The organism is Methylophilus sp. DMC18, assembly GCF_056314005.1.
Window position 1 is genome coordinate 1 of the sequence record NZ_JBQUZE010000006.1, and the last position, 56,148, is coordinate 56,148.

The 56,148-nt window shown below is 52.5% G+C and carries 58 protein-coding genes and 1 tRNA gene (1 of these 59 only partly in view); 45 read left to right on the forward strand and 14 right to left on the reverse strand.

Annotation, left to right across the window (positions count from 1 at the left end):
• Positions 1–740: 740 nt before the first annotated feature.
• Positions 741–1,523 (reverse strand): glutamate racemase, encoded by a 783-nt coding sequence (murI, locus tag ACT53G_RS13185; RefSeq protein ID WP_275356658.1) that lies wholly within the window; start codon positions 1,521–1,523, stop codon positions 741–743.
• Positions 1,524–1,585: 62 nt separating this feature from the next.
• On the opposite strand from murI, the gene ACT53G_RS13190 reads away from it, so the two are divergent.
• The 14 genes from ACT53G_RS13190 (at position 1,586) to ACT53G_RS13255 (ending at position 12,711) form a co-directional block, all read left to right on the forward strand.
• Positions 1,586–2,137, forward strand: a complete 552-nt coding sequence (locus tag ACT53G_RS13190; RefSeq protein ID WP_194749321.1) for a cob(I)yrinic acid a,c-diamide adenosyltransferase — start codon at positions 1,586–1,588, stop codon at positions 2,135–2,137.
• Positions 2,138–2,170: 33 nt separating this feature from the next.
• The gene (pcnB, locus tag ACT53G_RS13195; RefSeq protein ID WP_275356659.1) at positions 2,171–3,517 is read left to right on the forward strand and encodes a polynucleotide adenylyltransferase PcnB; all 1,347 of its coding nucleotides are present in this window, start codon (positions 2,171–2,173) and stop codon (positions 3,515–3,517) included.
• Entirely contained in the window at positions 3,517–4,011 is a 495-nt protein-coding gene (gene folK / locus ACT53G_RS13200; protein ID WP_476169633.1) for a 2-amino-4-hydroxy-6-hydroxymethyldihydropteridine diphosphokinase, read from the forward strand. Before pcnB ends, folK begins: the two co-directional genes overlap by 1 nt.
• Before the next feature lie 13 nt (positions 4,012–4,024).
• On the forward strand, positions 4,025–4,663 hold the full coding sequence (locus tag ACT53G_RS13205; RefSeq protein WP_228518910.1) for a deoxynucleoside kinase: 639 nt from the start codon (positions 4,025–4,027) through the stop codon (positions 4,661–4,663).
• A gap of 60 nt (positions 4,664–4,723) precedes the next feature.
• Entirely contained in the window at positions 4,724–5,533 is an 810-nt protein-coding gene (panB, locus tag ACT53G_RS13210; protein WP_338656557.1) for a 3-methyl-2-oxobutanoate hydroxymethyltransferase, read from the forward strand.
• A 10-nt stretch (positions 5,534–5,543) separates the two neighbouring features.
• Positions 5,544–6,245: a tRNA (adenosine(37)-N6)-threonylcarbamoyltransferase complex dimerization subunit type 1 TsaB gene (tsaB, locus tag ACT53G_RS13215; protein WP_476156617.1), complete on the forward strand. Its 702-nt coding sequence runs from the start codon at positions 5,544–5,546 to the stop codon at positions 6,243–6,245.
• A gap of 7 nt (positions 6,246–6,252) precedes the next feature.
• Positions 6,253–6,714, forward strand: coding sequence for a ribosomal protein S18-alanine N-acetyltransferase (rimI, locus tag ACT53G_RS13220; protein WP_228518911.1), 462 nt, complete (start codon positions 6,253–6,255; stop codon positions 6,712–6,714).
• A gap of 10 nt (positions 6,715–6,724) precedes the next feature.
• A complete protein-coding gene (locus ACT53G_RS13225; RefSeq protein ID WP_476169634.1) occupies positions 6,725–7,465 on the forward strand; it encodes a uracil-DNA glycosylase family protein in 741 nt (246 codons plus the stop codon).
• Positions 7,466–7,586: 121 nt separating this feature from the next.
• Positions 7,587–8,183: a LemA family protein gene (locus ACT53G_RS13230; RefSeq protein ID WP_194749326.1), complete on the forward strand. Its 597-nt coding sequence runs from the start codon at positions 7,587–7,589 to the stop codon at positions 8,181–8,183.
• A gap of 54 nt (positions 8,184–8,237) precedes the next feature.
• Entirely contained in the window at positions 8,238–9,059 is an 822-nt protein-coding gene (locus tag ACT53G_RS13235; protein WP_275356665.1) for a TPM domain-containing protein, read from the forward strand.
• 9 nt (positions 9,060–9,068) lie between these two features.
• A complete protein-coding gene (locus ACT53G_RS13240; RefSeq protein ID WP_476169635.1) occupies positions 9,069–9,578 on the forward strand; it encodes a TPM domain-containing protein in 510 nt (169 codons plus the stop codon).
• Between the two features lie 46 nt (positions 9,579–9,624).
• Complete coding sequence (locus ACT53G_RS13245) at positions 9,625–10,224, forward strand: hypothetical protein (RefSeq protein WP_476169636.1); 600 nt, start codon at positions 9,625–9,627, stop codon at positions 10,222–10,224.
• Between the two features lie 67 nt (positions 10,225–10,291).
• On the forward strand, positions 10,292–12,001 hold the full coding sequence (locus ACT53G_RS13250; protein ID WP_476169637.1) for a proline--tRNA ligase: 1,710 nt from the start codon (positions 10,292–10,294) through the stop codon (positions 11,999–12,001).
• A gap of 65 nt (positions 12,002–12,066) precedes the next feature.
• Positions 12,067–12,711 carry a lytic transglycosylase domain-containing protein gene (locus ACT53G_RS13255; RefSeq protein WP_476169638.1) on the forward strand — a complete coding sequence of 215 codons (645 nt, stop codon included), beginning with the start codon at positions 12,067–12,069 and terminating at the stop codon, positions 12,709–12,711.
• 75 nt (positions 12,712–12,786) lie between these two features.
• On the opposite strand, the gene ACT53G_RS13260 is transcribed toward ACT53G_RS13255, so the two are convergent.
• On the reverse strand, positions 12,787–13,659 hold the full coding sequence (locus tag ACT53G_RS13260; RefSeq protein ID WP_476169639.1) for a hypothetical protein: 873 nt from the start codon (positions 13,657–13,659) through the stop codon (positions 12,787–12,789).
• 71 nt (positions 13,660–13,730) lie between these two features.
• Complete coding sequence (queA, locus tag ACT53G_RS13265) at positions 13,731–14,756, reverse strand: tRNA preQ1(34) S-adenosylmethionine ribosyltransferase-isomerase QueA (RefSeq protein ID WP_476169640.1); 1,026 nt, start codon at positions 14,754–14,756, stop codon at positions 13,731–13,733.
• Positions 14,757–14,810: 54 nt separating this feature from the next.
• On the opposite strand from queA, the gene ACT53G_RS13270 reads away from it, so the two are divergent.
• Positions 14,811–14,895 (forward strand) — tRNA-Leu (locus ACT53G_RS13270).
• Positions 14,896–15,018: 123 nt separating this feature from the next.
• Here the strand turns inward: ACT53G_RS13270 and ACT53G_RS13275 are convergent.
• Complete coding sequence (locus tag ACT53G_RS13275) at positions 15,019–15,804, reverse strand: DUF2189 domain-containing protein (protein ID WP_379073567.1); 786 nt, start codon at positions 15,802–15,804, stop codon at positions 15,019–15,021.
• Positions 15,805–16,379: 575 nt separating this feature from the next.
• On the opposite strand from ACT53G_RS13275, the gene ACT53G_RS13280 reads away from it, so the two are divergent.
• The 5 genes from ACT53G_RS13280 to ACT53G_RS13300 all read left to right on the forward strand — a co-directional run bounded on the left by ACT53G_RS13280 (position 16,380) and on the right by ACT53G_RS13300 (position 21,349).
• Positions 16,380–16,841, forward strand: coding sequence for a DUF2244 domain-containing protein (locus tag ACT53G_RS13280; protein WP_476169641.1), 462 nt, complete (start codon positions 16,380–16,382; stop codon positions 16,839–16,841).
• Positions 16,842–16,861: 20 nt separating this feature from the next.
• A complete protein-coding gene (gene coxB / locus ACT53G_RS13285) occupies positions 16,862–18,028 on the forward strand; it encodes a cytochrome c oxidase subunit II (RefSeq protein WP_194749335.1) in 1,167 nt (388 codons plus the stop codon).
• Positions 18,029–18,058: 30 nt separating this feature from the next.
• Positions 18,059–19,651 carry a cytochrome c oxidase subunit I gene (gene ctaD / locus ACT53G_RS13290; RefSeq protein WP_194749336.1) on the forward strand — a complete coding sequence of 531 codons (1,593 nt, stop codon included), beginning with the start codon at positions 18,059–18,061 and terminating at the stop codon, positions 19,649–19,651.
• A gap of 185 nt (positions 19,652–19,836) precedes the next feature.
• Positions 19,837–20,376 carry a cytochrome c oxidase assembly protein gene (locus ACT53G_RS13295; protein ID WP_476145126.1) on the forward strand — a complete coding sequence of 180 codons (540 nt, stop codon included), beginning with the start codon at positions 19,837–19,839 and terminating at the stop codon, positions 20,374–20,376.
• A gap of 40 nt (positions 20,377–20,416) precedes the next feature.
• Positions 20,417–21,349, forward strand: coding sequence for a cytochrome c oxidase subunit 3 (locus tag ACT53G_RS13300; protein ID WP_476169642.1), 933 nt, complete (start codon positions 20,417–20,419; stop codon positions 21,347–21,349).
• A 58-nt stretch (positions 21,350–21,407) separates the two neighbouring features.
• On the opposite strand, the gene ACT53G_RS13305 is transcribed toward ACT53G_RS13300, so the two are convergent.
• Entirely contained in the window at positions 21,408–21,608 is a 201-nt protein-coding gene (locus ACT53G_RS13305; RefSeq protein WP_476145124.1) for a twin transmembrane helix small protein, read from the reverse strand.
• Between the two features lie 61 nt (positions 21,609–21,669).
• Between ACT53G_RS13305 and ACT53G_RS13310 the strand changes: the two genes are divergently transcribed.
• The 4 genes from ACT53G_RS13310 to cyoE are packed head-to-tail and all read left to right on the forward strand — an operon-like array spanning position 21,670 to position 24,890.
• A complete protein-coding gene (locus ACT53G_RS13310) occupies positions 21,670–22,383 on the forward strand; it encodes an SURF1 family protein (RefSeq protein ID WP_476169643.1) in 714 nt (237 codons plus the stop codon).
• Positions 22,384–22,385: 2 nt separating this feature from the next.
• Positions 22,386–23,000, forward strand: a complete 615-nt coding sequence (locus ACT53G_RS13315; protein ID WP_476145122.1) for an SCO family protein — start codon at positions 22,386–22,388, stop codon at positions 22,998–23,000.
• 3 nt (positions 23,001–23,003) lie between these two features.
• Positions 23,004–23,969, forward strand: coding sequence for a COX15/CtaA family protein (locus ACT53G_RS13320; protein ID WP_476145120.1), 966 nt, complete (start codon positions 23,004–23,006; stop codon positions 23,967–23,969).
• Between the two features lie 27 nt (positions 23,970–23,996).
• Positions 23,997–24,890 carry a heme o synthase gene (gene cyoE, locus ACT53G_RS13325; RefSeq protein ID WP_476145119.1) on the forward strand — a complete coding sequence of 298 codons (894 nt, stop codon included), beginning with the start codon at positions 23,997–23,999 and terminating at the stop codon, positions 24,888–24,890.
• A 77-nt stretch (positions 24,891–24,967) separates the two neighbouring features.
• Here the strand turns inward: cyoE and ACT53G_RS13330 are convergent, their stop codons facing one another.
• The 5 genes from ACT53G_RS13330 to ACT53G_RS13350 all read right to left on the reverse strand — a co-directional run bounded on the left by ACT53G_RS13330 (position 24,968) and on the right by ACT53G_RS13350 (position 29,934).
• On the reverse strand, positions 24,968–25,489 hold the full coding sequence (locus ACT53G_RS13330) for a superoxide dismutase family protein (protein ID WP_476169644.1): 522 nt from the start codon (positions 25,487–25,489) through the stop codon (positions 24,968–24,970).
• Positions 25,490–25,646: 157 nt separating this feature from the next.
• A complete protein-coding gene (locus ACT53G_RS13335; RefSeq protein ID WP_275356683.1) occupies positions 25,647–26,510 on the reverse strand; it encodes a fatty acid desaturase family protein in 864 nt (287 codons plus the stop codon).
• A complete protein-coding gene (locus ACT53G_RS13340) occupies positions 26,511–27,383 on the reverse strand; it encodes a fatty acid desaturase family protein (protein ID WP_476169645.1) in 873 nt (290 codons plus the stop codon).
• 178 nt (positions 27,384–27,561) lie between these two features.
• Positions 27,562–27,849: a PsiF family protein gene (locus ACT53G_RS13345; protein ID WP_194749345.1), complete on the reverse strand. Its 288-nt coding sequence runs from the start codon at positions 27,847–27,849 to the stop codon at positions 27,562–27,564.
• Between the two features lie 147 nt (positions 27,850–27,996).
• Positions 27,997–29,934, reverse strand: a complete 1,938-nt coding sequence (locus ACT53G_RS13350; protein WP_476169646.1) for an SMP-30/gluconolactonase/LRE family protein — start codon at positions 29,932–29,934, stop codon at positions 27,997–27,999.
• Between the two features lie 184 nt (positions 29,935–30,118).
• On the opposite strand from ACT53G_RS13350, the gene ACT53G_RS13355 reads away from it, so the two are divergent.
• Positions 30,119–31,084, forward strand: a complete 966-nt coding sequence (locus ACT53G_RS13355) for an AraC family transcriptional regulator (protein ID WP_194749347.1) — start codon at positions 30,119–30,121, stop codon at positions 31,082–31,084.
• A 155-nt stretch (positions 31,085–31,239) separates the two neighbouring features.
• On the forward strand, positions 31,240–32,283 hold the full coding sequence (locus tag ACT53G_RS13360) for an NAD(P)-dependent alcohol dehydrogenase (protein ID WP_194749348.1): 1,044 nt from the start codon (positions 31,240–31,242) through the stop codon (positions 32,281–32,283).
• Between the two features lie 124 nt (positions 32,284–32,407).
• Here the strand turns inward: ACT53G_RS13360 and ACT53G_RS13365 are convergent, their stop codons facing one another.
• The gene (locus tag ACT53G_RS13365) at positions 32,408–32,749 is read right to left on the reverse strand and encodes a FlxA-like family protein (protein ID WP_476156643.1); all 342 of its coding nucleotides are present in this window, start codon (positions 32,747–32,749) and stop codon (positions 32,408–32,410) included.
• Between the two features lie 495 nt (positions 32,750–33,244).
• Between ACT53G_RS13365 and ureE the strand changes: the two genes are divergently transcribed.
• The 18 genes from ureE (at position 33,245) to ACT53G_RS13455 (ending at position 52,759) form a co-directional block, all read left to right on the forward strand.
• Positions 33,245–33,691 carry an urease accessory protein UreE gene (ureE, locus tag ACT53G_RS13370; protein WP_476156645.1) on the forward strand — a complete coding sequence of 149 codons (447 nt, stop codon included), beginning with the start codon at positions 33,245–33,247 and terminating at the stop codon, positions 33,689–33,691.
• Positions 33,684–34,361, forward strand: coding sequence for an urease accessory protein UreF (locus tag ACT53G_RS13375; protein ID WP_476156647.1), 678 nt, complete (start codon positions 33,684–33,686; stop codon positions 34,359–34,361). The genes ureE and ACT53G_RS13375 overlap by 8 nt, the downstream gene beginning before the upstream one ends.
• Positions 34,362–34,385: 24 nt before the next feature.
• Entirely contained in the window at positions 34,386–35,087 is a 702-nt protein-coding gene (locus tag ACT53G_RS13380; protein ID WP_476156649.1) for an urease subunit gamma, read from the forward strand.
• Between the two features lie 3 nt (positions 35,088–35,090).
• Positions 35,091–36,800, forward strand: a complete 1,710-nt coding sequence (gene ureC, locus ACT53G_RS13385; RefSeq protein WP_476156651.1) for an urease subunit alpha — start codon at positions 35,091–35,093, stop codon at positions 36,798–36,800.
• A complete protein-coding gene (ureG, locus tag ACT53G_RS13390; RefSeq protein WP_476156653.1) occupies positions 36,797–37,432 on the forward strand; it encodes an urease accessory protein UreG in 636 nt (211 codons plus the stop codon). The genes ureC and ureG overlap by 4 nt, the downstream gene beginning before the upstream one ends.
• Before the next feature lie 214 nt (positions 37,433–37,646).
• Positions 37,647–38,345, forward strand: coding sequence for an urease accessory protein UreD (locus ACT53G_RS13395; protein WP_476169647.1), 699 nt, complete (start codon positions 37,647–37,649; stop codon positions 38,343–38,345).
• Positions 38,346–38,360: 15 nt separating this feature from the next.
• Positions 38,361–38,963, forward strand: coding sequence for a HupE/UreJ family protein (locus ACT53G_RS13400; RefSeq protein WP_476169648.1), 603 nt, complete (start codon positions 38,361–38,363; stop codon positions 38,961–38,963).
• Positions 38,964–39,019: 56 nt separating this feature from the next.
• Entirely contained in the window at positions 39,020–40,171 is a 1,152-nt protein-coding gene (locus ACT53G_RS13405; protein ID WP_476169649.1) for a transporter substrate-binding domain-containing protein, read from the forward strand.
• Complete coding sequence (locus ACT53G_RS13410; protein WP_476169650.1) at positions 40,137–40,793, forward strand: ANTAR domain-containing response regulator; 657 nt, start codon at positions 40,137–40,139, stop codon at positions 40,791–40,793. The genes ACT53G_RS13405 and ACT53G_RS13410 overlap by 35 nt, the downstream gene beginning before the upstream one ends.
• Before the next feature lie 130 nt (positions 40,794–40,923).
• Entirely contained in the window at positions 40,924–41,427 is a 504-nt protein-coding gene (locus ACT53G_RS13415) for a MarR family winged helix-turn-helix transcriptional regulator (RefSeq protein WP_313987048.1), read from the forward strand.
• Between the two features lie 60 nt (positions 41,428–41,487).
• Complete coding sequence (locus ACT53G_RS13420; RefSeq protein WP_476169651.1) at positions 41,488–42,975, forward strand: efflux transporter outer membrane subunit; 1,488 nt, start codon at positions 41,488–41,490, stop codon at positions 42,973–42,975.
• Entirely contained in the window at positions 42,953–45,124 is a 2,172-nt protein-coding gene (locus ACT53G_RS13425) for an FUSC family protein (RefSeq protein ID WP_476169652.1), read from the forward strand. Before ACT53G_RS13420 ends, ACT53G_RS13425 begins: the two co-directional genes overlap by 23 nt.
• Before the next feature lie 12 nt (positions 45,125–45,136).
• Positions 45,137–45,349, forward strand: coding sequence for a DUF1656 domain-containing protein (locus tag ACT53G_RS13430; RefSeq protein ID WP_194749352.1), 213 nt, complete (start codon positions 45,137–45,139; stop codon positions 45,347–45,349).
• An 11-nt stretch (positions 45,350–45,360) separates the two neighbouring features.
• Positions 45,361–46,245: an efflux RND transporter periplasmic adaptor subunit gene (locus ACT53G_RS13435; protein ID WP_476169653.1), complete on the forward strand. Its 885-nt coding sequence runs from the start codon at positions 45,361–45,363 to the stop codon at positions 46,243–46,245.
• Positions 46,246–46,317: 72 nt separating this feature from the next.
• A complete protein-coding gene (locus ACT53G_RS13440; protein WP_194749354.1) occupies positions 46,318–47,412 on the forward strand; it encodes a calcium:cation antiporter in 1,095 nt (364 codons plus the stop codon).
• A 65-nt stretch (positions 47,413–47,477) separates the two neighbouring features.
• Entirely contained in the window at positions 47,478–48,419 is a 942-nt protein-coding gene (locus ACT53G_RS13445; protein WP_379073608.1) for a VTT domain-containing protein, read from the forward strand.
• Positions 48,412–51,606 (forward strand): efflux RND transporter permease subunit, encoded by a 3,195-nt coding sequence (locus ACT53G_RS13450; protein ID WP_476156667.1) that lies wholly within the window; start codon positions 48,412–48,414, stop codon positions 51,604–51,606. The genes ACT53G_RS13445 and ACT53G_RS13450 overlap by 8 nt, the downstream gene beginning before the upstream one ends.
• On the forward strand, positions 51,599–52,759 hold the full coding sequence (locus ACT53G_RS13455) for an efflux RND transporter periplasmic adaptor subunit (protein WP_194749357.1): 1,161 nt from the start codon (positions 51,599–51,601) through the stop codon (positions 52,757–52,759). Before ACT53G_RS13450 ends, ACT53G_RS13455 begins: the two co-directional genes overlap by 8 nt.
• Before the next feature lie 45 nt (positions 52,760–52,804).
• Here ACT53G_RS13455 and ACT53G_RS13460 read toward each other — a convergent pair whose 3' ends face one another.
• The 3 genes from ACT53G_RS13460 to ACT53G_RS13470 all read right to left on the reverse strand — a co-directional run bounded on the left by ACT53G_RS13460 (position 52,805) and on the right by ACT53G_RS13470 (position 55,743).
• A complete protein-coding gene (locus ACT53G_RS13460) occupies positions 52,805–53,176 on the reverse strand; it encodes a YidH family protein (RefSeq protein WP_476169654.1) in 372 nt (123 codons plus the stop codon).
• A 43-nt stretch (positions 53,177–53,219) separates the two neighbouring features.
• Complete coding sequence (locus tag ACT53G_RS13465) at positions 53,220–55,454, reverse strand: RelA/SpoT family protein (RefSeq protein ID WP_476169655.1); 2,235 nt, start codon at positions 55,452–55,454, stop codon at positions 53,220–53,222.
• 115 nt (positions 55,455–55,569) lie between these two features.
• On the reverse strand, positions 55,570–55,743 hold the full coding sequence (locus tag ACT53G_RS13470) for a DUF1328 domain-containing protein (RefSeq protein WP_194749360.1): 174 nt from the start codon (positions 55,741–55,743) through the stop codon (positions 55,570–55,572).
• Between the two features lie 252 nt (positions 55,744–55,995).
• Between ACT53G_RS13470 and ACT53G_RS13475 the strand changes: the two genes are divergently transcribed.
• A protein-coding gene (locus ACT53G_RS13475) for a hypothetical protein (RefSeq protein WP_338656643.1) crosses the window boundary here: on the forward strand, positions 55,996–56,148 show its 5' portion. 354 nt of this gene lie beyond the right edge of the window; 153 of the gene's 507 nt are visible here — the first part of the coding sequence; its start codon is at positions 55,996–55,998; its stop codon lies beyond the right edge, outside the window.

A 56,148-nucleotide genomic window follows, 5' to 3' on the forward strand; every position in this document is an offset into this window, starting at 1 on the left:
TACACAAACATGAAAAACACATTAATGTGTCAACCATGTCCTAGTACATGTGTCACCTATGTCTCCGGTCTATACAGCTTGCCCAAAGAACTAAGTAACCAAAAGAAATGCACCCTAGCTTCCGCTAGATCCCTGCGTTGCTCACCAAAACAAGCGGTCACGAAACTCGACCTGGCAGCTCACAAAATACGTAAGCTGCTGCGGGACTCGAACAGTCGCTCCCTTCTCCCTTGTTTTGGCTGCGCTACTCGGCGCGTCAGATAGGGGCCCAAAAACCCATGAGCGCCGCCCTTTGTGATCTTGAAATGCCACTGTTCAAAATTCAACAGTGCTACTTAGATGAGAAAAATCCCATCCCATCACGCCGAGGAGCGCAGGCGAAGTGGGAGTTGTCGGCCATCGGCTGTTCGCGTTCCGCGGCAGCTTGCGTAGTGTGCAAGCTGTTAGGGCGAGTTTCGATGGACGCCCACTTTGTTGATAACTAAGACTGTGAAGCAGTCTGTTACGGCGTAGGCTAACTCGCGTAGCGATGTTAAGCGCAGCGGCCGTAGCCAACAACGCAAGGGAGCCGCAAGGCCGTGATGGCTGGGTGTCGTCCTCTTTGGGTACTTTCTGGGGGCCAGCACCAGAAAGTGACTCGACGAGAGGCGAAAGAGTAGTCTGTGAATGCGACGAGTTGAAGAGTCTTTTAAGTGATAAATAAAAAATTACTTTTTTAGGATGTTCCTATTCGTAATCAGCTAAACCGAGTTGCTCCACAAGGCTTGCATTACTTGCTGAGTTTCTTCCGTCCCACTGGTCAAAAACACAAAATCCCCAGCCTCAGTGGCAACATTAAGCATCTGCTTTTGCTCTAGCACCTGATGTAGGCGCTTGGCAACCGCAGCCCCGGTATCAATCAAGGTGACTTCGGGCCCCACAATCTCTTGAATATGCTTTTTAACAAACGGGTAGTGTGTGCAGCCCAGCACTATGGTATCTGCGCCTGCTGCCATCAACGGTTGGCAGTATTGTTGCAATAGAGCCAGTGTCTGTGGGGTATCCAGCTGCCCCTGTTCTATGCACTCTACCAGTCCCACGCAGGCTTGTGTCACGACTTGTACACCCTGACCATAATGCTCGAGCAGGGCGGCGAATTGCGCACTTTTGAGGGTGCCAGTGGTGGCGAGCACGCCGATGATGCCGTTTTTGCTGGCCGCTGCCGCGGGTTTGACGGCGGGTTCCATGCCGATAATGGGTAGAGTGTAACGCTCGCGCATGGCGCTGATGGCCGCGGCAGTGGCGGTGTTACAGGCGACGACCAGTGCTTTTGCACCTTGGTCGATGAGGGTGTCGGCGATGGTAAAGCAGCGCTGCTGAATTTCTGTCGCCGTTTTGTTGCCATAAGGCGCATGTGCGCTGTCAGCAAAGTAGTAGAAATGCTCGTGTGGCAGCTGGCGGGTTAAGTGTTTGAGGACGGTGAGGCCGCCGACCCCGGAATCCATGACCCCGATTGGGGCGTTGACTGCAATCGCTGAGCACATCGAAATGGCACGGTATGATTTATAATGGCTGGATTATATCGGATTTTATACGGGTGACAGGGATGGCCAACCGGCTGAGCAAGATTTACACGCGTACCGGCGATAGCGGTACGACCGGGCTGGGCGACGGCACGCGCGTCGCAAAGTCTGATCTGCGCGTGGAAGCCATGGGTGACGTGGATGAGCTGAATGCGGTGTTAGGCATGTTGCTGGTTGAAACCTTGCCTGAGGATGTGCGTGACAGTCTGCTGGCGATACAGCATGACTTGTTCGATTTGGGCGGTGAATTGTGTATGCCAGGGCATACGTTTATGCAGGCTGGCCGTGTCGCGTTTTTGGAAATGACGCTGGATACCTGGAACGAAGCATTGACGCCGTTAAAAGAGTTTATATTACCTGGCGGCAGTCGGGCAGCCGCGGTGTGTCATTTGGCACGCACGGTGTGTCGGCGTGCCGAGCGGGTGTTGCATGCCTTGCATGCGCAAGCACCGGTGACGCCCGTGGCCTTGCAATACCTGAACCGTTTGTCCGATTTGCTGTTTGTCCTCTGTCGTACCTTAAACCGGCATGCGGGTGTGCCGGATGTCTTGTGGAATAACCAACATAAACTGTAGCGCGGCGCAGGCTGACGCTCGAATTGCAAAATAATGATTAAACAATTACTGCAGAAAGTATTCCGTCGGCGTGCCAGCGCGAATACACACACTCAATTGCCAGCGGCACAAATCATCCAGGCGGGCAAGCACAAAATCAACCAGAAACATATCAGCCAGGCGGCCCTCAAAACCTGCGACCAGCTGCAAAAGGCCGGGTTTCAGGCTTATATCGTCGGCGGCGCAGTGCGCGATTTGCTGCTTGATCATCCGCCCAAAGACTTTGATGTGGCAACCAATGCCACCCCTGAGCAGGTGCATAAGGTTTTCCGCCGTTCGCGTATTATTGGCCGCCGTTTCCGGCTGGTGCATGTGTTATGGGGGCATGAGACTATAGAAGTGTCTACCTTTCGCGGGCATCACCTGAGTGAGGGCGATGCTGAAACCAATGACAGTGGCCGTATCATTCGCGATAACGTGTTTGGCAGCATAGAAGAGGATGCGGTGCGCCGCGACTTCACCGCCAATGCTTTATATTACGACCCCAAGCGGCAGGAAGTGCTCGATTTTCATAATGGGGTGGCCGATATTCGTGCCAAAACCTTGCGTATCATCGGCGACCCGATCAAGCGTTATCAGGAAGACCCGGTGCGTATGTTGCGCGCCGTGCGCTTGTCAGCCAAACTGGGCTTGAAGTTGGAGCGAGATACCGAGACCCCGATTCGCAAGCTGGCCGATTTACTTGAAGACGTGCCGCCTAGCCGCTTGTTTGATGAAATGCTTAAGCTGTTCTTGTCCGGGCATGCCATTGAAAGCATCAATGCTTTGCGTGCGCAGCAGTTACATCACGGCTTGTTGCCGTTGCTGGATGTGATACTTGAGCAGCCCATGGGCGAGAAGTTTGTCATGCTGGCGCTTAAGAATACCGACGAGCGCATTTCGTCCGGCAAGTCATCCAACCCCAGCTTTTTGTTTGCAACCTTGTTGTGGCATGAAGTCTTGCTTGCCTGGCAAGAAAACCAGAAGCGTGGCGAACATATGATTCCTGCGCTGCATGAGGCGATGAACGAAGTCATCGACAAGCAAGCCGAGAAGATGGCGATTCATAATCGCTATACGACCACCATGAAAGAAATCTGGGCCATGCAGCCGCGCTTTGAACAGCGCTCGGGCAAGCGGCCATATGCTTTGCTCACGCATCCGCGGTATCGCGCCGGCTATGATTTTCTGCTGTTGCGCTGTGCCTCTGGCGAGCTGCCGCAAGAAATCGGTGACTGGTGGACGCGTTTTGCCGATGCCGGGACAGAAGAGCGTACCGCCATGTTGCTACCGGAAAGCGGCCCGAAAAAACGTAGACGCAAGCCACGCAAGAAAAAACCGGCGGGTGGAGACCTGGCCTGATGGCGATTGCCTTGATTGCCCTGGGCGGCAATTTGCAGCAGCCGGAGCGGCAGGTTAGCAAAGCCATTGAAGTGTTGGCGCATACGCCAGGCTTGACGCTGCTGCAAGCTTCTAGTCTCTATGCCACCGCCCCAGTGGGGTATGATAACCAGCCAGACTTTATCAATGCCGTGGTGCAAATGGCGACCGAGATCGAGGCGCCACACCTCATGCAATTGCTGTTGCAGATAGAACAGCAGTTTGGCCGCGAGCGCCCCTTTCCCAATGCGCCACGTATTCTGGACCTGGATCTGCTCGATTATGACGGCATGCAGTTGGATACACCGCTGCTCACCCTGCCGCATCCACGCATGCATATGCGCGGCTTTGTGGTGGTGCCGCTGGCTGAAATTGTGCCGGACTTTGTGCTGCCATCCGGGCAGAGTGTTGTAGAATGGTTGACAACAAACAAGCACGACGACGTGCGCAAACTGGATCCGAATTCAATCCGCTAGACGAGCAATCTCCATGTTTACCCGCTTTCCTTATGTTGTCATTGAAGGTCCTATTGGCAGTGGCAAAACCACGCTGGCCCGCATGCTGGCAGACAAGTTTTCGGTAGAGTTACTCTCCGAAAAAGCCGAAGCCAATCCTTTTTTGACCCGCTTTTATCAGGATGCGCAACGCTACGCCTTGCCTACGCAGCTGTTTTTCCTGTTTCAGCGTTCACGGCAGATTGAAGACATGGCGCAGCGTGACATGTTTGGCCAGCCTACGGTGTCTGACTTCTTTCTCGAAAAAGACCCGCTGTTTGCGCGCCTGAATCTCGATGATGAAGAGTATTCGCTTTACCATCAAATTTACCAGCACTTGCAGCTGAAGGCACCCAAGCCTGACCTGGTGGTCTATCTGCAAACCCCGGTTGATGCCTTGATGGATCGTATTGAAGAGCGCAATATCAGCTATGAGCAAGACATGCCGCGCGAGTATATTGCGCGTCTGGCTGAGGCTTACAGTGAATTCTTTCATGCTTATGATGCTTCACCTTTGCTGATCGTCAACAACGAAAAGCTCAATATCATTAAAGACCCGGAAGCCTTTGATTTGCTGATCGAACGCATAGGCCAGATCAAGAGCAGCCGCGAGTACTTTAATCCTAATTTCTGATGCGGGTCTGCTGCGACGCATGTGCTTTTTGCGGGCAGCCTTTTAAGACGACATAACGACATGCTGAATACTCTGATCACCAGGGCCAGATCGGGCGAGAAGATTGCCATGCTGACCTGCTATGACGCCACCTTTGCCAAGTTGCTGGCATTGGCGGGAGTGGATGTATTGCTGGTCGGGGACTCACTAGGCATGGTGATACAAGGCGGCAGCAACACGCTCGCCGTCACCATGCAAGACATGATTTACCACACCCGTATGGTCGCCAGAGGCGCGCCGCATACGGTCATCATGAGCGACATGCCTGCTTGCAGCTATGAGCATGATAAGGAAACTGCGCTCACTAACGCACAAACCCTACTCGCGGCAGGCGCGCATATTGTCAAAATCGAGGGCGGTGGAGACATGGTCGAAACCGCGCGCTATCTGATTGAAAACGGTGTGCCGGTCTGTGCGCACCTTGGCTTTACCCCGCAATCCGTTGAAAAGCTGGGCGGCTATAAAATCCAGGGCAAGACCGAAGAAAGCGCCCGCGCCATGCTGGCCGATGCGCAAGCGATGGCCGCCGTCGGCGTCAGTATGGTGCTGTTTGAAATGGTGCCCGCCGCTCTGGCGACGCAGATTACGCAAACGATTCAGGTGCCTACCATAGGCATAGGCGCCGGGGCAGGCTGTAGCGGCCAGGTGCTGGTATTACAAGATTTGTTGGGCATTTATACTGGCCCCGCCGACAAAGCGCCGCAAGACTACAAAGCGCCCAGGTTTGTGCAAAACTTTTTGCAACAGGGCGGCAGTGTGCAGGGCGCGGTGGAGAGTTATGTGCACGCCGTAAAGACCGGGTGTTTTCCTGAGGAAAAGCATCGTTATTAATCTGCGTACCATGAAATTACTTGCCATCGAATCCTCCACCGAAACGCTTTCTCTGGCCCTGCAAACCGAGGCCGGGTTATTGACGTTTGATGAAGTCACCGGCCCTGCCGCTTCGCAACGCATCTTGCCGGAAATCCAACATTTATTGATGAAGGCTGGCGTAAAGTTGCCTCAGTTGGATGGCATCGTCTATGGCATGGGGCCAGGTGCATTTACGGGTGTGCGTGTTGCCGTCGGCGTGACACAAGGCTTGGCTTTTGGTGCAGATTTGCCAGTGGTAGGGATCAGCTCGGTCTTGGCCGTGGCTGAGACAGCGTGGCTGCAAACGCAGTCCGAGAAGGTGCTGGTGTGCCTGGATGCACGTATGGGCGAGGTCTATCATGCTGCTTTTATCCGCGAAACGGATCAGTGGCTGGCGGTGAGTCCGCCGGTGGTGTGTAAGCCACACGAGGTGCCTGCAATAGCGGGCGAAGGTTGGTTGGGGGCGGGCTCGGGGTGGCGAGTGTTTGCCGAGGGCTTGTCCGCGCAATATGCAGGGCAGGTGAGTGAATTTGCCCCTGAATGTTTGCCTAAAGCCAGTGCCATGCTCGCGTTGGCGCAGCCATTGTTTGTGGCTGGGCAAGGGCAGGCAGCCCATGAGGCGGCCCCTTTGTATGTGCGCAACCGGGTGGCGTTGACCGCCGCCGAGCGTGCGCAAGGCCAGACCTTGTAAGGGCCATATGAGCGCATTACCACATTCTCAACCCAGTTTCAGGCCGATGACAGAGCAGGATCTGTCTGCCGTGATGCGTATCGAACCCACCATTTACAGTCATCCGTGGACCCTGGGCAATTTCAAGGACTCCCTCAATGCCGGCCATAGCGCCTGGGTCATGGAGTTGGCGGGCGAGTTGGTCGGCTATGCGCTGGTGATGATGGTGCTGGATGAAGCCCACTTGCTCAACATCAGTGTGGCAAAACCGTTTCAGGGGCAGGGTTTGGGGCGTGCGTTGCTGGCGCAGATGATTGCCATCTCTCGCCGCTATCAGGCGGCCAATATGTTTCTTGAGGTGCGGGTCAGCAATACGTCCGCGATTGCCTTGTATGAGGCGGTGGGGTTTTGTGAAATGGGTATACGCCGCAATTATTATCCGACCAAGAGCGGCCGCGAGGATGCGGTGCTGATGGGCTTGGCCTTATGAGCAGGAGGGCATGATGAGCTTGACCCGTGACGATATGCTGCGTGAACTGGAGTTGTTGCCAGCATGGCATGTGCGCATGCCGCCAGTGCTGGAGATGGCTGCTGCCATGCCGCAAACAGCGCCTGTGTCTGTGGGCGAGCAAGTGAGCCTGGTCGCAGAAAAAGCGGCCCCTCCAGATGTGACAGACCCCCCTCCCGAGTTACCTGTCACTGAGTCACCAACCATGGCCCAAGTGCTTGCTACAGCGGAGTCAGCACATGTTTCCCCCTCCAACTGGGATACAAAAGTTGCTGAAGAGGCCCCCGTGCACAGCGTGTCGCTTGAGGTGGATCACCCTGTAGAGGATATCCCCGCTGAGACGCCAGCCGAGAGCGTTGCAACGCTGATTCAGTCTCCCTGGCTGATCTATTCGACCCGCCCCGTTGACGCCCCCAGCCAGCAATTGCTGCAAAACATCATGCAAGCCATGCAGTTACCTGCTGATGAGGTGACCGTGACTCATGAACCGTTGCAACGCGCACAGGTCAGCAGCCGCTTTTGTGTGCTATTTGGCCTGGCGGCCGCCAATCAGTTTTTAAATGCCCAACATACCGAGGTCGCAGCTGTGCGTGGTCAGTTGCATGCAGTGGGTGACTTGTGGTGTGTGGTGACGCACGACTTGGCTGCGATGTTGCAAACACCTGCGCTCAAGCGTGAGGTATGGCAGGACTTGTGCCTGTTACTGGCAAAGAAAAGCGAACTGATGGCTTGAATAAACACTTCTTTGGCCGCATCTATTGCAGTATTGTGGAGTGTTTGAATGTGGCTAACCAATCGTGGCAAGCCCGTCACCACCCAATATTTTTAAGTGATTGAAGACTGGAGTCTCAAATATGCGCCGTTTATTCACTCTGTTGTTGCTGACTGCCACACTTAGCCTGTCTGGTTGTGGCTATAACCAGTTCCAAAGCCTGGATGAAGAAACCAAAGCCAATTGGTCTGAAGTGCTCAACCAGTACCAGCGCCGGGCCGATCTGGTGCCTAACCTGGTTTCGACAGTCAAAGGCTATGCCAGCCATGAAGAAAAAGTACTGACTGAGGTGACCGAGGCGCGCGCCAAAGTCGGCAGCATGCAAGTGACGCCAGAGCTGCTGAATGATCCTGAGGCGTTTGCCAAGTTTCAGGCGGCGCAAGGTCAATTGACCAGTGCCTTGTCACGCTTGATGGTGGTGTCAGAAAACTACCCTAATCTGAAGGCAGATGCCAGTTTCAGGGACTTGCAGGCGCAGTTGGAAGGCACAGAGAACCGTGTCACCGTGGCGCGTAACCGTTACATCGAATCCGTGAAGCAATACAATGTCGCCGTACGCAGCTTTCCGAACAACCTGACCGCCATGATGTTTGGTTATCAGCCCAAGCCCACGTTTACGGTAGAAAACGAAAAAGCCATTTCTAGCGCGCCTAAAGTCGATTTTGGTGACAGCAAGTAACGGCGGGTGGCTTTGCGCTTAAGAGTATTATTTCTTACCTGGTGCCTGTTCTGCATGGCGCTGGTCAGCCATGCAGAAGATCTGGTTGCTATCCCTGCTTTACAGGCTGCGGTTACCGATTTGACGCAGACGCTGCGTCCTGAAGAGCAAGCGGCCCTGAACCAGAAGCTGAGCCAGTTTGCCCAGCAAGCTGGCTCGCAGGTCGCGGTACTGATCTTGCCCAGCACGCAGCCAGAAGACATCGCGCAATTTGGCATTCGCCTGGCCGAAGCCTGGAAAATTGGCCGCGATAAGCAGGATGATGGCGTGATTGTGATCGTCGCCAAAAACGACAAAAAAATGCGCATTGAAGTCGGCTATGGGCTGGAAGGGGCGATTCCTGATGCGATTGCCAAGCGCATTATTGCCGAGCAAATGGCACCGGCCTTCAAGCAGGGCCAGTTTTACAACGGCCTGAATCTGGCCACAGATACCTTGATCAAGCTGATACAAGGCGAGCAACTGCCCGCAGCGGATAAATCATCCTCGCATCACTCAAATGCGGATGGCTGGATGACCATGCTGCCGATATTGATGTTTGCCGCCATTATCGCCGGGGCAATTTTCAAGAGCATGTTAGGGGATTTTCCGGGCAGCCTGGTGACCGGCGGTGCGTTGGGTGTGCTGGCCGGATTCCTGGGGGCCACCTTGCTGGTCATGGGCTTGGTCGGCCTGGCGGCATTTGTCTTTACACTGGCCATGGGCGGGCGCGGTGGCAGTGGTATGCCGTATTCTGCGGGCGGCTTTGGCGGCTACTCAGGCGGCAGCCGTGGGCCGGATATTTTCAGTGGCGGTGGCGGTGATTTTGGCGGCGGCGGGGCTTCCGGCGATTGGTAAACTAAACACATGAAACCCATTCATCCTCTCAAACGCTGGTTTAAGCATGCCTGGAGCCATCCTCGCCAGGTCAAGGCGCTGTTTTCTGCACAGGCGCTGGCCAATATTGAAAATGCTATCTCACAAAATGAACACCATCATGCCGGTGAAATACGCGTGGTGATTGAATCTGGCTTGCCTGCCTATGCTATCCTGCGAGGGCTCACCCCAAGGCAACGCGCCATTCACTTGTTTGGTCATTTGAATATCTGGGATACCGAGCATAACAATGGCGTACTGATTTACCTGTGTCTGGCCGATCAGGATGTAGAAATTGTCGCCGACCGCGGTATTCATCGGCAGGTGGGGCAAGCAGGCTGGCAGCAGATTTGCCAGCAGATGGAAGGGATGTTCAGAAGTGGGCAGTTTGAAGCAGGTGTGGTTTACGGTATTCAGGCCATTGGCCAACATTTGGCAGCGCATTTTCCGCCCGAAGCTGTGCCGCGTAACGAGTTGTCTAACCGCGTCCTTATTCTCTAGCGCACACCTGTTCTCAGGTTTTGTATTGGCCTGTTTATCGGGCGCGATGCCAGCACAGGCCGATCTCAAAGACATCTATCGCATTTATCACAGCCCCCCCACCCTGCAAGCTTTTGAGATATGTCAGGGCGGGGGCTGTGTCCAGTCAGACGTGCTGAGCCTGAGCCCTGCCGAATGGGATAACGTCGAGCAACTATTTACGCCGCTGCCAGCGACTGCAGAGGCCGAGCGCGAGGCCATTGCAAAAGCCATCGGCCTGCTGGAGGACATGGTCGGTACCAAAATTGGTACTGCAGCAGACCGTGCCGGGACGTTTAACAACAGTGAATACCTGCATCAACAAGACTGCAACGACGAAGCCATCAACAGCACCACCTATCTGCGACTGATGCAGCAAGCTGGCCTGATCCGTTACCATGACATTCTTGATACCCGCACCCGCAAGTTTTTTCTAACCGGCTGGCCACATACGGCCGCTGTCATCCGTGAGCAGGCCAATCAGGCTGAATATGCGGTTGATAGCTGGTTCTACGATAACGGCTATCCGGCCACGATCATCCCGATGGCGACCTGGAAAGACGGATACATTCCTACCGATAGTCCGATCTTGCAACGGCCACAGCAAAAAGAGGCGACAGCCGAGTAGGCGCGGATGACGCCGCCAGCGAATAAGGCTAAAATCGCGCTTTCGGATTTTAATTAAAGTTATTCTTATGCGCGCCTCACAATTTTTCATTGCTACCCAAAAAGAAGCCCCTTCAGACGCTGAACTGATCAGCCACAAACTGATGGTGCGTGCCGGCTTGATCAAAAGGCTGGGTAGCGGTTTGTATAGCTGGATGCCGCTGGGCTTGCGCGTGTTGCGTAAGGTGGAAAACATTGTGCGCGACGAAATGAACAAGGCGGGTGCGCTGGAGCTGTTGATGCCAGCCGTGCAGCCTAAAGAGCTGTGGGAGGAAACCGGCCGCTGGGCGGTGTTTGGCCCACAAATGCTCAAGATTCAGGACAGGCACGAGCGTGACTTCTGCTTTGGCCCCACGCATGAAGAAGTGATTACTGACATCGCGCGTAAGGAAATCAGCAGCTACAAACAGTTGCCGCTAAATTTTTACCAGATTCAGACCAAGTTCCGTGACGAGATCCGCCCGCGTTTTGGCGTGATGCGTGCCCGCGAATTTTTGATGAAAGATGCCTACTCTTTCCATACCAGCGTCGATTGCCTGGTGAACACTTACAACACCATGCACACGGCTTATAGCAATGTGTTCACTCGCCTGGGCCTCAAGTTCCGCGCCGTGAAAGCCGACTCAGGCGCCATTGGTGGCGATGGCTCGCAAGAGTTTCACGTACTGGCAGACAGTGGTGAAGATGCACTGGCCTATTGCGAGCAATCTGATTACGCGGCTAACGTAGAACTGGCCGAAGCCGTGGCGACTGGCAGTCGTGCCGCAGCCACAGAAGCCATGCGTGAAGTGGATACACCAAAGCAGACCACGTGTGAAGATGTGGCCAAGTTGCTGGAAGTGCCTGTGAGCAAAACCGTGAAGTCGGTGGCCTTGCTGGTGGATGGTGTGTTTACGCTGGCCTTGTTGCGCGGTGATCATCAACTCAATGAAGTGAAGTTCGGCAAGGTAGAGGGCGTGAAAGAGTTCCGATTGGCCACCGAAGAAGAAATCCGCGCCAACCTGAACTGCCCACCTGGCTTTATTGGCCCGGTGGGCGTGAATGCCAATGTACGCGTGGTGGCCGATAGAACCGTAGCCCTGATGAGTGACTTTGTCTGTGGTGCCAATAAACCTAAGTTTCACCTGGCAGGGGTCAACTTTGGCCGCGATTTGCCTGAGCCAGCCATCGTGGCCGATATCCGCAACGTGGTAGAAGGCGATGCGAGCCCGGATGGCAAAGGCACCCTGAGTTTGTGCCGTGGCATTGAAGTCGGCCATATTTTCCAATTGCGTACCAAGTATTCACAAGCCATGCAGGCGACTTACCTGGACGAAAACGGCCAATCACAAGTGATGGAAATGGGCTGTTATGGCATTGGCGTGTCACGGATTGTGGGGGCAGCGATTGAGCAGGGCAATGATGACAAGGGCATTATTTTCCCCTTGAGCATGGCACCGTTTGCGGTGGTGATCTGCCCGATCGGCCTCGATAAGAGTGAGGCCGTCAAACAGGCCGCGTTTGAGCTCTATGCGCAACTGCAACAGGCGGGTGTAGATGTCTTGCTCGATGACCGTGGCGAGCGTCCGGGGGTCATGTTTGCAGAAAGTGACCTTATGGGTATTCCGCACCGCGTGGTAATTGGTGACCGTGGCCTGGCTGAAGGCAAGGTAGAATACAAAGGCCGCACCGATGCTGAGGCACAAAACCTGCAAGTGGCTAATTGTTTGGCCTTTTTGCAGCGCAAGCTTGCTGAGTAATTAGCGGGATTAAATCCCTCTTTTTGCCCGTCCACCGCACGCCGCTTGTGATTACAATAGGCAACATGAAAAAAGTGTTTTTTTATGTGTTTGCCTTGTTGGTCACCGGCCTTTGTGTCTGGGCGGCGCCCTCTATGGCGGGCAATCAAAAAGAAGAGCCGCTGGCCAATAGCGTCAAAGCTGTGATGCAAAAATCCGTCAGTGACCTGGCGGCGCCGCGCCTGATTTTTGATTCCGAGCAAGCGGCACAAGTCTGGTTGCAAGAAATGTCAGCCCGCTTGGCCAAGCGCATCCCTGATGCGCATTATCGTGAAGACTTCCTTAAGTCCGTGCATTATGAAGCCACGCGCGCCGGGCTAGATCCGCAGTTGGTGCTAGGCCTGATTCATGTTGAAAGCGGTTTTAAAAAGTATGCAGTCTCTAGCGTGGGCGCAAGAGGCTATATGCAGGTGATGCCTTTCTGGGTGCAGTCTATTGGTACGCCTGAACACAATCTGTTTGATATGCGCCTGAATCTGCGTTATGGCTGCACGATATTGCGCCATTATCTGGATATTGAGCGCGGCGATTATTACCGGGCCTTGGGTAGATATAACGGCAGTCTGGGCAAGCCGGACTATCCGAATCTAGTGGTGGGGGCTTGGCGCAATCATTGGCATTACACGCCATCGCCGCAAGTGATCAAAGTGAATATGACCAGCAGCCAGTAAAAAGTGCTTTGCAGATAACGTGTGCCTGCCAGCAATCAAAAAACCGCGCTTGAATCAGCGCGGTTTTTTTATGGGTTACTTGACCACCTTGAATCCGTAATAGGTGCCAAACTCGCCTTCCGATTCGTGATAAACGAATAGCATGCCGTTGGTGTATCCCAGCCCATTAAAGTGATTTTGTGAGCGCAGTTTCATGGTAGCGGGTAGGGCGCTTTTACCCACATATTGCCCGTTCAAGTCAAAAATCAATACGGCTTTATGGTCTACGTCTAGCAAGGCCAGCTCATTACCCGCCACGCCGGTGAAGGCGACAAAATGGTCGCTGACATCATCGTGGGCTACTTTGGCTTTGGCAAAGTCCAGCTTGATCTCCTGCAGTTTTTCGCGCTGCTTGGTATCCACAACAAACACGAGATTGCCGTGCTCTTGCTTGGCGAAATAGTGTTTGCTCACTGGGTCATAACTTGGCATGGTAGCCGCATCGCCAAAGGCTGGGTTGAATTGTGAAATTTCGCCAGAAGTGCCCAGCAGCTCGCCAGTCTCGGCCACGTCCAGGCTGAAAATCCCGGTGTTAGGCAAAAAGCCTACCGCGCTAGAAATGTTGTAAGTAATGATCTCCAGCTTGCCGCTATTGGGGTTGAAATAGAGCGAGCGGTTATCAAACCCAGGTTTGGCTGACTGCACATACTTGCCGTCGCCGGTAAACGTATGCACTTCAGACTTGGAGATGGGTGCTTCAAACTCGCTGCCCATGGGCGCCAGGCCGCCATCGGCAATGTAGTAATGCTGGTTGGCGGGCAAGTAGGCCACGCCCATGGGGCGTGTGGTTGGTTTCTTGGCCAGCGGGATTTTGATGCCGATTTCTGCCTCAGGCAAAATCTCGGCCTGGGTGGTGAGCGTCAGGCATAGCAGTGCCAGGCCGCTCAAAGTTTTTGGGGTGAATTGCATATCTCCGTATCCTAGTTTTTATCAGTGTTTAATAGACGCTATTTTAGTCTGCAAGTTTAATACTGGGCGGATTACTTGCGCGTGATCAGCATGGCATCGCCATAACTAAAAAAGCGGTAAGACTGGGCAATGGCGTGCGCATACGCTTCACGCATCAAATCGTAACCGCCAAATGCCGAGACCAGCATCATCAAGGTGCTCTTAGGCAGGTGAAAGTTGGTGATCAAACGGTCTACCAGTTTAAACTCAAATCCTGGCGTAATAAAAATATCCGTGTCGCCATGGTGCGCAAACAACTTGCCGGCATGTGCTGCGCTTTCCAGCGTGCGCAATGAAGTGGTGCCCACGGCTGTGACCCGTTTGCCTTCAGCACGGGCTGCGAGGATGGTAGAGATGGTCTCTTCCGGCAAATGGTAAACCTCGCTATGCATATGGTGCTCGGCGATATTGTCTACCTTCACTGGCTGAAACGTCCCCGCGCCTACATGCAGCGTCACATAGCGTACATGGACGCCTTTATTCATTAGCGATTGCAACAGCACCTCGTCAAAATGCAACCCTGCCGTTGGCGCGGCCACTGCGCCCGCATGCTTGGCAAACACTGTCTGGTAGCGGCTATCGTCTGTCGCATCTGCCGCGTGCTCAATATACGGCGGCAAAGGTAATTGGCCATACTGTTCCAAAAAGTCATACCACGACTGTTCGCCTAGTAAGCGAATATGGAACATATCCTGCACCCTGCCGAGCACCTCTGCCTGCATCTCGCCAGCCAGGTGCAGCATACTCCCTGCCTTTGGGGAGCGGGATGATTTGATTTGTGCATAAGCCTCCTGCGGTGACAGCACGCGGTCTATCATCACCTCAATCTGTCCGCCAGTGGCTTTCTGACCAAACAATCTGGCCTTGATGACTTTGGTATCGTTCAGGACCAGCACATCGCCTGCGGCAAACTGCTCGCCAATCTGCCGGAACAAATTATCCTTGATGGAACCGTCTTGCGCATTGACCTCCAGCAAGCGGCTTTCTGAACGATTGGGTAACGGATATTGGGCAATCAGGTGGGGTGGAAGATAAAAATCGAAATCTAGAGTTCTCATAAATGAAAATTATGGTTATAATAGCGGTCTTTGATGTCCTACATTATATCCCATGCCGGGATGGCGGAACTGGTAGACGCACTGGACTCAAAATCCAGCGCCGCAAGGCGTGCCGGTTCGATTCCGGCTCCCGGCACCAAGCGCTCTTAAATAGAGCTCAAAAGACTCAAGAACGTATAAACTTTAAAGGCCTAGATGAAAATCTAAGCCTTTTTGCTTTACGAGAGACTATATCGCAGGATATGGACTTTAAACGAGCGGATTAATTTTTTACCTCAATCAAATCCCGATAGACATGCCAACTTGCGTGCCCAACCACGGGCATGGTCAGCATTAAACCTAAAAAGTTGGTCGCCAGGCCAAAGCCGATTAGCACGACAATACAAAAAGCCCAGAACAGCATGGGGATAGGGTTGCGGGCGCAGGTGCGCAGGCTAGTAATGGCGGCGGTCCAGGCGCTGGTGTTTCTATCTAGCATGAGGGGCATGGCAATGACGCTGATGCTGAAAATGGCAGCGGCAAACAAGGCGCCAGTGCCAAAGTAAACTAACAGGAAAACCGGTTGTTTGAATGTGAATACATTGATGACGACATCGGTAAAGGTGGGCAGCGCACCGTGAAAGTAATGCGAGAAAATGGTCATGGAGAGCCGCACCCAGCTTAAAAACAAACACACCAGCAGCACGGTAAACAGAGTGATGTTGATGAGGTTGGGTAGCCAGGCCATGAGCGTGGGGGCGAGGGCGGGTGGCTCACCAGCTTCCATGCGTCTGCTCAGATCGTATAGCCCCATGGCCAGGAATGGCCCTAGCAGGAAAAACCCGGTAGTGAGCCCGGCGAGCAGCCAGTAATTTTCAGCGAAGATGGTGTGTAACAGGATGCCTGTTGCCGCAAAAAAAATGCCATAAAACAGGCTGGCACGGCCACCGAGATGAATGTCAGTGACGCCGGAGTGTAGCCAGTCTGGAATGATGTGGATGGGGACTTTTCGAATTAAAAATTCATCGTCAGCGTGTATTTTGTTGGCTGAAATATGCTGTATGCCCATGTGTTTGGCCCCCGTCAAAAATGATGGCTATCATTCATTGCTGCTGGCAGTGGGGCCGGTCTTAAAACTAAAAATACACTTTCGTGGACGGCGGTCCCGCTACTGGCATTTCTAATCAATCAACACAAAAAACTGCTTTGAATGCGCCAAGTTTTGAGGCTTTGCGCACGTCACCCGGAGCGCATTTCTGTTCCGAGAGTTGTTTAGCTTAATCATGAATGGTGGCTTAAGCAACAACAAAAATGTGACAACACCCACCGGAATATTTTCTTGATTGTGCTTTTAAGTGACATTTTGCGCTGCGGGTGAGCACAACTATCTTGATGGCCGAACCAAGGTTTTGAATTGCTTTGCCGCGTTTTTAAGGGGCTGTGAGGGGGATTGCAATTGTGAGATTGGTCGATGGGCAGTGTTTTTTTGTTAAGCGTGGCTATTCATAAATTTACATTGATGACATTGGCACCGGGCATTTTTTGTCTTGTCACTGCGATTATCTTGTGCTAATTTACAACATGTAACAAATTTGTAACTAAACGTAATTTGGTTGATACAAGCTGAATTCTGGGTTGGCAAACATGTTATCTATTTGCGAAACACAATGCGTTACCAGGCCAAATGCCTCGGCTTCATCGGAAAGTGTGTTGAAGTTGTTGCTGAGTTTGGGCGTGTTTTCGGGGCTGATTGCCATGGCTTTTTTGCATATCGGTGCCTGGATGGTGTTGCCATTTGCTGGCTTGGAATTGGTGTTGGTGGTTCTGGCGTTTGTGGTGGTGCTGCGTCATAGCGGTGACTACGAAAAAATCACTTTCGTTGAGGATCATATTGAAATCGAACAAAGTGTGTTGGGGAAAATAAAACACGTTCGGTTTCAGCGCTACTGGACCCGTATAACGCTCAGGGAAGGTGAGAACGGCAAGAAGTCACTGTGGATAGGGTCCCATAATCAAGAAGTTGAGTTTGGTCGAGATACCATGGATGATGCGCAACGCGAAGCCCTGGCCTCTCATCTCAAACGAACACTTCTAAAAACTAGATAACTGGATTTTGGAGCGATTAGATGCAAGGGATGAAGAAACTCGGGGTTGGTGCGGTTGCATGGTTTTTGTCTTTAAGTGCGCATGCTGACTACACCTGGAATTTTCCGGAGCCAGTCACGCCAATGGCTTTGGATACCCTCCACGTACATAATAAATTCATGCTGATTACTGCCGTGATTTTTGTGGTGGTGCTGGCAATCATGATTTACTCGATTGTGACCCACCGTCACAGCAAAGGCTACAAACCTGTCGCCGATAACCCTCCCTCTACTGCCGTAGAAATTTTCTGGACCTTGATCCCGTTTGCGATCCTGCTGTTGATTGACTTTGTCATCATGGGTATCCCGGCCTATCACAGCGTGGTGATGATGGAAGACACGCGAGACCAATCGACCATGGTGATCAAAATTACCGGGTCACAGTGGCGCTGGCAATATGAGTATCTTGATGGCGATGCCAAGGGCATCAAGTTCGTCAGCAACCTGGCGACGACTAACGGCCAAATGCATAACGAGGAAGATAAAGGCGAGCACTACCTGCTTGAAGTCGATAATCCGCTGGTGTTGCCTGTAGGCGAGAAGGTGCGCATTTTGATGACGGCCTCTGATGTATTGCATAACTGGTGGGTGCCACAGTTTGGCTCATCACGTGTGGCCGTGCCTGGGTTTATCCGTGAAACCTGGGTACAAGTCGAGAAGCCAGGCGTCTACCGCGGCCAATGCAAAGAACTCTGTGGCAAGGGGCATGGCTATATGCCGGTGGTTGTGAATGCGGTTTCCAAAGAAGAGTTTGCGCAGTGGGCAAACAAAAAACAGGATGAGCAAAAAGCCGCGAATGATGTGAAAGAAATGACCAAGGATGAGTTGGTGGCACAGGGTAAAGTGGTATACGAGAAAAACTGTGCCGTCTGCCATCAGGTGACCGGGGCTGGCTTGCCGCCTGCATTCCCGGCCTTGACCGGCAGCAAAATTGCGACGGGCGCTATTTTTGGCTCTGATGGCAAATATCAGAAAGATAGCCACCTTGACCGCGTGCTGAATGGCAAGGGTGTGATGCCCGCCTGGAAGGCAACTTTGAACGATACGGAAATTGCAGCGGTGATCACCTATGAGCGTAATGCCTTGGGTAACGCGGCGGCAGTGGATGCCGTGTTGCAGCCGGCGCAAGTTAAAGCAGCCCGTGAATAAATATTTAAGCGATTGATTTAGGAGAGCACTATGAGTACTACTTCAGTAGCACATCATGACGAGCATCAGGATCACCCAACCGGGATCATGCGTTGGCTGACGACGACAAACCACAAAGATATCGGGACCATGTACCTGACATTTTCACTGATTATGTTCCTGGTCGGTGGCAGCATGATTCTTGGTATCCGTGCCGAGTTGTTCAAGCCCGGACTGCAATTGATGAACCCCGAGTTCTTTAATCAGTTAATTGGCGTGCATGCGCTGATCATGATTTTTGCAGCGTTGATGCCTGCTGCAACTGGATTTGCCAACTGGATGTTGCCGTTGCAGATTGGTGCGCCAGACATGGCTTTGCCACGCTTGAATAACTGGGGCTTCTGGATTTTGCCCCCTTCCGCCATCTTGCTGACGTTGCCATTCACTCTGGCATTGTTTGGTGTGGGTGATGGCGCGCTGGCGACCGGTTGGACCTTTTACCCGCCGCTGTCTGTGCAAGGCGGCATTGGTGTGGACTTTGCCATTTTTGCGGTGCACTTGCTGGGTATTTCTTCTGTGTTGGGTTCAATCAACATTATTGTGACGATTTACAACATGCGTGCGCCTGGCATGACGTTGATGAAAATGCCGATGTTTGCCTGGGGTTGGCTGATCACCGCTTTCTTGCTGATTGCCACCATTCCTGTACTGGCCGGAGCAGTGACCATGTTGCTGACGGACCGTCACTTTGGTACACACTTCTTTGACGCGGCAGGTGGCGGTGACCCGATTATGTTCCAGCATTTGTTCTGGTTCTTTGGTCACCCAGAAGTCTACATTCTGCTATTGCCTGTCTGGGGCTTTATCCCCCAGATTCTGCAAACCTTCAGCCGCAAGCCTATGTATGGCTATAAAGCGCAAGTGTATTCATTGTGGGCGATTGGCGCTTTGGCGGTCGTTGTTTGGGCGCACCATTTCTTTACGGCAGGGATGCCGGTGCCTGCATTGCTGTACTTTATGTATAGCACCATGGCGATTTCCTTACCGTTGGCGGTACTGTTCTATTGCTGGATCCGCACCATGTGGAAAGGCTCCATGAGCTTTGAAACCCCAATGCTGTTCACGGTCGGCTGGATTATCCTGTTTGGCGTGGGTGGTCTGACTGGTCTGGTGCTCGCAGACGTGGCTGCCGATGCGCAATATCACAACAGTTACTTTGTGGTCGCACATTTCCATTACACCCTGTTTGCGGGTGGCATCATGGGGATTATGGCGGGCGTGTACTACTGGCTGCCAAAAATGACAGGCCACATGTATAACGAGAAACTGGGTAAATTACATTTCTGGTTAACAGCCATTTCATTCAATGTGACCTTTATCCCTCAGTTCTTTGTTGGCTTGGCCGGGATGCCGCGCCGTATTCCAGACTATGCCTTGCAGTTTGCCGAATTCAATATGATTTCGAGTATCGGTGCATTTGCCTTGGGTCTGTCACAGTTGCTGTTTGTCTACATCATTATCAGCTGTGTCAAAGGTGGCAAAAAGGCATCAGACCGAGTCTGGGAAGGGGCGCAAGGCCTGGAGTGGACGTTGCCATCTCCTCCGCCATATCACAGCTTTACTGAACAGCCGGTGGTTAAATAAATGCTAAAAAAGCCAGTCAATCCAGTTTTTTGGTTGATTGGCTTTGTTTTAAGGTTGACGTATTTTGAGTGATCCCAAGCAGTCTAATAACAGGAAAATTGCATGGCTGTTAGCCGCGGTGGCAATTATCTGGTACCTGATTTCAATGTTTACGATCTGGAAGTAAACCAGTCGCTGAAACAGTTATGGCATTAAAACAGGATCAGGAGCAAGCCAATCAAAAATTGGCTTTTAAGTTGGTATGGATCATCGTCGGTGCGCTGTTGTTTGCCTTTGCCTTGGTGCCATTGTACGACGTCATTTGTTCGGTGACCGGGCTCAATGGCAAAACCAAAAATACGGCGGAAACGGCCACAAATGCGGTGGTAGATTTAAAGCGGGAAGTGACCGTGCAGTTTGTGTCTTCGGTGATGCCAGGCTTGGGGTGGAATTTTTATCCCAAGCAAAGCAGTGTGGTGGTACATCCTGGTCAAGTCACTACGGTCATGTTTGAGGCAAAAAACATTACCAATGAGGAAGTAGTCGGGCAGGCCATTCCCAGTGTGACCCCAGGCAAAGCGTCGGCCCACTTGAAAAAAATAGAGTGTTTCTGCTTTGTCAGGCAGTCATTAAAACCGGGTGAAGTGAAGGCATTGCCACTGCGATTTTTCGTCAGTGCCGAACTGCCTAAAGATGTACAAGAAATGACCTTGTCGTATTCGTTTTTTCCGGCAAGTCAGCAATAAATAATATGAGTAACACGATTAAAGGATAGGGAGTTAATGCATGGCTAGTCATTCAGAAAATCACTATTTTGTCCCGCACGGCAGTATCTACCCGGCATTGATTTCAGTCGGGTTGCTGTCGATGGCGAGTGGCTTTGTCTTTAATGTTACCGGCTCGGACACGCGGCTGGATGGGTCTATGAAAAATCCGGCCTTGTCCTACCTCGCTACCCCGGGCAAGTACATGATGTACCTAGGCCTGGCGATTGTGCTGGCCATGATGTTCAAGTGGTTAAGTGCCGTGGTGACTGAAAGCGTGACCGGGCAGTATAAAAAATGGGAAGACAAATCTTTCCGTATTGGCATGATCGTCTTTATTTGCTCTGAGGTGGCTTTTTTTGCGGCGTTCTTCGGGGCATTGTTTTATATGCGCGTGTTGTCGGTGCCTGACCTTGCTTCTTACGCGCCAGACATTACGCCTTACAAGGACTTTTTAAGTACTTGGCCATCACAGGGGCCTGGCGGAACGGTTCTGGGGGAGACCTATCAACCAAACACCGCCTTTCACCCCATGACTTGGAGTGGCCTGCCACTGATCAATACCTTATTGTTGTTGAGTTCTGGTGCGACCATTACCTGGGCGCACTGGGGCTTGATCAAAAATAACCGCAAACAACTGATTGTGGGGTTGTTCCTGACGATTGCACTGGGGATAACGTTCTTGTGCTGCCAGGCTGCTGAGTACCACCACGCTTATACCGAAATGGGGCTGACCCTGAAGTCTGGCGCCTACGGTGCGACCTTCTTCATGTTAACCGGTTTCCACGGTTTTCACGTCACCATCGGCACCCTTATGCTGATTGTGATCTGGTTGCGCAGCATTCGCGGTCACTTTACACCCGAGCACCACTTCGGGTTTGAAGGCGTGGCTTGGTATTGGCACTTTGTGGATGTGGTTTGGCTCGGTTTGTATATCTTTGTTTACATGCTCTGACGGTTAAAAAGGGCGCAAACAGCGCCCTTTTTAGTCTAGGTGATTCCATCGTTCTGGATTAAAGCGTATGGCCAACGTAGCCAAAATGTGCGGCGATGACCAATGACAGAAACAGGAAGATAGACAGACCAATACGCAGGGTAAGTGCTTTAACTGTGCGGTCTGATCCGCGTTTGTCTTTGAGTAAAAAAAGCAGGGCAGAAAACAGGCTGCCAATAATGACGATCAGTATCAAAATGGTGGCAATTTTAATTAACATGATGTGATCTCTCGGTAACGTGATGACATTATGGGCTGTAAGCAAAAAAATGCAAATACCCATGGGAAATTATGTTTTTCGTCTGCGCTGGATGGTGGTGGCTGTGATGGTGGTGGCAATCTGGAGTTGTCTGCGCTTGGGACTGTGGCAGTGGCATAAGGCTGAGCAAAAACAGGCGATGATGCTCGCATTGAAACCGCATGGCGATGCCGTGGAGCTGCGCGCACAAGCGCTGGATATTCCCAGTCATGTTGAGGCCCTGCACTTGCAGACAGTGATGATCGGCGGCCGCTATCTACCACAATACAGTTTTTTTCTGGATAACCAGGTGGTTGAAGGGCAGGCCGGATTTGCTGTTATCACCCCGTTTTTGCTGCATGACCAGAAGCATCTTATTTGGGTGAACCGTGGTTGGGTGCCCGGTTTTGCAGATCATCAAAAAGTCCCCGAGATTCAAACCCCTGAAGCAGAGCAAGTCATACGGGGGGTGTTCTGGCAACAAAGCAAAACCGGATTCAGGTTGGATAAAGCGGGCTTAAACTGGCAGATCGTGCAACCTGTGATCGATTTCTCCTATCTGCGGCAGCAGGTGCCTTTTTCGTTTGCAAATGTCATCCTCAAGCTGGATCCAGCAATGCCTGCCGGATTCGTCAGAATATGGGAAGTGCCTAGCGGGCAAATTGAAAAGCATATGAGCTATGCCTATCAGTGGTTTGGGTTTGCCTTGGCGAGTTTTATGATTGGTCTTTATCAAATGATAGAAAAGCGGTCTTGATCATGCAGGAACAGTTGACAGAGGTGGTTTTGGACCCGATCCAGCAGCGCAAAGGCCGCAGGGTATTTTTTCTGCTAGCGGTATTTTTTACAGTGCCGCTGCTCGTCGTGGTCGCGATGTTCAAGTTTGACTGGCGACCCAGCGGTAAAAGTCATGGTCAACTCATTCATCCGCCGGTCTCGATTGCGCATGCGACGCACTGGGTCAGCGACAGGCAGCAAGCGCTGCCCACTTTCTGGCAAGACAAATGGAACATGGTGTTTATCGCACGGGAGTGCGACAGTGCTTGTATGCAGCGGCTGTACGACCTCAGGCAGATTTATGTCTCCTTGTATAAGGACATGATCCGCGTGCAACGGGTGCTCATCACGCAACAGGCCGATACCACAGCGATCCGTGCTCGTTATCCTGATTTGCTGATTATTAATGGGGAAACGCAGCAAATTGCAGAGTTGGGCGGGCTGTTAAGTGGTGGTGGACAGAATACGCTGGAGGCGCACCGCGTGTATTTTATTGATCCGCTCGGCAATATCATGATGCAGTACGGGCCAGAGATGGAAGCCAAGTGGATACGCAAGGATTTGGTCAAATTGTTAAAAGCTTCGTGGGCTGGATAGTCGATGTTTAAACGTTTAAGTGTGCTGGCGGCGATGGTGGCCTTTTGTGTCGTGGTGCTAGGGGCCTATGTCAGACTCTCTGATGCTGGCTTGGGTTGCCCCGACTGGCCGGGTTGTTATGGAGCGTTGACCGTGCCGCAAAGTGAGGCAGCGATAGTGTCTGCGCAACAGGCCTATCCAGATAAACCACTACAGCATGCCAAAGCCTGGAAGGAAATGGCACATCGCTATCTGGCGGGTAGCCTGGGCTTGTTAGTGTTGCTGCTTGGCGTATTGGCTTATACTAAAAGAAAAACTCTGGAAACACCGTGGCAACTTTCTGTGGGTTTGATTGGTCTGATTGTGCTGCAAGCGATGCTAGGTATGTGGACGGTGACGTTGCTGTTGAAACCCATGATTGTGACTTTGCATTTGCTGGGCGGCATGACGACCTTGGCCGTATTAAGCTGGATCGCATGTCGGCATGTTGTCAGCCAGCGTATCGCGATAAAGCCGTGGCAATTGCACTGGTTGCAACTGGCTTTGCTGGTCTGGATACTGCAGGTGCTACTGGGAGGCTGGACCAGCAGTAATTATGCGGCCTTGGCCTGCACGGACTTTCCCACCTGTCATGGTGCCTGGTGGCCAGATATGGATGCGGGCGAGGGCTTTCATTTGACGCGGGCTTTGGGTGAAAGCCGGGATGGTGGACAGCTGCACCTTAATGCATTAACGGCCATCCAATGGGTGCATCGGTTAGGGGCACTGCTGGTGTTTGTATGGCTCATGGTCAGCGTCAAGCTGGTGTGGCAATCAGCCATGCCGCGTTGGTTAACTGGCTGCTTGCTCGTGCTCGTTTTGGGTCAGATTGCACTAGGGATTGCCAACCTGATTTTGCAGTTACCGTTAGTGCTGGCAGTCATGCATAACGCCGGGGCTGCGCTGCTCGGAATATGCCTGGTTGCCATGAATGCCAGATTGAAGCATTGATTAGATTAAAACAAGGGGGAGTATGCAATGCAAACAGCATGGACACACATGGCCGCTGCAAAAATGGGCTTGCGGCACTTTTATGCCTTATGTAAACCGCGTGTCACCGCGCTGATCGTCTTTACTGCCATGATAGGCATGTTTATGGCCACACCGGGCATGGTACCCATCACTGTGCTGGTGGCAGCCACGGTGGGCATTGCTTTCGCGTCTGGGGCTGCCGCAGCTTTCAATTGCCTGATTGAATATAAGATTGATGCCATGATGGCGCGTACGCGCGCGCGACCATTGCCTACCGGCCAGTTATCACAAATGGAGACCTTGATGTTTGCCAGTGTACTGGGTGGGGTAGGGTTGAGCATCCTCTATTACTGGGTGAATCCGCTCACCATGTGGCTAACTTTAGCCACGTTTGTCGGCTATGCGGTGATTTACACAGTGTTTCTTAAACCTGCTACACCGATGAATATTGTGATTGGCGGCGCTTCTGGGGCCATGCCGCCCATTCTGGGCTGGGCAGCGGTCAACAATACCGTCTCGCCAGAGTCGCTGGTGATGTTTTTGATTATTTTTGCCTGGACGCCACCACACTTCTGGGCGCTGGCTTTGTATCGCCGCGAAGAATACGCCAAAGTCGGCATGCCTATGTTACCGGTCACTCATGGCGAGCGATTCACACTGTTGCATATTGTCTTGTATACCGTGATTCTGGTGGTGGTGTCGCTGATGCCCTATGGCCTCGGCATGAGTGGCTGGCTTTATCTGCTGTCCGCTGTGCTGCTGAATACAGTGTTTATGTATTATGTGGTCAGGCTCTACCGGCAGTATTCAGATGCGCTGGCCAAAACTACCTTCAAGTATTCCATTCTCTACCTGAGTCTGATTTTTGCCGCGCTGTTACTGGATCATTATCTCATTTAAAAACCAACAGCGTTTTAAAATCAAACCCACAGTGCCGATGCGGATAGATCCCGTATCGGCACTGTGGGTTTAGGACATTATTTAATCACGCCGCACGCGATTCTTGGTCCCGCATTGCCTGCAGGTTGAGTCACATAATCGTCGGCATCTCGATGAATAATCACCGCATGTCCAATGAGTCCATGTGCACCTTCAGCCAAACTGGCATCCTCCAGCGTGGCACGGTAAATGGCATTGCCCGTGTTGTCTGCTTTCAGGTTGGGAAGGTCGCCAAAATGATGGCTAGGCGTTGCTTGCGAGGCATGTGGATGCGCATCAGGATTGAAGTGCCCACCTGCGCTCGATGCATCCACCGCAGAACAATCGCCTTTTTCATGAATATGAAAGCCGTGTATGGAGTTGGGCGTCAAGCCCGCCACACGGGCAATCAACAGTACTTTCGTGCCCTGTTGAATCAGGTCTACATCGCCGGTGACCTGTGAGTCCGATTTGGCTTCTAGCGTGGCGTGCGCAGAAGTCTGCTGCATGAAAGGTATTTGACTGCAGGAGGCCAATAAAAAAGGCGAGAGGCTGAGCAGCAAGCGGGATAGGGTTTGCATGAAATACTCCTTGGTATGAATCATTGAGCGAGAGATTGCTGTCACCAGGCGAGGGCAGGTGTCGCAAAGTTGGGCATAAAGCCTTAAAGCAGGCACCAGGCTTTAAAAGTTTCCATGACGATCACTGGAACCATGCCACGATGCCTGGGAGATCCGACTACTTGGGTTGCAAGAAGCCCAGGCCATGCGACCAGGTAATCACATGCACGCCAGCCTCTTTCTGTTTGTCAGCAATTTGCAAATGCAGTTCATGCATTTTGGTCCAGTGGTGCTTGGGACGGTAATGGTGCTCGGCATGATAGCCATTGTTAAACCAGATCAGGTTGTAAAGCTTGCTGTAGCTGCTGACCCCCCAGGCAATCGGCAGGTCAGGATTGCCGCGCCAGTGCTCATACCAGCCGTTGAGCGAAGACAGGCAGTGGCCAAGGTAATAAAACGGCACCATAAACAGCATGAATTTCCAGTTCAGCACAAAACCGACCAGCACCAGCAGGATGGAGCAGAGGATTTCAAACACACCAAAGCGCGCCAGGCCAGGATTGCGTTTTTTAATTTCTCGGTAGATTTCCGCCGGGTCGTCCCTGAAATAACTTTTGAAGGTATACGCCCAGACATTCTCAGGTTCACCGTTGCTGCCGTAGCGGTAAATTGAGAGCCAGTCTATGGTGTTGCCATTGGCATCCGGCCGGTCGCTGTTACCAATATGATGGCGTTTATGCACGGCATCATAAAAGGTTTGCGAGAAGACCATGGTCACAGACTCCAACAGACTGAATATCCGGTTCAGGAACTCAGACTTGAAGTAGGGGTTGTGGATAAAGTTATGCGAGATGCCATTGATGTTCCATGAAATGCTGACGGCGTAGACCAGCCCCAGTAGTACATTGGCGTACCAGGGCAGGCGGTCAAACCATAGAAACATGCCAATCAAATAGGCAAAATGCAGTATCCCGAACACAACGGGGATCACATCCCAGTAAGAGTAAGCAAATAGAAAGCCAGGCTTGTTTTTGGCGGCCATTTATTGTTCCTTCATCCATTCCATCATAAATCCAATCGGGTGTGGCCAAGGGATCACCTTGACCCCGGCTTGTTTTTGTTTCTCGGCAATTTGTGTGTGCAAGGTATGCATCTGTGTCCAGTGATGCTTGGGCCGGTAGTGATGTTCGGCGTGATAGCCATTGTTTAACCACAACCAGTTATAGAGTTTGTTATAGCAGCTGACACCCCAGGCAATTGGCAAGTCCGGGTTGGCGCCAGCGTGCTCATAGTAGCCATTCATGGCCGTCAGCGAATGGCCCAGGTAATAAAAGAACACGAAGAACAGCCCGAATTGCCAATCCCACAGCAAAAAGCCCACGATCATCAAGGTGACCACGACGACTTCAAACACCGCAAAATAAGCCAATGCCTGGCTATGTTTTTTAATCAAACCGTAGATGCGTTTGGGATCATCGCGGAAATAACTCAGCAGCGAGTATTTGAGCGGATGCTCGGCTTGACCATGCTCGCCATGCCGATAAATGGAGATCCAGTCTATGGTCTCGCCATCGGCACCTTTGCGGTCATTGTTGCCAATGTGATGTTGCCGGTGGACATAGTCATACATGGTTTGCGAGAAGCCCATGGTGACTGATTCCATCAGGCTGAACAGTCGGTTGAGCAGGGTAGATTTGAAGTAGGCGTTGTGAATAAAGTTATGGGAAACACTATTCACATTCCACGAGATGCTAAAGGCATAGATCAGTCCCACCACACATTTTTGCCACAGCGCCAGACTATGAAAGCTGGAAATCATCCATGCAAAAAACAAAAAATGCAGGCAACCGGCAAGGACAGGGATGATATCCCAGGCACTATAAGCGAACAGGTAAGGAGATTTTTTGACGCGCACGGGCCAAACCTCAGCAATGATCCACGGATAAAATAATCTCGTATCATGCAGCGGATCACTTACTTAAGCCTTACAGCGGCAGAATTTTGCCAAACAGGGGCATGTGCCGACGTTTAGCGCATCGCAGAAGCAACAAAAAAGCCTGTGTAAAACACAGGCTTTTTTTGCAAGTGGCCGCTTAACTGGCGGACAGGCAGGATTTCATAAATGCTTTACGCTCATCGCCTTTGAGCGCTTTGGTTTTAGCGTCAGCGTTACAGGTTTTCATTTTTTCCTGTTGCGCGGTCAACCCTGAGCTGGCGCCCTCTGCGGACAGGCATTGTTTCATGAATGCTTTGCGTTCATCGCCGGCCAAGGCCTTGGCTTTTGCATCGGCGTTACAGGTTTTCATTTTTTCTTGTTGCGTGCCAGCCTGAACAGAAAAACAGACACAAGACAGCAACATAGCAATCACCAGTTTATTCATCGACGTCTCCAAACAAAATAAATTTTTCGAGTTTGAGGCTGCCAGCGGCGGGCCTGTGTGTTACATTTTGACATAGAGCGCATGGCTTGGGGAATAAAAAAAGCCCGGGAGATCCCGGGCTTTTATGCCTTACGCTGAGACGTCTATTTAATGAATGGGCATACGATAGAGCAAGCCGGCTTTCATGTCAGGGATCAGTAGTGATTTGCCATCCGCGGAGAGGCTGATATCGGCTGCTGACTGATAGCCCTGGATGATGCGTTGCGGCGTCGCTTTGGGGTCACTGAGTTGCCAGACGTTGCCGCCCGCCCAGTCACTCACATACAGCATGCCGTAGGCGTCGCGGATCAGGCCATCTGCGCCGCCAAAGCCCTGGTTCAGTAGCGTCACTGCCGGCTTGCTGCCACCCAGTTGAACACTGAACAATTTGCCTGTGCCAAAGTCTGCGACCAGCAAACGGTTAGGACCATCCATGAGCAAACCATTGGGGCGTTTGATCCCGGCATTGGCTTTGAGCACTTGCGTGACTTTACCCTCAGGCGTGAGCTTGAAAATCCCCGCGCCCTTGCCGTTGTCATCGCCACTGTCAGAGACGTAGACATTGCCTAGGCCATCAATCTCGATATCGTTCAGAAACACTGGTTTTTGTGGGAAGGCACTGGGTGCAGCGACTACGGTCTGCTTGCCGTTGCTGGTGTCAATCCGCACCACGCGATCATTATCCGCCACATACAGTTGGCCGTTAAACAGATCCAGCCCTTTGGGGTCATTCAGGCCTTCTGCCAGTGTTGTACGGGTGCCGTCGGCCGCAATGCGCGTGATTTTGCCATCGCCCGCTTTACCAAATTCACCGATTTCAGACACATACAGGGTGCCGTCCGGGCTGGCAAAAACGGATTCAGGCATGGCGAATCCGCTCAGTGTGTTGGCGGTGTTGGCGTTCACGCCTGACGCACCTGCTTTGCCGGTGTAGCTCACACGGTAAAGCACGCCATTGTAATCGTCCGAGACCAGCAACGAACCATCCGCAAGCTGTAACACATCCGTCGGGCGGCCCCAGACTTCGCCATCCGCGGTGAGCCAGCCATCAATAAATGGCTTGGTTTCCTTGACCTGGTGCTGAGCATCAAAAGTCACGCGCACCAACTGGTAGCCCACCGGCACCTTGCGGTTCCACGAGCCATGCTGGGCAATTATCGCATTGCCCTGATACTCGGCAGGGAATTGCTTGCCCGTGTAAAACTTGAAGCCCAGATTGGCGCTGTGCGCCTGGAATTCTGCGACAGGCTTGGTCACCTCGGCAGGCGGCGTTTTGTTTTTCCAGTTGGGATCGCGTGTATCGCCGCCTGCAAAATAGGGAAAACCAAAGTGCAGCCCGGCTTTAGGCGCTGCGTTGAGTTCGTCATGCGGGATGTCTGGTCCAAGCAGATCGACGCCATTGTCAGTGAAAAACAGGGTTTGGGTGCCTGGCTGAAAATCCATGCCGACCGAGTTACGCACGCCTTTGGCAAACGTTTCTACCTGGCTGCCATCGGCATTCATGCGGATAATTGAGGCTTCGTGACCTGTCGGGTCGCAGATATTGCATGGCGCGCCAATCGTTACGTACAGCTTGTTGTTCGGCCCCACCGCCAGATAGCGCCAACCATGATGCGCCTTGTCCGGCAGTTGCTCATACACGACTTCGCGCATGGCCTTAAACGGCAGCGTGAGGTCAAAGTCTGGGGCGGCATAGCGTGTGATCCGATGCTGCTCGGCGACATATAAATGGCCATCCACCATGGCGACGCCATTGCCAACCTTGAGATCGTCCAGAATGCTGACCACCTGGTCAGCCTTGTGATCCTTGTTTTTATCGACGACGGCATACACATGACTGCCACGCGTACCGACATACACATTGCCATTGGTGCCCAGCGCCATCTGGCGGGCCCCCGGCACCTCGGCATACACATCAATCTGAAAGCCATCCGGCAGATGCAGTTTGTTTAAATTGGCACGTACATCATTGATATCTGCCCAGGATGCATTCGCCACTGTCGCGAGCACGGCGCCTAGCAGGCAGGTGATTAATCTTTTTTTCATCACGGATATCCTCTTCTCTACAAATATTTAAACCAATATACCTAGCTCAGCCAGTGTAAGCACTTGCGCAAGCCCTGCAAAGTTTAAAAATATGAAATGATTGCCTATTCCTATTTTGGATATGCTGCTTATTGCTATTTGGTAGTAATATCAATGCCTGATTATTCAATGAACCGGGGATATTATGAATAATGAATGCTGGCATGCGCACGACAAGGAACGGACTATTTCTCTGCTCTCGGCACTGACGCCCAAAGAGGGATTTACCCTGACCGCACTTGATGGCGTCAAACTCATGCGCTGGAACCGGTCGATTGCACGCAGCCCAGTGTTTTACGAACCCAGTATTGTGTTTGTCTGCCAGGGCAGAAAAGTGGGTTACCTCGGCGGTGAGGTCTACCAGTATAACCCGCAGCAGTTTCTGATTCTGTCAGTGCCGTTGCCGTTTGAAAGCGAAACCATCGCCTCCCCAGACGAGCCACTACTGGCCATTTCTATCCGTATCAACTTATCGGTGATCTCAGAGTTATTAATGAGTCTGGAGCACACAACGCCGATGCAGGTGAATGGCAAAAGCGGCATTATTTCTACCGCGCTGGACAAACAACTCTCCAATGCAGTGGTGCGATTGCTGGAGTGCCTGCAATCCAAGACGGAGGCTGCCGTGCTTGGCCAGGCGATTATCCGCGAGATTCATTACCGGCTGCTCACCTCGGCGCAATCTTCTGCCATCCTGGCCGCGCATAGCACGCACAGCAATTTGGGCCGCATCAGCAAAGCCTTGCGCCTGATTCATGCCGAATATGCCAACGCCCTCAATGTGGACACTCTGGCGGCGGTCTCTGCCATGAGTGTGCCGTCGTTTCATGCCGCCTTTCGCGATGTCACGGCCACTTCGCCTATCCAGTATTTGAAAAAAACGCGGCTGCACAAAGCCAGGTTGTTGATGGTGCAAGACGGTATGAATGCCACGCTGGCGGCGACCAAGGTGGGGTATGAGAGTGCTTCGCAGTTTAGCCGTGAATTCAAGCGCATGTTTGGCCGCAGCCCGATGGAAGAGGTGAGTGCAGTCCGTAGTGCCTTGATCACTTCACCAGGGGAATTTATTGGCAATCAACGGGACTATGCTTATGTGACCGTTCAGCAATAGCGTCTATGCGGCCTGTCAAAACATCCAAGAGGAATAGGCAACGATTTGAGAAGAGCAGGCAAGCCGGATGGCGTACGCTTGTTTAGACTGTTGATCAGACTGCGGACGACTTTGGCCGCGGAACATTTGGTTGAACAAAAAGACATGGAGATGCGATGAAAACTGCAGCCTACGGCGTACAAAATGCAACCTCGCCCGTTGCCCCTATGAGTATAGACCGCCGGGAACCCGGTCCGAATGATGTGCTCATCGACATCGAGTACTGCGGGATTTGCCATTCGGATATTCACCAGGCGCGCAATGAATGGGGTGGCGGTTCACTCTATCCCATGGTGCCAGGACATGAAATTGTCGGCCGCGTGCGGCAGGTCGGCCCGCAAGTGAGCAAGTTCAAGCCTGGGCAATTGGTGGGGGTCGGTTGCATGGTGGATTCGTGCCGTCACTGTGAGGCCTGCGATGAAGGCGAAGAGCAATACTGTGACCACACGGTATTCACCTACAACGCCAAAGACCCCAAGCATGGCGGCCTGACCTTTGGTGGCTATGCCGAGCGGATTACCGTTGATGAACACTTTGTGGTCAGCGTGCCGGAAAACCTGGATACCAAAGCCGTGGCTCCCTTGCTCTGTGCCGGCATTACCTTGTATTCGCCATTGAAACACTGGCAGGTGCAGCCCGGCCAGAAAGTCGGCATTATCGGCCTGGGCGGCTTGGGGCACATGGGCGTCAAGCTGGCGGCCGCGATGGGCGCGCATGTGGTGATGATCACCACTTCGGCCAGCAAGGCGGCTGATGCGACCAAGCTGGGGGCGCATGAGGTGCTGATCTCCACACAAGCCGAAGACCTGGCCAAGCATGCATCCAGTTTTGATTTGATTATTGACACGGTGCCGGTTGCCCATGACCTGAACCCTTATATTGGCCTGCTCAAGCGGGATAAAACTATTGTGCTGGTCGGTCCGCTGGACCCGGTTGACGTCCATGGCGCCAATCTGATCACGCAACGTCGTCATGTCGCCGGGTCACTGATAGGCGGCATTGCGGAAACCCAGGAAATGCTGGATTTCTGTGGCAAACATAATATCGTCAGTGATGTCGAGATGATCGATGCCAACTATATCAATGATGCTTACGAGCGCATGCTTAAGAGTGATGTGAAATATCGTTTTGTGATTGATATCAATTCCATGAAAGCTTAAGCGGTGATGACACGTAAGTGGTGAGTACTTGCCGTCTGGCGATAAAAAAGCCCTGTTGAAATGAACAGGGCTTTTTTATAGGTAATGCCAGGCCCGATCACCAAAGCTAAGGTCCGAAAACAGTTTAAACATATTCGTCTATCATTGAGCGTTTCTGCTTGGCAGGCGCCTGGTTGTTCTGGTTGAGAGTCGACGAGCCTTCTGTCTGTTTCTGCTTTTCTGCCGTTTCCTGTTTTTGCCGGATAAGTTGGTCCAGTTGTGCTTGTGTCGCCTCGATTTGCAATTGGATGAGCTTGGCTTTGGCCTGCCCTTCTTTCGATTGCGTATTAATTGCTTCCTTCAGGTCTTTTTGCAGGGAGGTCAGCTTTTTCTGCAGTGCTTCTATGGCCGACTGGCTGCTGCCGCTCGTGCTGGCTGTACTGGTCATTTGAGTGCTCACAGCGGACATCGAAATAGAAATGGACATGGCATGCTCATAAAAGTATTGGCTACAATTGAATTACGACACAAGTTAGCCAAACTTGAGAAAAGCGCTGAATGTTTGACCAGGCATGTCTTGGTTTTGAAACCATATTCGCTGAAAAATCTGGCTGGTATTTTGTTTTGTCAGTATTTTGCGTATAGCCTCCGATATTTAGACTGTGCTGGTGGGTAATGGGGTTATTGATGCGGCAGGATGATCTCAGTTGATTGACGACTGACCTAGTAGAAAAAGTCAGTGTGACCAAGCCGACGATGACGGGTTTTATGGAAATTATTCAAAGCAAAACACAAAAATGTTGACAATGAAAGTATTTAAGAATAGTTTGAATACAGTTTGTTAATTCTACACAAATCGCCAATGTTGCCGGTTTAGTGTATGGCTAGGAAAGCCCTGTTCAGTCAGTTTGTTGACTGAACAGGGCTTTTTTTTGCTCAAAATTTACATCGCTGTACTTATCAAGCTTAAGGGAACAGATGAATGCTCGTACTAAATAAAATCATTGCTAACTCGACTGATCAGGGAGTCGCTGAGCAGTTACACGATTTAAATCACCATGGCGTTGTTGAACACTTGGTACTGAATAAGGACGATGTTCTGAGGCACCGACTGCGGATGAAGACGGATAAAGGCACGGAGTGTGCGATTCAGCTTTCCAGAAATGAGATGCTGTCCAATGGGGCAGTCCTCCTACTTGAAGACAAAAAAGCCATCGTCGTTCAAATGGCTAAAGTTGAATATCTTTGCTTGCGGCCCACTAGCTTAGCTGCCGCGCTGGAGGTTGGGTATTTCTGCGGGAATATGCACTGGAAAGTGGATTTTGAGGGCGATATTTTGAGAATCATGTTGAATGGTCCGAAGGAACGATATATCGAGCGCATTTTCCATTTTATTTCGGATGTGAAAGTTGAGTTGATGCATGAGTAGTGATTCCCTATTCATCACTCTGCAGCATGCAGACAGCTTCTTTCCTTCAGGAGCAACCTCCTTTTCCTGGGGATTGGAGACGCTCTGCAATGAAAAAAAAATTCAATCTTCGTTTGATTTAAATACGTATATCGAGGGTCAGTTAAGAGGACGTTGGGTCACTTGTGAATTGCCAGGCCTCATCGCTGCATACCAGGCGAAAGGGGATTTAGCAGCGGTTGCGCGCGTGGATAAAGAGCTACATGTTTTATCGCTTACTAAAGAGTTTAGAACAGGTGCTGAACGCGCTGGTTCTGGCTTGTTAACCACGCATGCAAAATTAGGCACGCCGCATGCGGAAGAATACAAGAAACTCGTCAAAAGCCTAAAAGCGCCTGGGCAACTCTCGGCAGTTCAGGGGCTGCTGTGGTTTGGGGTCGGTTTAACCAAGCATCAGGCAGCCGTGTTGTCTGGATATAGTTTTTGTTCAGCCTTCGTCAGTGCAGCCATCAGGCTGGGTCTGATTGGCTATGTTGATAGCCAGATCATCATCAAGAACATGCATGAGATTTCTGCTCATTTGCTCTCGCAACCCTTGGTGCCGCTTGAAGAACTTCATTCGTATATACCCGAAACAGACATTGCTGTGATGCGGCATGAAACAGCAGATTCAAGATTGTTTTTTAATTGATGGCATACATTGAGGGAGAAATGCATGTTACTAACACCCGTAGAAATGGAGCGCTTTGCAATATTCAATGCAGCCCAGTTGGCGCGTAGAAGAATGGAGCGTGGCCTTAAGTTGAACCACCCTGAGGCGATTGCCATTATTGCTGACGAAATTATGGAAGGGGCAAGAGACGGACGTTCCGTGGCCGAGCTCATTAGTTATGGCTCACAGATTCTGACGACTGACGATGTCATGCCAGGCGTGGAAGCCATGGTCACGATGATTCAGGTGGAGCCTGTTTTCCCTGATGGGACAAAACTCGTTACCGTGCACGATCCAATCCGGCCAGGAAAACTCAAGCGAGCGCCAGAGGATGAAATTGTTCCTGGTGAAATCATTGCAGCCGATGGAGACATTGAAATTAACGCCGGTAGAAAACAGGTTTCATTGAAAGCTGTGAATACTGGAGATAGGCCTATCCAAATTGGCAGCCATTATCACTTTTTCGAGGCTAATCGAGCCCTGGATTTTGAGCGTAGATTATCTTTTGGAATGCATCTCGACATCCCAGCTGGTACCGCAGTGCGTTTTGAGCCCGGTGAAAGCAAAGTGGTGACCCTTGTCGCTTTTGGCGGTAAAGCAGAAGTATATGGTTTAAACAACTTGACCAATGGTTCTACAAAAAATGAAGAACTACTAGAGGTCGCTTTAGAGCGTGCACGTCAATCAAACTTTAAAGGTGCGTAAGAGATGGCAAAGATCACGCGTAAAGAATATGCAGCAATGTACGGCCCAACTGTTGGCGATGCTGTTCGACTTGGAGATACCTCACTGCTCGCTGAAATCGAAAAAGATTTTGGATTCCCAGGGGATGAGTGTTTGCATGGCGGCGGCAAAACGCTCCGTGATGGACTTGGAATGGCGCCGGGGTTTGATAGCGCATCCGGATCATTAGATATGTTGATCTCAAATGTGGTGATTATTGATCCAGTACTCGGCATCGTTAAAGGGGACATTGGGATTAAAGCCGGGAAAATAGTCAAGATTGGCAAGGCCGGTAACCCCGCCATTATGGATGGCGTAGATAATGACTTGGTGATTGGCGCAGCGACCACGGTGCGGGATGGTGAAGGGCTCATTGCCACGCCTGGAGGCATTGATGTTCACGTTCATTTTGACAGCGCACAACTTTGCGAGCACGCCCTTAGTTCTGGCCTGACAACCCTCATAGGTGGGTCACTAGGGCCGATTACAGTCGGTATTGACAGTGCCGGGGAGTGGAATGTTGGCAAAATGCATCAATCCAGTGAGCATTGGCCAATCAACTTTGGATTCTTGGGTAGAAGCTCCTCCAACCCTCAATCAATATACGATCAACTTTCAGGCGGTTGTTTTGGTCTGAAAATTCATGAAGACTGGGGCGCGATGCCCGCTGTCATCGACACTTGCCTCTCTGTTGCGGATGAACTTGACTTCCAAGTTTGCCTTCACTCAGACACTTTAAATGAAAGTGGTTTTCTTGAAGACTCATTGGCCGCGGTCAAGGGTAGAACAATACACATGTACCATACGGAAGGCGCTGGTGGTGGGCATGCACCTGACATCATCAAAGTCGTCGGGGAGCTGAACTGCTTACCTTCTTCTACTAACCCCACCAATCCTTACACCATCAATACCTTCGATGAGCACCTGGATATGATTATGGTTTGCCATCATCTGAACCCATCCATTCCAGAAGATGTGGCCTTTGCTGAGAGTCGCATTCGAGCTCAAACAATTGCGGCTGAGGATGTTTTACATGATATGGGCGCCATCTCTATGCTGGGTTCTGACAGTCAAGGCATGGGGCGTATCAACGAAGTGGTTTGTAGAACCTGGCAGTTGGCAAGCAAGATGAAAGACCAGCGCGGCCGTTTAGCCGAGGAAACCTCCCGAATTGGGGATAACGAGCGGATCAAAAGGTACATCGCTAAATATACGATTAACGCAGCACGCGCGTTTGGGATCGATGAACATGTTGGCTCATTAGAAAGTGGAAAAATTGCGGATATCGTTTTATGGCGCCCTGCATTTTTTGGCATCAAACCTGAGTTAGTCGTGAAAGGCGGTTTCATTGTCTGGTCTCCCATGGGGGATAGTGCTGCATCACTAATGACCTGTGAACCAGTCATTATGCGTCCACAATGGGGCGCTTTTGGTGGCGCGCCAAGTCAGTTGAGCTTTAACTTTGTGAATCCTTTGGCAATAGAGGCTGGTCTGTCCGACAAGTTAGGGCTCAAAAAAGGCCTGCTTCCATCGTATGGCACCAGAAAAATCAATAAGTCCGATATGCTTCACAACAAGACCCTGCCTAATATCAGTGTCAATTCTCAAACCTTTCAGGTCTCCATTGATGGCGTTCCGATCACTTGTGAGCCTTCAACGAAACTCCCATTGGCGCAAAGGTATATGTTCAGATGAATACAGACACTGTCAAACCACATCAGGGGGCCGCCAGGGTCGGCATTGGCGGTCCCGTTGGGTCGGGTAAAACGGCCTTACTTGAGCAACTTATTCCAAGATTTATTGCAAGAGGCACCCAACTCGCTGTCATCACCAATGATTTAGTAACTAAAGAGGACGCAATCAGGATTCAACGGAGCGGACTGATTTCACCTGACCGGGTGATGGCAGTCGAAACTGGCGCCTGTCCTCATACTGCTATCCGTGAAGATCCAACGATGAACATCCAGGCGGCTGATTTTCTGGATGAGAAATATGGAAATCTGGATCTCATCCTGATTGAAAGTGGCGGTGATAATTTGGCCTCTTCCTTTTCACTTGATCTCGTTGATTATTGGTTATTCGTCATTGATGTCGCAGGAGGTGATGATATTCCACGCAAACGCGGGCTAGGTGTCATGCAGTGCGATTTGTTGATCATCAATAAAACGGATTTAGCACCCTATGTGGGGGTGAATATCGAACGGATGTTGATGGAAGGGGAAGAGGTTCGAGGTGGCAAGCCAATACTGCTCACCAATTGCGCCAAAGGTCATGGCATTGATGAGGTGGTCGAGAAAATTGCCAGGGAGGTTCTTTTTGAGGGCTAACCATTTACAGGTTGTAGCGCCCATCGTCGAGACAATAGGGGCTGGGGATGCCCTGCCTTTGTCTTTAATGAAGCTTGGTTCAACAGGCGGTAATCAAGTCAGATTGGTATTTGTATCTCCTGGGCCTGGTAAGCGCACTTATATCGATGAGCAATTTGTCACTTATCCCTTTCATGTATGCCGAGCATATTACAAACCAAATGATCCGCCCAGTATGGCTACTTTATGCTTGCAATCGACTAGCGGCGGTATTTTTGAGAGTGATAGAACCAGTGTTTCGATCGTCCTTGCAGAGAATAGCCAGGCACGCGTTACCACTGCGGCCGCGACGGTTGTGCACAGGATGGAGAAAGACATCGCGCAACAGAAAGTCTTTATTGAAGCAGGGCCGGGCTCATTTTGTGAGTATGCGCCTGGGCCTCTGATTATGTTTCCAATGGCCAATTTAATATCGAGTCTAGAGTTGAAAGTTGCTCCATCAGCCACTGTGATATTTTGTGACTCTTTTATCGCGCACAACCCCAATCACAATGGCGAGACGTTTACGAGTTTACGGACAGACGTCTGTGTCCGTAATCTACAAGGGGAAGTGCTGGTAAGGGATCGCGCCTTTGTGACTGGGGAGACCTACGAAAGCAAGACCCTGGGCATTACCGGCAAATATAAGGCGCAGGCAACACTCATGGTGATCGCCCAGCAGGTGCCTGCAGACGCTCTGGTGACCCATCTGCGGGCAGGATTGGTTGCGATGGAGGCGTTATATGTGGGCGTGTCTACCTTGCCATCCAACGCCGGGGTATGGATACGGATGCTGGGGGAGGATGGTGCATCCCTCAAGCAAGGGCTGGATTTAGCATGGATATTGGTTCGAGAGTTCATGGTTGACGCTTTGCAATTAGCCGCGCTTGATTAAGGCAGATGCGTAGGAATGATCAATTTAAATGGAAATGAGGAAAATATGAGAAGTGATACTAAATATCTAGTGACGATGTTTTTGATGATGTGGGCCGGAAGCACCTACGCGCACCCTGGGCATTTCGACGATATGATGGGTTTTTTTGCAGGCTTCAGTCACCCTTTTAGCGGGGTTGACCATTTACTTTCTATGTTTGCAATAGGACTGCTCGCTGGTCAAAGAGGTGGCAAAGCAATCATGTTGGCGCCGGTGGTATGCCTTTCGGCAATGGCGTTAGCATGTACTGCAGCCATTTCTGGGCTGGTTATTTCTTTCAGTGAAATGGGTATCCTTTTAACCTTGGTCGTCAGTGGCGTGCTATTAGCATGCAGGGTCAAATTGTCTCTGCCATTGTTATTACCTTTAGTAGGGATGTTCTCTGTTTTTCATGGCTATGCGCATGGTCTTGAAATGCCGTTTAATGCAAAAGGTTTTGAATACGGGGTGGGTTTAGTGGCAGGTTCTTCATTACTTCTGTTGGCGGGTATGCTCACTTCACTCAAAGGGCGTGAGAAGATAGTGGCCTATCTTGGCGCTGCCACTGCAGTGGTTGGGTTGTCGCTTCTGGTTGTATAAATACAATAAAATGCTTGAAGGCCGATTGCCTTGGTACGTTGTAGGGGTTTAAATTAATGCAAGATCATTCAATCAAAGTGGGCGTTCTGTACTCCCAAACTGGCGTCGTCTCTGCCATTGGAAACTCGCAACTACAAGGTACTCTGCTTGCGATAGATGAGGTCAATGCCGCTGGCGGTATCAATGGCAGAATGATCGTTCCGATTTCATATGACACCCAGTCAAATCCTGATCTCGATGCTGCTTTTGCTGAAAAGTTAATCTTGGAAGATAAGGTAAAGGTGATTTTCGGAGGGTACACCTCCATCAGTCGTAGAGCTATTTTACCCGTGGTAGAAAAATGGAACAGGCTACTTTTTTATCCAACCATGTATGAGGGGTTTGAGTTCTCTAATAACGTCATTTATACCGGCGCAACGCCCAACCAGAATATCGTGCAATTAGTCGAGTATATGACATCCAATTATGGTACAAGGGTTTATCTGGTTGGCTCTGACTATATCTTCCCATATGAGTCGAATCGCATCATGAAAGAATTACTGACCCAGTATGAAGATGGTGAAGTCCTTGGTGAGGTGTATTTGAAGTTGAATGCCAGTGAAGACGAGTTTCTTCCCATTGTTGAAGATATCAAAGAAAAAAAACCTGACTTTATTTTTTCGACTGTGGTTGGAGAGACAACAGCATATTTGTATAAGCACTATGCTCAGGCCGGGCTTAATCCTCAGCAAATGCCGATAGCAAGTTTGTCCACCTCAGAGGCTGAAATTGCACAAATGGGTGCTGAGGCTGCGTCAGGCCACTTTACATCCTCACCCTATTTTCAATCTGTAGACTCTCAAGTCAATCGGGAGTGTCTTGCTAACTTTAGAAAAAAATTCGGGCATGGCGCAATCCCAAATATGAATTGGGAAGCAGCGTATTTCCAGGTTCATCTGTTCGCCAACGCGATGGCTCAATCCAACGATGATGATATTGAAGCACTCTTACCCTACCTGTTGGATTCAGAGTTTAATGCCCCGCAAGGCCTGATCAGTATTGATCCACTCAGTCATCATACAAATTTAAATCCTAGAATTGGACGAGCAAACGCTGATGGCCAATTTACGATTGTGCGTGAATCATCAAATCAAGTGTATGCGGATCCCTATTTAGTGACACATACATTTGAAGATGTCCGTCTGGTTTCAGGACGATTGGGGATGTAATTTGACCAATGGCCAGCCCACTCAGGCTTTGAGACTAACTTCAGAGTTATTAAGAGATCTGCGATCTTTGAATGTGGTGGTATTTCACCCTCAGGATAAAGATGGGGAAATGCTACTTCAACAATTAGAGCGGATTGGCTGTAGGACGTCGCAATTCTGGCCACCGCGACCAGAGTTATCTGAATTAACAGATTTAATTTTTCTATCCATCAATCCTGAGTTTAATGTGGCAGAGTATGCTTGGTTTAACTCAGAGAATTGCCCACCCATTATTGCGGTTGTGGCTTATGAAAACCCAACCATCGTAAACCTGGCATTAAAGATAGGCGTAAAAGGCGTTGTTGCTTGTCCTATTCGCGAATTTGGCTTGCTTACGTCCATGGTCATTACCAGACAATGCTTCAAAGATATTGCAGAGGGGCGTAAGCGTATTCAGCGACTTGAAAGGAAAGTTGCAGGCGTGGCAACAGTGTATGAGGCGAAGCGAATTCTAATGGCTTCGAAAAAAATCTCAGAAGAAGAGGCTTATGCAATACTTCGTGACCAAGCCAAGAGTAAGCGAGTTGAGATAGAAGTGATTGCGGAAACAATCATTTATGCTCAATCAATTATGAATATTTGATATTGATTGATTGAGCCTGCGTTGGGTCAATTAAATTTTTTGCGATGTTGCTGAGCCTACATCAAACAACAAGGGCTCTTAACAGCAGTACTTGCATTTTGTTTGATGCCATACTATACTGATCCGTACTATGTTGCTATTAAAAGAATTACCCACCTCCAAAAGCCTGGAAAAGTTTGTGACCCGCTATCCTGGCACAGACATTACAGCGATTTCTGACTTTGTCAGTATTTTGCGCGCCGCGTCGGATATTTCGACGGCGCTGGATGCGTTACTGGCCAGGCATGGCTTGCTGCAAGGCCGCTGGTGGGTGCTGGTGTTGCTCATGCGGCAGGATGACCTGACTTCTTCACCTTCAGACCTGGCCGACAAAGCCGGCGTGACCAAGGCCACCATGACTGGCTTCATTGACGGGCTGGAGCGTGAGGGCCTGGTGTCGCGCTTTATGGATACCAGTGACAGGCGCAAATTCCTCATCCGTTTGTCGGTGGCCGGGCAACAAAAACTCGATGAAGTCATGCCGGACTATGTGCAATGCGTCACCCAGTTTATGAACGTCCTGGCCAAGGCACAAAGAGACACCCTGATTGCGGATTTGGCGACATTGGCCAGCCGCGTCGATTTGATTAAATAAACGGCGGCATCATTTTTTTTATTATTTAGTTTGATGCCGTACTATTAATAGCCATACTTTATGTCTCTGCCTTTCACCTCAACACTGACTGTTTTGTCGCCGCGTCAGCCCTGGCAGGTTGCGCGCAGTGCGGTCTGGCTCTTGGCGCTGTTACTCAATGGATGTCTCAGCAGTAAAGGCATTGCGCCCGTGTCGCAGCCACTGCTACAGGATCAGTTAGCGCTGGGTAAAACCATTTCGGAGGCGCCTGTCATGACGTGGCCCACCGAGCACTGGTGGCAGGTCTATGGGGATGCACAGCTCAACCGTCTGATTGAGAAAAGTCTGCATGACCATCCTGACCTCAAAAAAGCGACGGCACGAATAGCCGTAACCACCGCCATGGCCGAGCAGGCCCATGCCGCCACCTTGCCCAACCTTGGCGGTAAAGTCAGCTCTTCACGCGAGCGGTTTACCGAGTTGAGCTTTATCCCCAAGCCGTGGGCAGGTCGCTTTAACTGGAACAACCAGGCGACCGTAGACATGTCCTACAACCTGGACCTGTGGAAACAGCAGAAATCGGCGTGGCTGGCGGCACTGGATGAAACGCGGGTGGCGGACGCCGAAATGCAGCAGGTCAAGATCGAGCTCACGGCAGCGATGGTCAAAAGTGAGATACAGCTCGCGGCCGAATATCAATGGCGCGACCTGGCACAAGACGAGCTGGACGATTTGCGTCACGAGATTGCCATTGCCCAAAAAGCCCTGGCGGCCGGACTCAATACCCAACTCGCCCTGAGTCGTCTGGAGGCGAGGCTACCAGCGGCGCAGAACAAACTGGTATTGATAGACTTGCACCTGACCTTGCTCAAAAACCAGATGGCGGCACTGAGCGGCGAGGGGCCTGGCGCTGGCGAAAGCATTACCCGGCCGGCCTTGCATTTGTCCGCCAGCGTTGGCCTGCCCGACCGCTTGCCCGCCAACCTGGTTGGCCGTCGCCCGGATATGGTGGCGGCCAGATGGCGGGTGGAGGCGGCACAGAAGCACATACAAAGTGCCAAAGCAGCGTTTTACCCGAATATCAATTTGCTGGGCTATGTCGGCTTTCAGGGACTGGCGTTTGCGAGTCTGTTTTCCAGTGCCGGTCTGGTGGGTAATCTGGGCCCAGCCATGACATTGCCGCTGTTTGATGGCGGCCGCCGCCGCGCCAATCTGTCCGCCGAAACGGCCTTATATGACATGGCAGTGGAGGACTACAACGCCACGCTGCTGAAGGCACTTGAGCGCATCTCCAGCCAGTTATCGGTCATGCAAACGGTAGAGGCTGAAATGACGAATACCCGGCAAGCCCTGGACAAGAGCGAGCAGGCCCATCGGCTGGCGCTGAAAAACTACCGCGCTGGACTCAGTAACCGGGTCGAGAGCCTGCAAACCAATCTGCTGGTCTTGCAGCAAAAAAACGTGCTGGTCGAACAGGAGGCCGCGCGCCTGGAGGCGTATGCGGCACTGATGCTGGCCTTGGGTGGCGGCGTGATGGAGGAGGCGCATGCAACGCAGGCACGCCCTTAGGCAAGGTTGGCACGCGCTGGCGGCTGGCATTGCAATACTTGGCCACGGGGGGCGGTGGCTGGCCATCTGTGCGCAACAGGCCGGACTAGACTGGTACCGGCAGGATTTCCCGCTCATCGGATATTTGTTCAAGTATTTGCTCGCCTCTTGGCTGGCCTTATGGCTGGCTTTGAAAATGGAAATGGACCAGCCGGCGACGGCGCTGTTGACGGTGGTGATCGTCATGCATTTTCGCTCGGGCATGGTAATCACCAAGAGTTACTACCGGTTGATCGGCACGGGCATTGGTATCCTGTTTTCATTGCTACTGGTAGCCAGTTTTGCGCAGGACCGGTTCCCGTTTTTTATCGCGGCTGCGCTTTGGATAGGCTTGTGCACGGCGGGATCGCTGGTTTACCGCAACTTTCAATCTTATGGCTTTGTGCTGGCCGGTTACACACTGTGTATTGTCGGCTTGCCAGCCACGTTGACGCCCTGGCACACCTTTCAAATTGCCTCAACGCGCATGTCAGAAATCGGGGTGGGCTTGCTTAGTGCCAGCCTGGTGAGCGAGCTGGTGCTGCCGCAGCGCCTGTGGGAAACCATTCAGGCCGTGGTGCGTGGCAAGTTCCGTGATTTCAGTCTGTTGCTTGGGCAGCGCGATGCTGTTGGCCTGAATCAGCCCGTGCTCAAGTTTATGCAAGACCTGTATCAACTGGAGTCTTTCCGGGCTTCGGCGCAATTTGAAACCGATGATGCGCGCGTGCATAGCACCACGATTAACCAGCTTAATCTGCAGTTTATGGCGGTTTCAACCACCTACATCGTCTTTGAGCGCCTGCAACAGCGGCTGCAGCGCAGTGGATGCAAGCATGAAGCCGAGGCTTTGCAGGAGTTGATGCAACCCCTGGCGACGGCGGTGTTGAGTAAAGGACAACCCGCCACAAGTGCGCCCGAGCTGACGCAATTGCAACAGGCGGTTGCCGCGTATCAGCAAGCGTTTACTACCGCGTTTCAGCGGAGGAGGCAGGCCTTGTCGGCCCTGCCTGAGGCGCAGTTGCTGACATTCGAGAGTGGGGCAGCGTTGTTGCAACGTTTGGCCGCCGAATTGGCGGCTTATCTGGACACCTATGTGTTGCTGGTGGCCAATCCGCGCAAGCGGCAAGTGGCCAGCCGCGAGTTTGCAGCCGCGCAGTTGCAAATGCATATTGACTGGTTGCCGGTGGCAATTGCCGCGACACGTGGCGCACTCACCTTGCTGGTGCTGGCCGTGCTCTGGATGACCATAGACTGGCCTTCTGGCATCCTGGCCATGACCCTGGGCGTGATTACCAGCACCTTGTTTGCGGGCAGCCCGACGCCGATGGCTACCTTGCGCCAGTTTACGCTTGGCGTGGTACTGGGCATTGTGCTGGTTTACCTGAGCAATGTGTTCTGGCTGACGGCGGCACACGACTACGTCATGTTGTGCATCGTGATTGCCCCGGCCATTTTGCTGACGGCCTGGCTTAGTGCCCGGCCTGCCACCGCACTTGTCGGGGCTGGGCTGGGCATTGCCTACTTTTTAATGGTTGGTTTTAACCAGGCGCTGGGTGACCTGCCAGTCAAATATTTCAATGATTCGATTGCGCTCATGATTGCGCTGGCGGTGGCCGCCATCCTGTTCAGCCTGACTGACTATGCCGCCAGCCCCTGGGCCAGGCGCCGCTTGCTGGCTCAATTGCGCGGGCTGGTGGTGGAGGCTTGCCTGAATACCACCATGACCGCGGCGGCGTTTGAAATGCGGGCACGCGACCTGATCCAGCGCTCGGGCGACCTGCATAGACCACAAGCGGCAGACAGCGTCCACGTCGCAGAGGCATTGTGTGCGGCGCTGGAGATGGGCCATGCCGTACTGGCCTTGCGCACGGCGGCGGTGGCGTTGCCTGCGCAGCCGCAGCGATTAGTGCAACATACGCTGTTGCTGGTCGCACACGACTACAAACAGCCCAGCCGCAAACATCAGCAACAGGTCTTGCAATGGCTGGATCACTTTTTGGTCTGGTTGCAAGGCGGTGAATATGCGCAGAGCTTGTCGCCGACGCAAGTGCAAAAGCTGGTAACGCAGTTACATTTTGTCCGGCTGGTGATCGACACCGAAATGCCTGCGCTCAGCCCTAGGTCCTTATGAAGGAGACGACACATGTGGCATGCATGGATTCCGCGTGAACTGACATTTCTGGATGCACATGTGCCGACGCTGTTCGTCGCCTTTTTGCTCGCCGCCGTGGTGGTCTGGCAGCTAGATCAATGGCTGGCGGCATGGGTGATTTACGAGCGGCTCTGGTACCCGGCGCTGTTTCGGGTGGCGCTGTTTTTTGGCTTGTTTTCGCTGTTTGGCTTGATGGTGTATTGAAAGGGAGACACATGCAAACGCAACGTATCTGGATGAAGGTCACCACAGGTGTACTGCGCGCAGGGATCACGCTAGGCATTGCCGTGGCAGCTGGCTGGTTGGCTTACACGTTGTGGGTGCGCTATACCGACTACCCATGGACACGGGATGGCCGCGTGCGCGCCGATGTGGTGAATATTGCCCCGGATGTGGCCGGGCTGGTGACGGCGGTGCCGGTGCACGATAACCAGTATGTGCATCAAGGCGATGTGCTATTCCGCATAGACCCCCTGCATTATGCGCATGCCCTGGCCGAAGCCAAGGCCGTGGCCCAGCAGCGCAAATCGCTATGGGAGATGAAGCAGCAACAAGCGCAACGCCGGGCCCATCTGGATGATGAAGTCATTTCTCGCGAGAACCGTGAAGATACCGATTTGGGGGCGTTGGCGGCCAAGGCGGACTATGAGGCCGCGCTCGCCCAGGTCGAGAAAATCAAGCTCGACCTGGAACGTACCGTGGTGCGCTCCCCCGTGGACGGCTGGGTCTCCAACCTGCTGGTACGGCCCGGCGATTTTGCCCAGGTCGGGGCGGCCAAGCTGGCAGTCATCGATCAGCACTCGTTCTGGGTCTATGGATATTTTGAGGAACACAAAGTGAGCATGATCAAGCCGGGTGACGCAGCCGACGTGCAGTTGCTGGGTAGCCACACCACGCTCAAGGGGCACGTGGAAAGCATTGCTCACGGCATTACCGACCGCGACAACCCAACCGACGTGCGCCTGCTGGCTAATGTCAACCCGACCTTTAACTGGGTGCGGCTGGCACAACGCATCCCGGTGCGTATCCGGCTGGACCAGATTCCGGCAGGCCTGACGCTGGTCGCAGGCATGACGTGTTCGGTGGTCATCAACCCCTAGTGCATTGCGCAACATGCAACAGAAGGGCGCGGCTCTGTTAAGATGAGAACTCATTGATGACAATCTAAGCGCATGCTTAAAGAAAAACCGCCTCAGGGACTGTGGTCCCTGCTCATTTCCATCCTCGCTTATCTGGCGCTGGCGCAAGCCGATAAAGTCATCACGCTCGGGCAGCCTGAGTCGCTCATCATTGCGGTCCTGTTTGTCTTGCTGATTATAAACCTGGCTTTTCAGTTATCGTTTCAGGTGGAATATGTCGCCGAACGGCTCAAAGAGCCTTATGGCACCATGATCCTTACCATCAGCGCTGTCATCATCGAAGTGGTGATTATTGTCATGATGCTCAGCCATACCTCCTCGACCACCTTGGCCAGAGATGCGATTTACTCCGCGGTGATGCTGGATATCAACGGCATTCTCGGCTTGTGTGCCATTGTCGGCGGCATCAAGTACGGCGAGGTCGAGTACAACGTCAACTCGGGCAATACCTATATCGTCATGATCATGACCGCGCTGGGCATCTCGATGGCCTTGCCCGCTTTTTTGCCGCCTGAGCACTGGCGCGTGTATTCCATGTTCACCATCGTGACCATGAGTGTGTTTTATGCGCTGTTTCTCAAGATGCAAACCGGGCGGCACCGCAATTACTTCAGCTACCGTGATCAGCACCAGGCCATGCTGGAACAGGGCCAGCCTGTGCCGGTGATCAGTACCAATGTCAAATTTTCCATTCTTTACATCCTGGCCGGCATCGTTACCATCGGCTTTCTGTCTGAAGAAATGAGCCTGCATATGGATGCGGGCCTGACTGGCAGCGGCGTACCGCCGATTGTGGCGGCGATTGTGGTTGCGATTATTGCGGCCAGCCCGGAAGTGCTCACCGCCTTAAAGGCCGCCGTTAATGACCGCATGCAAACTGTAGTCAATATTGCGCTCGGGGCCACCTTGTCTACCGTGATTTTGACGGTGCCGGTGATTGAAGCGATTGCGCTGATTGAAGACAGGCAGCTCATTGTCGGCTTGTCGCCCACGCAGATGGTGATGACGTTTTTGACTTTGATTGTGGCCACCATTAATCTGCATGATGGTGAAACCAATGCGATTGAAGGCATGACGCATTTTGTCTTGTTTATGGCGTTTGCCATGCTGGCATCCCTAGGCATGTGATGATTGACTTGTGATGATGGGCATGTGATGGTCTGTGTGTGATTTCCCGTTAAAAAAGAACTGTTATGAATGTCGTGCTTGAGCTGATTCAGCAATATGGCTTGCTGATTGTGTTTGCCAGTGTATTTCTGGAGCAGATGGGCTTGCCTTTACCGGCCTATCCCACCTTGCTGCTGGCCGGGGTCTTGATCGGCAATGGCCAGTACTCCTGGGCGGCCATGTTGCTGGTGGCGCTGGTGGCAGCCTTGCTGGCAGACTCCATCTGGTACCGCGCCGGGCGCAAATATGGCAAGCGCGTCATGGGCAAGTTATGCAAAATCTCCTTGTCGCCAGACACCTGTGTGCGACAAACCGAAGCGCTTTATCTGAAATTCGGCCCGCCCGCGTTGCTGGTCTGCAAATTTATCCCGGGCTTTGCCTCTATTTCGAGTGCGCTGGCCGGATCATCCGGCACGCCTTATTGGCTGTTTGCGCTCATGGATGGCCTGGGCGCGCTGCTATGGTCGGGCTCCGCATTGTGGTTGGGCAATCTGTTCAGTTCTGCCATTGACGAGCTGATGCTGACGCTGGTCGAAATGGGTAAATGGGGCACCGGGCTGGTTTTACTGCTGTTGACCGCGTTTATTGCGGTCAAATGGTGGGACCGGCAACGCTTTCTCAAAAGCCTGCGCATGGCGCGGATCAGTGTCCAAGAGTTGCATACACTGATCGCCAGTGATGCGGCGCCGGTGATTCTGGATACGCGTGCCCCGCACTTGATTGAAGACGGCTGGATTCCGGGGGCACAGTTTGTCACGCTGGAAGACGTGGACCAATTGACGCTGGATATTGATGAAGATGCGCCCGTTATTTTGTACTGCTCCTGCCCGAATGAGGTCACCGCGGCCAAAGTGGCAAAAAAACTGATTCGTCGTGGCTATCGCAACATCCGCCCGTTAAGCGGCGGCATTGATGCCTGGCGGGATGCCGGCTTTGCCATCACCGCAGCAAAGGACGCGCATGTTTAATGTGGTTGGCATTGCCCTCAAACGGCCTTACACCTTTGTGGTGATGGCGCTGCTGATTCTGATTTTTGGTACTTTGTCTGCCCTGCGCAGCCCGGTGGATATTTTTCCGGATATCCGTATCCCGGTGGTAGCGGTGGCCTGGCAATACAATGGCTTGCCGCCAGATGACATGGCGGGCCGCATCAGTACGCTATATCAGCGCAGCCTGACCACCACCGTCAACGATATCGAGCATATCGAGGCCAATTCATACAATGGGTTTGCCATCGTCAAAATCTTTTTCCATATGGGCGTCAATATCGCCACCGCCAATGCGCAGGTGGCGGCGATTTCGCAAACAGTGACGCGGCAGATGCCCGCCGGCACCACGCCGCCGTTGATTCTTAACTATAACGCCTCCACGGTGCCCATCTTGCAGATTGCCTTGTCTGGTAAAGGGCTGACCGAGCAGAACCTGGCTGACCTGGGCCTGAATGCCGTGCGTATCCGGTTGGTCACGGTGCCCGGTGCGGGCGTGCCATTTCCCTATGGCGGCAAAAGCCGGCAGATCCAGATTGACCTGAATCCGGCCGCGTTGCAGGCCCGTGGCTTGTCGGCACAGGATATTGCCAATGCGCTGGCTGCGCACAATATGATCGTACCGGTGGGGACGCAAAAAATTGGCAGCATTGAATACACGCTGAACCTGAATAATGCCGTCACTCAAATTGAAGAGCTGTCCAATATCCCGGTCAAGGTGGTTAATGGCGCCACCGTCTATATGCGAGATATCGGTCAGGTACGTGATGGCAACCCGCCACAAACCAATATCGTGCATGTGGATGGCAACCGTTCGGTGCTGATGACCATCCTCAAAAACGGCGCCATCTCGACGCTGGATATTGTCGATGGTATCAAGGCCAAACTGGAAGAAATCAAGCCGGCCCTGCCTGAGACGCTGGTGGCAACCCCGATCAACGATCAGTCGCTGTTTGTGCGCGCGGCGATTGAAGGCGTGGTTTTTGAAGGCGTGCTGGCGGCGGTGCTCACCAGCCTCATGATCCTGCTGTTTTTGGGCAGCTGGCGCTCGTCACTGATCATTGCCACCTCCATTCCCTTGTCTATTCTGGGGGCGGTGATGGGGCTGTCGGCGATAGGCGAGACGCTCAATATCATGACCCTGGGTGGCCTCGCCTTGGCAGTAGGTTTGCTGGTCGATGAGGCCACCGTGACTATTGAAAATATTAACTGGCACCTGGAGCAAGGCAAGCCGGTCGAGCAGTCCATTCTCGATGGTGCCGCACAGATTGTGACGCCTGCGTTTGTGTCGCTGCTGTGTATTTGTATCGTGTTTGTGCCCATGTTTTTTCTTGAGGGCGTGTCGCGCTTTTTATTCGTGCCCATGGCCGAAGCCGTCATGTTTGCCATGGTCAGCTCGTTTATTTTGTCACGGACCCTGGTCCCGACCATGGCCAATTACTTGCTCAAACCACATGTCGCAGGTGAACACCGCCCAGCCAGCCGCAATCCGCTGGTCAGGTTCCAGCAACACTTTGAAACCCGCTTCGAGCAGCTCCGGCAGGGCTATCATGGCTTGCTGAGCCTGGCGATTGCCCACCGCCGACTGTTTATGATCGGCTTTATGTTGCTGGTCATGCTGTCATTTTTATTGCTGCCCATGCTGGGACGTAACTTTTTTCCGGCGGTGGATAGTGGCCAAATCCTCATGCATGCCCGCGTACCGGTCGGCACCCGTATTGAAGACACCGCCAACCGTTTTGCCCGCATCCAGGCAGCCATCAAACAGGTGATCCCGCCGGAGGAAATCCTCACCATCGTCGACAACATCGGCATGCCGATCAGCAGTATCAACATGGCCTATAACAATACCGGCCTCACTGGTGCACATGATGGTGATATCCAGATTGCGCTCAAACCCGAGCATGCGCCGACGGCAGATTACATCCGTACCCTGCGCGAAGTGCTGCCCAGGCAGTTTCCGGATACGACCTTTTCATTCCCGCCAGCGGATATTGTCAGTCAGATCCTCAATTTTGGCTCACCGGCCCCGATTGACATCCAGATTCGCGGCGGCAAGCTGGCCGAAGATTTTGTCTATGCCAACCAGTTGCTGGCGCGCATCCGCGCAGTGCCGGGTGTGGTCGATGCGCGTATCCAGCAGTCGCGTCGGCGTCCCGGTTTTGAAATTACCGTCGATAAAACCCGTGCGCAGGAGTTGGGCATCAGTACGCGCGACGTGACCAATAGCCTGGTGGTGAACCTGGCGGGCAGTTCGCAAGTCTCCCCGACTTATTGGTTGAACCCAGCTAATGGCGTGACTTACCCGATTGTGCTGCAAACCCCGCAATACCAGCTCGATAGCCTCAACACGCTGGCCAACCTGCCGATAGGCGGTGCAGATGCGCCGCTGCAGACATTGGGTGGGTTGGCAACATTTAAACGCAGTGTCGGCAATGCCGTCATCAGCCAATATGATATCCAGCCCATGGTGCAGATTCATGCCAGCACGCAGGACCGCGACTTGGGGGCGGTGGCCGCCGATATCCGCAAGATTCTGGAGGACACGCAAGCGCAAGTACCTAAAGCCGCCAGCGTGGTGATGCTGGGCCAGGTGCAGACCATGCAAAGCGCATTTACCGGCCTGTTCTTTGGACTGCTGGGCGCCATTGTGCTGATTTACCTGCTGATTGTGGTCAACCTGCAATCCTGGAGTGACCCGTTTGTGATTATTTCAGCTTTACCAGCGGCGCTGGCCGGTATCGTCTGGATGCTGTTTGTGACCTTCACGCCTTTGTCGGTGCCCGCCCTGACCGGCGCCATCATGTGTATGGGGGTGGCGACGGCCAATAGTGTGCTGGTGATCAGCTTTGCCCGCGAACGGCTGGCTGTGTTGCAAGATGCGACTGCTGCGGCGCTGGAGGCGGGCTTCGTCCGCTTTAGGCCAGTACTCATGACCGCGCTGGCCATGGTCATCGGCATGACCCCCATGGCTTTGGGCCTGGGCGAGGGCGGCGAGCAGAATGCGCCGTTGGGCCGGGCTGTGATCGGTGGCCTGCTGTTTGCCACCGTCGCCACCCTGCTGTTTGTACCCGTTGTCTTTAGTGCGATTCATCAAAAACGACAGGCTTCCCCTGAGGCAAGTGTTTCAGGGCCAGTCAGTGATTCAGGAGACCCTATCCATGAGTAATCCACCCACGGCCAGCCGGGGCCTCAAGCTGGCGGGCCTGATCTTGGCCCTGATCGCCAGTGGCATTGTGATTGCGGGCATCAGCAGCCGTCACAGCCATGACGCCAGCGTCAAGGCCTGGACCGACCAGCAGTCGATTCCGACGGTCAGTATCCACACGCCTGCACAGTCTGACCAAGGGGGCAGCCTGATCTTGCCAGGGCGATTTGAGGCTTATGCGCGTGCACCGATCTATGCGCGCGTCAGTGGCTATCTCAAATCCTGGAAAGCCGATATCGGCACGCGGGTGAAAAGTGGGCAATTGCTGGCCGAGATCGAGACGCCGGATCTGGATCAGGAATTGTTGCAAGCCAAAGCCGATCTCGCCAGTGCGCAAGCCAATGTGGCACTGGCAGAAACCACGGCCAAGCGCTGGCAGGAGATGCTAAAAACGCAGTCGATTGCCCGTCAGGCGGTGGATGAAAAAGTGGGAGACTTGCAAAGCAAGCAGGCGATCGTGAAGGCGGCCGAAGCCAATGTCAACCGGTTGCTCGCCCTCAAAAGTTTTGCCCGCATCGTGGCGCCGTTTGACGGCTCAGTGACAGCGCGCAATACCGACACTGGCGCGCTGATTAATGCGGGCAGTAGCAGTGCGACGGTATTGCCGCTATTTGAAGTGTCCAACACACGCAAGTTGCGCCTCTATATCAATGTGCCACAAAATTATGTCGGTCAGATCCGGACCGGTGACAAAGCCAGGTTTACCGTACCGGAAGCCGCGGGTGAAGCGTTCGAGGCCACGATACAATCAACTTCAGGTGCCATCAATGCGTCCTCTGGTACAACGCTGGTACAGTTACTGGTGGATAATGCGGCGGGCCGTTTTTTGCCCGGGGGCTTTGCCAATGTCAATCTGCTATTCAATGATGCCGTCGCGCGCCTGAGCATTCCTGCCAGTGCACTGATTTTTGACCAGAATGGCCTCAAGGTGGCTACCGTTGGTAAAGATCGCAAGGTGACTTTAAAAACGATTACCATTGCGCGTGACCTGGGTAAGCAACTGGAAGTGCAGTCCGGCCTGACAAGCACGGATATGGTGGTAGAGAATCCGCCAGATGGTCTCAACGATGGGGATCAGGTCAATATTGCCATGAGGGCCGCAGCGGAAAAATGATGACCGCGTAAACCTGAAAATCCAGTTTATTCGTGCCTGGAAAGGCTAGCGAGTAAACACTAACCAGCCGCTTAATGCCGCAGCAGAGACCGCCAGGAACAAGTTGACCGCCGGTGGCAGCCAGTAAACGTGGCCACGTGGTCTTTCCTGTGTGCTGAGTGATTGGTAAAACAGCAGAAATTGGATGGCAGACAAGATTGCCGTACAGGCCCCCAGCAGAATAAATCCAACCCCGAGATAGAGCGATAACATGCTTTGGGAGGGCGACACTGGCTGACCCTGTGCCATGAGCTGCATAAACAAGCCAAAACGCTCAATCACAAAGCCCAGCCCCATCAGGGCAATGGCTGAACGTTGCCAGGCCAGCAATGTCCGTTCTGCCGCAAAATAAACCCGTGGGTCATCGAGGTAAGACATGTGCTGGATTCTCCTGTTTCATGATGTCATCATTCAACGTGGCTTAGGTCTGTCGCTGGGCCATGATCACGCCTGGCACTTGCTTGAGCCTTGCCAGCAAGTGCTCTAGCTGGTCGAGGTCAACCAGTTCCACCGTAAAGTGCATGAGCGCCACATGGTTGCGGCTGAGCGTGTTCGCTTTTGTGGTATTGATTTTTTCACGCGCAAACAGCTCGCTGATGTCACGCAACAATCCCTGACGGTCATTCGCTTCCAGCACAATATCCACTTCGTATACGCCAGATTGTTTATTGCCCCATTGCGCATTGAGCAGACGGTTGTGGCGTGTCTGGTCGAGCCGCGTAATAAACGAGCACGCCTGGCGGTGGATGGTCACACTGTGGTTGCGCGTCAGATACGCGACTATCGGTTCTGGCGACACCGGCTTGCAGCATTTGGCCATGGTGGTTTGTACATTGCCTATGCCTTCAATCATAATGCCCGCATGGTTCACCTGAGAGGCGCTGGGGCGCTTGATGATGGCTGGCGCATTGCCTTGCGCCACCGGTGTCAATTCCCCCTGAATGGTGATGGCAATCTGGTGTTCGCTGATGTCGCCGCGGCCAATCGCTGCCAGGCAATCTTCCAGTTTCTGGAACTGCAGCTGTTGTGCGACTTTTTCAAGCGGCAGGCTACTGGCACCGGCACGGTGTAACTCTTTGTCCAATTTAGCCCGGCCCTGGGCGACGTTTTCTTCAAAATGCTGGTATTTAAACCAGTGGCGAACCTTAGCGCGCGCACTGGCACTTTGCAAAAAGCCGAGCGCAGGGTTCAGCCAGTCTCGGCTGGGGGCGCCATGTTTGGCGGTCAGGATTTCCACCCGCTGGCCGTTTTCCAGCTTGGTATGCAAGGGGACGATCTGGCCGTCGATTTTCGCGCCGCGGGTGCGATGACCCAGGTCTGTGTGTAAAGCGTAAGCAAAGTCTATGGGGGTGGCGCCTTTGGGCAAGTCCATGACTTTGCCTTGTGGTGTCAACACGTATACTTTGTCCTGGAATAACGCATTGTTGAATTGCTCCAGCAAATCACCGTGATCAGCGACCTCATCCTTCCAGGACAAGATCTGGCGCAACCAGGCAATTTTTTCGTCGAATTTCGCGTCGGATTTTCCACCTTCCTTATAGCGCCAATGTGCGGCAACGCCCAGCTCGGAATGCTGGTGCATTTCAAACGTGCGGATCTGCACCTCCACTGCAAGGCCACGAGGGCCGCTGACAGCCGTGTGCAGGGACCGGTAGTTGTTGCTTTTGGGGCGGGCAATATAGTCATCAAACTCACCGGGAATCGGTTGCCACAAGTGATGCACCAGGCCAAGTGCGGTATAGCAGTCCTTCACATCTTGCACCATGATGCGTACCGCACGCACATCATACAGCTGGTTAAATTGCAGATGCTTGCTACGCATTTTTTTCACGATGCTGTAGATGTGTTTTGGCCGCCCGCTCACTTCCCCCTGGATGCCCGCTTGGGTCAGTTCATGCTGCAGCTGCCGCACGACCTCTGCAATATACTGTTCACGATCCACACGCCGTTCGTCCAGCATTTTCGCGACTTCTTTATACAGCTGCGGTTCGAGGTAGCGTAAGGATAAGTCTTCGAGTTCCCATTTGAGTTGCCACACGCCCAGGCGGTTGGCCAGCGAGGCAAAGATACTCTGGTTCTCGCGGGCAATCTGCACTTGTTGCTCAGGGCTGGCGCCAGACAAATGCCGTAATAACTGGGTACGCTCTGCCAGCTTGATCAACACGACCCGGATATCTTGCACCATGGCCAATAGCATTTTGCGCAGCGCTTCCAATTGTTGCGCGCGGTCATTCTGTTTGTGGTCCGCTTTGGCGTCCGCATGGTGCAAGCCATCCATTTCACTCAAGGCATGGATCTGTGACATGCGCGAAATACCCTCTATCAGACTGACAACGCACGGATTGAAGCGGGTAGATAAGTGGACGGACCAGTCATCAAGAAAGTCTGGCGCGGCATACAGAATGCAGGCAGTCAGGCTGTCTGCATCCATGTGGATATCCGAGAGGGTAGAGGCCGTTTCTAAGGCATGTTGCAATAGGGGACAACGGTTGATGGCATGGTGTTGCGCATACAGAGACGCTGCCAGCTCAGCCGCCTGCCGTATTTGTGTCAATTCATCAGCCGTAAACCGTTGCGCTAAGGAATCCATCCACAAACTGAGTGCCTGTGGATCAAGTACAGTGGGCGTGTGAGTAGAGCGGTGACCAGAAACCATGCCCTATTATCGCCGCTATCCCCAGGCAGCGTAAAGATAAAACACGTCCTGACGCATGGATCAGGACGTGTACCCGCAGCGGAAGGTGGTGTCCGCTGCCAGGGTTGAATGGATATTAAGCGATCATACTGATGCCAAGCACCGTTGCCAGCGCAATGCCGATGGCCAGCAGCAGGAAAATAAAGAAAAATACCTTGGAGATGGTGGCCGCGCCCGACTCAACGCCTCTAAACCCCAAGAGCCCGGCGATAAATGAAATGACCAGAAACAAGAGTGCGTAATAAAGCATGTTCGACCTTTCCCAATTGGTTAAATACATGCTCATGATAAAAAAAGCCTGGCATGCGCACTATCAGCCTCTGTCGTGACTGCCAGTCAGAAAAGGCTGACGCAGCGCGCAGTCGGATCATGCGTGATTGACAAGTATAAAAGTGCTTGGCGAGCGTCAAAATGCGCGTATATTATTTCAAATCAAAAATAGGCAAGTCCGCCAGTGTGAATGGCGGAGTGCAAATGAGTTAACCTGCAGGAGGGCGCAGTCATGGGCGGGATCAAACAGTGTCGAGCAGCCTGGCTGGTCACAGGAAGTTGCCTGTTTAGTCTTTGGTGGCCGGTCTCTTTTGCACTGGCTTCCAGCGATAGTGCCAAAGTGATCAGTGCCATGACGGTGACTGAGGATAAGCACGGTAGCAAA

Coding starts and splice junctions, on each gene's coding strand:
- ACT53G_RS13235 (WP_275356665.1), top strand. CDS start 8,238: ATGGCGCTGGTCAGCCATGCAGAAGATCTGGTTGCTATCCCTGCTTTA.
- ACT53G_RS13430 (WP_194749352.1), top strand. CDS start 45,137: ATGTGGCATGCATGGATTCCGCGTGAACTGACATTTCTGGATGCACAT.
- ACT53G_RS13350 (WP_476169646.1), bottom strand. CDS start 29,934: ATGAAAAAAAGATTAATCACCTGCCTGCTAGGCGCCGTGCTCGCGACA.
- ACT53G_RS13465 (WP_476169655.1), bottom strand. CDS start 55,454: ATGGTTTCTGGTCACCGCTCTACTCACACGCCCACTGTACTTGATCCA.
- ACT53G_RS13330 (WP_476169644.1), bottom strand. CDS start 25,489: ATGCAAACCCTATCCCGCTTGCTGCTCAGCCTCTCGCCTTTTTTATTG.
- ACT53G_RS13420 (WP_476169651.1), top strand. CDS start 41,488: ATGTCTCTGCCTTTCACCTCAACACTGACTGTTTTGTCGCCGCGTCAG.
- ACT53G_RS13280 (WP_476169641.1), top strand. CDS start 16,380: ATGTTATCTATTTGCGAAACACAATGCGTTACCAGGCCAAATGCCTCG.
- ACT53G_RS13440 (WP_194749354.1), top strand. CDS start 46,318: ATGCTTAAAGAAAAACCGCCTCAGGGACTGTGGTCCCTGCTCATTTCC.
- ACT53G_RS13450 (WP_476156667.1), top strand. CDS start 48,412: ATGTTTAATGTGGTTGGCATTGCCCTCAAACGGCCTTACACCTTTGTG.
- coxB (WP_194749335.1), top strand. CDS start 16,862: ATGCAAGGGATGAAGAAACTCGGGGTTGGTGCGGTTGCATGGTTTTTG.
- ACT53G_RS13345 (WP_194749345.1), bottom strand. CDS start 27,849: ATGAATAAACTGGTGATTGCTATGTTGCTGTCTTGTGTCTGTTTTTCT.
- ACT53G_RS13335 (WP_275356683.1), bottom strand. CDS start 26,510: ATGGCCGCCAAAAACAAGCCTGGCTTTCTATTTGCTTACTCTTACTGG.
- ACT53G_RS13365 (WP_476156643.1), bottom strand. CDS start 32,749: ATGTCCATTTCTATTTCGATGTCCGCTGTGAGCACTCAAATGACCAGT.
- ACT53G_RS13400 (WP_476169648.1), top strand. CDS start 38,361: ATGATCAATTTAAATGGAAATGAGGAAAATATGAGAAGTGATACTAAA.
- ACT53G_RS13425 (WP_476169652.1), top strand. CDS start 42,953: ATGCAACGCAGGCACGCCCTTAGGCAAGGTTGGCACGCGCTGGCGGCT.
- ACT53G_RS13295 (WP_476145126.1), top strand. CDS start 19,837: ATGGCATTAAAACAGGATCAGGAGCAAGCCAATCAAAAATTGGCTTTT.
- ctaD (WP_194749336.1), top strand. CDS start 18,059: ATGAGTACTACTTCAGTAGCACATCATGACGAGCATCAGGATCACCCA.
- ACT53G_RS13275 (WP_379073567.1), bottom strand. CDS start 15,804: ATGGGCATACAGCATATTTCAGCCAACAAAATACACGCTGACGATGAA.
- ACT53G_RS13470 (WP_194749360.1), bottom strand. CDS start 55,743: ATGCTTTATTACGCACTCTTGTTTCTGGTCATTTCATTTATCGCCGGG.
- ACT53G_RS13260 (WP_476169639.1), bottom strand. CDS start 13,659: ATGCAATTCACCCCAAAAACTTTGAGCGGCCTGGCACTGCTATGCCTG.
- folK (WP_476169633.1), top strand. CDS start 3,517: ATGGCGATTGCCTTGATTGCCCTGGGCGGCAATTTGCAGCAGCCGGAG.
- ACT53G_RS13445 (WP_379073608.1), top strand. CDS start 47,478: ATGAATGTCGTGCTTGAGCTGATTCAGCAATATGGCTTGCTGATTGTG.
- ACT53G_RS13395 (WP_476169647.1), top strand. CDS start 37,647: ATGGCTACTTTATGCTTGCAATCGACTAGCGGCGGTATTTTTGAGAGT.
- ACT53G_RS13245 (WP_476169636.1), top strand. CDS start 9,625: ATGCCAGCACAGGCCGATCTCAAAGACATCTATCGCATTTATCACAGC.
- ACT53G_RS13240 (WP_476169635.1), top strand. CDS start 9,069: ATGAAACCCATTCATCCTCTCAAACGCTGGTTTAAGCATGCCTGGAGC.
- ureC (WP_476156651.1), top strand. CDS start 35,091: ATGGCAAAGATCACGCGTAAAGAATATGCAGCAATGTACGGCCCAACT.
- ACT53G_RS13380 (WP_476156649.1), top strand. CDS start 34,386: ATGTTACTAACACCCGTAGAAATGGAGCGCTTTGCAATATTCAATGCA.
- cyoE (WP_476145119.1), top strand. CDS start 23,997: ATGCAAACAGCATGGACACACATGGCCGCTGCAAAAATGGGCTTGCGG.
- rimI (WP_228518911.1), top strand. CDS start 6,253: ATGAGCGCATTACCACATTCTCAACCCAGTTTCAGGCCGATGACAGAG.
- ACT53G_RS13320 (WP_476145120.1), top strand. CDS start 23,004: ATGTTTAAACGTTTAAGTGTGCTGGCGGCGATGGTGGCCTTTTGTGTC.
- ACT53G_RS13435 (WP_476169653.1), top strand. CDS start 45,361: ATGCAAACGCAACGTATCTGGATGAAGGTCACCACAGGTGTACTGCGC.
- ureG (WP_476156653.1), top strand. CDS start 36,797: ATGAATACAGACACTGTCAAACCACATCAGGGGGCCGCCAGGGTCGGC.
- ACT53G_RS13405 (WP_476169649.1), top strand. CDS start 39,020: ATGCAAGATCATTCAATCAAAGTGGGCGTTCTGTACTCCCAAACTGGC.
- tsaB (WP_476156617.1), top strand. CDS start 5,544: ATGAAATTACTTGCCATCGAATCCTCCACCGAAACGCTTTCTCTGGCC.
- ACT53G_RS13250 (WP_476169637.1), top strand. CDS start 10,292: ATGCGCGCCTCACAATTTTTCATTGCTACCCAAAAAGAAGCCCCTTCA.
- ACT53G_RS13205 (WP_228518910.1), top strand. CDS start 4,025: ATGTTTACCCGCTTTCCTTATGTTGTCATTGAAGGTCCTATTGGCAGT.
- ACT53G_RS13360 (WP_194749348.1), top strand. CDS start 31,240: ATGAAAACTGCAGCCTACGGCGTACAAAATGCAACCTCGCCCGTTGCC.
- ACT53G_RS13460 (WP_476169654.1), bottom strand. CDS start 53,176: ATGTCTTACCTCGATGACCCACGGGTTTATTTTGCGGCAGAACGGACA.
- ACT53G_RS13230 (WP_194749326.1), top strand. CDS start 7,587: ATGCGCCGTTTATTCACTCTGTTGTTGCTGACTGCCACACTTAGCCTG.
- murI (WP_275356658.1), bottom strand. CDS start 1,523: ATGTGCTCAGCGATTGCAGTCAACGCCCCAATCGGGGTCATGGATTCC.
- ACT53G_RS13305 (WP_476145124.1), bottom strand. CDS start 21,608: ATGTTAATTAAAATTGCCACCATTTTGATACTGATCGTCATTATTGGC.
- queA (WP_476169640.1), bottom strand. CDS start 14,756: ATGAGAACTCTAGATTTCGATTTTTATCTTCCACCCCACCTGATTGCC.
- ACT53G_RS13190 (WP_194749321.1), top strand. CDS start 1,586: ATGGCCAACCGGCTGAGCAAGATTTACACGCGTACCGGCGATAGCGGT.
- ACT53G_RS13410 (WP_476169650.1), top strand. CDS start 40,137: ATGTCCGTCTGGTTTCAGGACGATTGGGGATGTAATTTGACCAATGGC.
- ACT53G_RS13415 (WP_313987048.1), top strand. CDS start 40,924: ATGTTGCTATTAAAAGAATTACCCACCTCCAAAAGCCTGGAAAAGTTT.
- ACT53G_RS13315 (WP_476145122.1), top strand. CDS start 22,386: ATGCAGGAACAGTTGACAGAGGTGGTTTTGGACCCGATCCAGCAGCGC.
- ACT53G_RS13310 (WP_476169643.1), top strand. CDS start 21,670: ATGGGAAATTATGTTTTTCGTCTGCGCTGGATGGTGGTGGCTGTGATG.
- ACT53G_RS13455 (WP_194749357.1), top strand. CDS start 51,599: ATGAGTAATCCACCCACGGCCAGCCGGGGCCTCAAGCTGGCGGGCCTG.
- panB (WP_338656557.1), top strand. CDS start 4,724: ATGCTGAATACTCTGATCACCAGGGCCAGATCGGGCGAGAAGATTGCC.
- ACT53G_RS13255 (WP_476169638.1), top strand. CDS start 12,067: ATGAAAAAAGTGTTTTTTTATGTGTTTGCCTTGTTGGTCACCGGCCTT.
- pcnB (WP_275356659.1), top strand. CDS start 2,171: ATGATTAAACAATTACTGCAGAAAGTATTCCGTCGGCGTGCCAGCGCG.
- ureE (WP_476156645.1), top strand. CDS start 33,245: ATGCTCGTACTAAATAAAATCATTGCTAACTCGACTGATCAGGGAGTC.
- ACT53G_RS13355 (WP_194749347.1), top strand. CDS start 30,119: ATGAATAATGAATGCTGGCATGCGCACGACAAGGAACGGACTATTTCT.
- ACT53G_RS13375 (WP_476156647.1), top strand. CDS start 33,684: ATGAGTAGTGATTCCCTATTCATCACTCTGCAGCATGCAGACAGCTTC.
- ACT53G_RS13300 (WP_476169642.1), top strand. CDS start 20,417: ATGGCTAGTCATTCAGAAAATCACTATTTTGTCCCGCACGGCAGTATC.
- ACT53G_RS13225 (WP_476169634.1), top strand. CDS start 6,725: ATGATGAGCTTGACCCGTGACGATATGCTGCGTGAACTGGAGTTGTTG.